The following is a 56628-nucleotide window of genomic DNA, read 5'->3' as shown; positions in this document are numbered from 1 at the left end:
CGGAGCCGCGGACAAGGACAAGGACGATCAGGTCATCGCGGCGTTCAAAAAGACCGATGCCGGCAAGAACGCCGAGATCTACGTCGATCAGGTCCCCTCCAGCGGCGTCGCGGACATGAGTCAGATCATCACCGCAGTGCGCGGCGGCTCCGCTCCCGATCTGTGGATGATGGACCGGTTCAACGCGGTGCAGAACGCGTCCATCGGCCTCCTCGAGTCCATCGACGACCTCATCGAGAAGTACGAGGACGTCTCGCCCGAGGAGTTCAAGTCCCAGTGGATCCAGTTCTCCATCGACGAGCTGTCCTACGAGGGGAAGCTCTACGGCCTGCCCACCACGACGGACGCTCGCGGACTTCTCTACAACGAGGACGTGCTCAAGGACGCAGGGGTCGACCTGGACCTCTTTGACTGGAAGAACCACGTCATCACCTGGGACGAGCTCAGCGACGCCTGCGAGAAGATCGTGAAGATCGACAAGCGCGGCAACTACGAGCGCTTCGGCTTCGCACCGTGGCTCTCCGAGGGCTGGCCCTACACGTGGGGATTCGGACTGGACGCGCAGGCGTACGACAACGCCGCGTCGACCGTCACGCTCGACTCCCCGCAGTGGGAGTCGGTGTACCAGCTCTATGCGGACTGGGCCGAGAAGTATCCCTACGCCTCTGTCGACGCGTTCTTCGCGACCTACCAGCCGCCGAACGCGCCGCCCTCGCAGACGGCCATGTTCAGCGGTCACCTGGGCATCGACACCACGGGTCCCTGGCAGATCAGCGCCAACGAGAAGTACGCCCCCAAGCTGCCGCTCAAGTTCACGTACCTGCCGGTCGCGAGGGAGGGCGACTCGACCTACACCTGGTCGGGAGGCGGCTCCCTCGTGGTCCCGACGGGCGCGAACATGACCAAGACGCTGTGGGAGTTCATGAAGTTCTACGCAGGTCTCGAGGGACAGAGCATCGTCGTTCCCCAGTTCGGCAACCTGCCGACGAACCTGAAGGCGATCACGCAGAAGAAGTACAACCCCAAGGCGGAGCTGTTCCGCACGATGCTCCCGAACTCGACGTGTCGTCCTCCCCTTCCCGTGGGCTCGGCGATGTGGGACGCGTTGACGTCCACGAAGAGCTCGGTCGCATTGGGCTCGTCGACACCGGGCCAGGCCGTCAAGACGAATCAAGCGAGGATCGGCCCCAAGATGGAACTGTTCGAGGGCTTCAAGATGCCGGACACCTACGGCAAGCCCAGCCCGGTCCCCGGCAGTTGACGGAGCGCGTCCCGGCTCGCTCAGCCCGAGTCGGGACCGCCCCGGCGCTCCCTGCGGATACTCCCGACACCCACCGTTGCCGCTGCTCTCCGTCGCGCACTGTGCACACGGAGCACGGCCCACCCGCGATCCAGATGCCCACGCCCTCGGAAGGGAGGCCCCATGCTCGACCGACGACAGCTCCTCACCGGTGCCGGCGTCGCCCTCGCGGCAGGGCTGGGCGCGACCTCGTGCGCGGGCAGTGGACCGAGCGGGCCGCGCACCGTGCGCTACTGGGGGATGGGCGCCGCGGACAAGGACAAGGACGAAGCGGCGCGCGATGCTTTCCTGGCCACCGACGCGGGGGCGGGAGCGCAGGTCAGCATCGACCAAGTGCCTTCCAGTGGCTCGGCCGACATGAGTCAGATCATCACCGCGGTGAGGGGCGGGACCGCGCCGGACGTGTGGTGGATGGATCGCTTCAACGCGGTGCAGAACGCCTCCATCGGTCTGCTCGAGCCCGTGGACACCCTCATCGAGAAGTTCGAGGACGTCTCGCCCGAGGAGTTCAAATCCCAGTGGATCCAGTTCGCCATCGACGAGCTGACCTACGACGGGAAGCTCTACGGGCTGCCCACCTCCACGGACGCCCGTGGCCTGCTCTTCAACGAGAACGTGCTGAAGGATTCGGGACTCGACCTCGACATGTTCGACCCCGAGCAGCACGTCCTCACCTGGGACGAGCTGCGCGACGCCGCGCGGCAGATCACCCACCAGGACTCCCGTGGGAACTACGACCGCCTCGGATTCGCGCCCTGGGCCGACCAGGGCATGCCCTACACCTGGGCGTTCGGCCTGGACGCGCAGGTCTACGACAACGAGACCGGTCAGGTGGTGCTCGATTCCCCGCAGTGGAAGTCCGTGTTCGACCTCTACGCGGACTGGGCTGAGGAGTTCCCCTACTCCCGGGTCGACGCATTCTTCGCGACCTATCAGCCCCCCAACGCGCCGCCCACCCAGAATGCCGTGTTCGGCGAGCATCTCGCGATCACCACGGGCGGGCCCTGGCAGATCTCCGGGAACAAGAAGTACGCCCCGAAGCTGCCACTGACATGGACCTGGCTGCCGGTCGCGAAGGACGGCGACCCCACGTACACGTGGTCCGGCGGGTTCTCGCTGGTCCTGCCCAAGGGATCGAACATGTCTCGCACCACCTGGGAGTTCATGAAGCACTTCACCGGTTTCGCGGGACAGTCGATCGTGGTCCCGAAGCTCGGCAGCCTGCCCACGCACCTGCGGGCGATCACCGAGAAGAAGTACGACCCCGACGCCGAGCTGTTCCGCCAGATGCTGCCGAACTCCACCTCGCGCCCGCCGATCCCCGCCGGCTCCGCCGCGTCCGACACGCTCGACCGGGCGAAGACATCCGTCGCCCTCGGCTCCAAGACCCCTCAGCAGGCCATCGACGAGAACCAGTCGATGGTCGCCCCGAAGATGGACCTGTTCCCCGGCTACACGATGCCCGACACCTACGGGAAGCCCCAGCAGATCCCCGACGAAGACCAGTGAACGTCGGCCCGTCGGCCGCACTCTTCGCACCGCATCCCCGATCCCCGGCCCTTCGGCCGGACCACAGACCCCCGGCCCCGTCGGCCGGTCAGGAAAGCACCAACCCCACGAGACGGAAGCAGGAATCTTCTCCATGACCTCCCCCTCCACCGCGGCAGCGCCCCTGCGCATCGCCGTGCTCTCCGCCTGGCACGTGCACGCCGAGGAGTACGGTCGGGCGGCGATCGAGCACCCGGACACGGAGCTCGTCGCCGTCTGGGACGACGACACCGCGCGCGGCCAGGAGCTCGCCGAGCGCCTGGGCGTGCCCTTCGAGGCCGATCTCGACGCCCTGCTGGCCCGCGAGGACCTCGACGGCGTCACCAACACCACCGCCACCACCGTGCACGACGAGATCCTCGGCAAGGTCATCGCCGCGGGCAAGCACGTGTTCACCGAGAAGCTGCTCTCGCCGAGCGTCGAGGGCTGCGACGCCCTCATCGACGCGGCCGGCGAGGCGGGCGTGGCGCTCACCGTGTCCCTGCCCCGGCTGTCCCACGGCTACACCGTGGCCCTGCGGAAGATCCTCGGGGACGGCACTCTGGGCCGCATCACCTACGCGCGCGTGCGGCTCGCTCACGACGGCTCGACCCGCGACTGGCTGCCCGCACGCTTCTACGACCCGGCCGAGGCCATCGGCGGCGCGTTCTCCGACCTCGCCGCCCACCCCGTCTACCTCACCCAGCTGATCCTGGGGGAGGACGCCTCGAGCGTCCGCTCGAGCTATACGGACATCACCGGGCGCGGCGTCGAGGACAACGCGTCGGTCACGATCACCACGCCCGACGGCGCCATCGGCGTCATCGAGACCGGGTTCGTGACCCCTGCCAGTGGCTTCACCATCGAGGTCCACGGCACCGAGGGCTCGCTGCTCTACGGCTTCGGTGGCGAGACGATGCTGCTGACCACCCGTGAGGGCACCACCGAGGTCGAGGTCCCCAGCGACATCGACGCGCCGTTCTGGCAGTGGGTCCAGGCGATCCGCACCGGCGAGCCGACGCTCGAGAACCTCGCCCGGGCCCGCGCCCTCACCGCCCTGGTCGTCGCCGCGAACGCCGACGCCGGGATCTGACCGGGCAGCAGGCACGGTCCGCCGAAGCTTGCACCTGCTGCAGGACCCGCCCCACCCCACCCCTGACATACCCCTGACATCCGCTCACGAAGGAGCACCCCCATGACCGTCACCCTTCCCGTCCGCATCGGCCTCATCGGCGGCGGCGGCATCGCCAACGCCCACCTCAAGGGCTACTCCACGATCCCCGACCGCGCGCGCGTGGTCGCGATCGCCGACGCGAACCCCGAGACCCTCGCGCTGCGCACCGAGGAGATCGGCGCCAAGGGCTACTCGGACTTCACCGAGCTCGTGCAGGACCCCGACGTCGACGCCGTCGACATCTGCCTGCCGCACCACCTGCACAAGCCCGCGATCGTCGCGGCGGCCAACGCCGGCAAGCACATCCTGTGCGAGAAGCCCCTGTGCCTCACCGCCGAGGAGGCCGCCGAGGTCCGCGCGGCCGTCGACGCCGCCGGCGTCACCCTCATGTGCGCGCACAACCAGCTGTTCATGCCGGCCGTCGCCAAGGCCAAGGAGGTCATCGACTCCGGTGCCCTGGGCGACGTCTACGAGGTGCGCACCACCGACTCGTTCTTCAACGACTTCGACCCGGAGAACATGGGCTGGCGCGCCCACACCGCCACCAGCGGCGGCGGCGAGTACATCGACACGGGCTACCACCCGACCTACCTGCTCATGCACCTCTCGGGCGGCCGTCCGAAGCAGGTCTTCTCGATGATGTCGACCCACCGCCTGACGTTCATGGAGGGCGAGGACTCGGCACAGGTCCTGGTGCGCTTCGACAACGGCAGCGTGGGCCAGCTCGTCACCTCCTGGGCCTACCAGGCGGCGCCCGGCACCGACCGCTTCTCCGTGGTGGGCGAGAAGGGCTCGCTGAGCTCCGACGGCTCCACCCTGCGCGTGAAGCTGCGTGCGGAGGACGAGGAGCAGGTGTTCGCGGCCGAGCCCATCGACACCTTCGCCGCGGAGATCGCCGACTTCGTGACCTGCCTGGAGACCGGCAAGCGCCCGCTCAACACCGAGGAGGAGGGCATCGCCGTGCTCGGCATCATCCTCGCCGCCTACGAGAGCGCCCGCACCGGTGCCGCCGCGGAGGTCATGAGCGCCTGAGCCCTCGGGCTGAGAACAGGCATCCGCCGCTCCACGGCGGATGAGAGGGAGGTCGGGCGTCGCACACCGTGCGCCACCCGGCCTCCCTCTGCGTCTCGTGACTGATGGAGGATCCGCCGGATCCGCGGCCGCTCACACCCGCACGACGCCCCCGGGGCTCGTCAGGCACGCACGACACGCAGGTGCAAGGGCAGCGCGTCGTCGAGGGCGGTGATCCGCGGATCGGTGATCATGGCCCCGTCGACCGTGGGCAGCGCGAGATAGCCACGGCGGATGCGCACGTGCAGTGCGCCCGCGTCCGACCCGTCGGAGGGCGCATCCGTGGGAAGGGTCTCCGTGGGCGGGGGCTCTGGAGGCAGGGTGTCCATCCGCCATCGACGCGGGTGCGCCCGCAGCTCCCTCGTCCCCTCGCCCGTGGCGGGGTCGGCGAGCAGCGCGGCCCACAGCTCGCCGTCGGTCATCTGAGCCAGGTCCGCCGCGTCGAACGACGCTCCCGCATCGAGAGCGTTGGTGACCAGGTGTTTCAGCACGGCGATCGGGACGACGTTGGAGGGCGCGCGCTGGTGGCGGGCCTCCGCGACGATGAGGTCCACGAGCTCGTCGGCCGTCTGCTCGTCGGTGTCCACGGCCCCGTCGACCAGGCGCATCCGTCCGAGCATCTCGCGTGGGGATGTGGTGGTGCGTCCGTGCACCTGGCCGCTGCGCAGGAACGAGTCGAGGTGGTCGAGCGTGAGGGCGCCGGAGGAGTTGGTCAGGGGAGAGAGTCGCTCGCCCTCGTCGATCGCGATGATCTCCTCGGCCTCCACGCCGTGCCGCCGCAGCACCGGATCGAGCTCGGCGATCCGCTCGCGGCCGATCGTGTGATGGTCGAGCCCACCGAGCCCCTCGAGGGTGTGGCTGAACGGCAGATGCCCGATGTCGTGCAGGAGCGCCGTCGCACGAGCCGCGCGATCATCCGGCGCGAAGTGCGCCGTGAGCGCGAGGACCCCCAGGGAGTGTTCGATGCGCGAATAGCTCTGGGTGGTGGTGAACGAGGCGATGCCGGCGTGGGCGACGAAAGCCAGGCGCCGCACCCACCAGGTGTCCAGCAGCTCGAGCTCCAGCGGGGTCAGCTCGACCTCGAGGCGCCAGACGGGATCGAACCAGCGTCCGTCCAGCCCCAGGGTATCGGCGTCGATCCCGCGCATGTCGTGTCCTTCCGTCATCGTCGCCATCGGCCGGCAGCTCCGGCTCGTCAGTCGTGCGCAGCCGACCGGCTCACCGCTGCAGATCGCCCCGAGGCACTCGATCGCGGTCGTAGGTGATCTCCGTGTAGCCGTGCGGCGCGGGCCGCCCGTCCTCGTCGACGTTGACGAACACGAGCTCGTCGATCGTGAGGATGCTCTGCTGGGTGAACAGGTTCCGGGCCTCGGCGCGCATCGTCAGGGAGGTGCGTCCGAACTTGGTCGCGACCAGGCCGATCTCGACGATGTCGCCCTCGCGGGCCGAGGAGACGAACACGATCTCCGACATGAATTTCGTGACCACGCGCTGGTGGCCCAGCTGGATGATCGCGTAGACGGCCGCCTCCTCGTCGATCCAGCGCAGCAGGCTGCCGCCGAAGAGAGTGGCGTTGGCGTTGAGGTCCTCGGGGCGCACCCACTTGCGGGTGCGGAAGGACATGACCGGCTCGGACGGGGAAGTCTCCATGTCTGGACATCGTAGAGATCGCCGCACGTCCGCATGAAGACTGTGTGGCGCAGCCTGTACTGGGCGGCGCAGCGAGTGCCGGGGCAGGCGGCACGGGCGGGACGCAGGATGGCAGGATCGGATGCATGGTCAGCGAGGACCGCGAAGTCGGCGAGGACGGCGAAGGCCGTGAGGACCGCGAAGGTCGCGAAGCCGGTGGGCACGGGAGGCACGGGGCCGGGCGCCTGCTCTGGGACGTCGACGTCGCGATCCGGCGCGCTGAGGAGTCCCCGGCCCTGTCTCCTTCGCGGGCGCGGATGCTCGTCCTCTCGCCCGACGACTCGGCGATCGTGATGATCCTTCGCACTCGACCCGGCCGCGATCCCTATGGCGTGCTCCCCGGCGGCGGCCTCGAACCGGACGACGCCGATCCGCTGGCCGGCGCGCTGCGCGAACTCACCGAGGAGACAGGACTGCGAGGCGACGACGTGGAGCTCGTGACCAGCAGCGTCATCGTCGAGGGCGAGCAGTGGATCTACCTCGGCCGCGCCCGCCGCCGGCTCCCTCTGCGCCTGGGATGGCCCGAGACGGATCGGGACGCCGAGGCCCACGGCACCTACGAGCCCGTGTGGCTGAGCCCGTTCGTTGCGCTCGAGCAGCTCGGTGGAGGGGTGCATCCGCACTGGATCACGGGGATGATCGCAGGAGGACGCTGAACCGCGAGGAGGCGGCATGCGCATCACCGACCATCCATACCGAGAGAGCGACGACGGCACACCGCGCCTGACCCGCCGGTCCGCCGCAGCGTTCTCTCTCCTCGCGTTCGGAGGGCTCGCCGCCTGCACCGATACCGGGACGTCACCGCAGGGGAGCGAGTCCGAGGACCATGCGACCGACAGCAGCGGATCGTCGTCGGACGGAGGCGGATCGCCAACGGACGAGGGCGGCGCCTCGTCGCGCGGCGCCGAGGACGTCGAGGTCCTCGCCGAGGGCCTCGAGGCGCCCTGGTCCATCGCGTTCCACGGGCAGACTCCGCTGATCAGCGAGCGCGACAGCGCCCGCATCCTCGAACGGGCACCGGACGGGTCCCTGCGCACCGTCGCGACGATCCCCGGCGTCGCCCCGCAGGGCGAAGCCGGACTGCTGGGCATCGCTGTGCGCGACGGAGCTCTGTTCGCGCACTCCACCTCCGCGGACGGCAGCCGTATCCAGCGCTTCGAGATCACGGGCGCACCCGGGTTGCTGGGACTCGGCGAGGCGACGACCCTGCTCGGCGGGATCCCGTCGGCCGCGAACCACAACGGCGGGCGCCTCGCCTTCGGGCCGGACGGGAAGCTCTACGCAACAGCCGGCGACGCCGGGGACAGGGACGCCGCGCAGGACGTGGACGCACTCGCCGGGAAGATCCTGCGGCTCGAGGCCGACGGGTCCGTGCCCGGGGACAACCCCTTCCCGGCCTCGCCCGTGTTCAGTTTCGGGCACCGCAACCCGCAGGGCATCGCCTGGGACGAGGACGGCACGATGTACTCGAGCGAGTTCGGTCAGGACACCTGGGACGAGCTCAACGTCATCGAGGCCGGGAAGAACTTCGGGTGGCCTACGGCCGAGGGCATCGCCCACGAGGACGGCCTTGTCGACCCCCAGCAGCAGTGGCACCCCTCGGACGCCAGCCCGAGCGGCATCGCGATCTCGCACGGCACGATCCACATCGCCGCCTTGCGCGGCGAGCGCCTCATCGACGTGCCTCTGAGCGACCTCTCGACCTCGACGCCGCGACTGGTCGGTGCACATGGCCGGCTGCGCGACGCGGTCATCGCCCCGGACGGCTCCCTGTGGGTGCTCACGAACAACACCGACGGTCGCGGCTCGCCTTCTGACGGCGACGACCGTCTGCTGCGGGTGAGCACCGGATGAGGCGCCGGGCTCTCGCGGAGTGGCCGAGGGCGGAGGGGACCCGGGCCGACGCGCAAGGGCACGGTTCCGGATGAGTCGGGACGCTCCCGGCCGGCGATCTCCAGCGGGGGCGTGCACTTCGCGTAGTCATACGTCGGGTCACGACGAATAGAGCACGCGACCCGACCTATGACTACGCGTGGTGCACGGGGCCCCGGAGCATCCAGCGCAGCGCATCGGGGAGCACCACCCCGCCGTGGTTCGGGCTGTGCCCGCCGTCGCCGAGCTCGATCCGCAGGTCGTAGCCGGCCTCCGCGAGGGATGCCGCGGTGCGCAGGTTCTCGGCGAGCCAGTTCATCTGCGGCTGGTTGTGGTTCAGGTCCCGCTGGCCGATCTGCAGGAAGAACCGCAGCGGTCGCCGGGGAGTCGACGCGATCAGCGCCGGATAGGGGTTGCCCTCCGGCATCTGCGCGACGCTCGAGAGGCAGCAGATGGCGCCGCCGAACGCGTCGGGCCTGTGCCAGGCGGCCGTGAAGGAGCAGTCGCCGCCGCTGCTGCCGCCGCACAGGATCGTGCGACGGGGGTCACCGAGGATGCTCCTGCGCGCCCTCACCAGGGGGAGCACCTCCTCGAGGAGGAAGCGGGCGTAGGTGTCGTCGGCCGCGTCGTACTCGAGGTTGCGCTGCCTGGGCGCAGGCTCCGCACTCTGCTCCGAACCGGGCTCAGCGCTGGTGCGCCGTGTGCCGGGCTCGACGAAGACGCCGATGGTCGGCGGGATGGCGCCCGAGGCGGTCAGGTTGTCCAGGACGATGCCGCCGCGCACCTCGCCCTCGGGGTCCAGGTACCAGCCGCCGTCCTGGAAGACGACCACACCGGTGGGGTCACCGGGAGCGATGGTCGCGGGCGTGTGGATCCAGATCCGTCGGTGCGTACCGGGGAACAGTGCGCTGTCCTCGAGCGCGATCTCCTCGGTCGTGCCGGGGGACACGCCCGGGGCGCGAGCGGAATCGGGCCCGTGCGCGTAGACGACATCCTCGAGATCGAGGGGCAGGGCGCGGAACGGGACGATCGTGCTCACGCGGCTGACGCTAGGGCGCCGGGCACGAGCCGGCAACGCATTTCCCGGGCGGTCGAGCCTCCGGCCGGGCGTCCTGACCCTGTGCTCCCGCCGGTCTGAAGGGCGGAATCAGCGTTCGCGCGCACCGGCCGAAAAGTCGGTCTCCAGCGGGGGCGTGCACTTCGCGTCGTCATACACGTCGGGTCACGGCGAAGAGAGCACGCGACCGACCTATGACCACGCGTGGTGCACGGGGTCTGTGACCACGCGAGGTGCACGGGGTCTGTCGAGACCTCGCGGTCGAAGTGGTCGGAACGGCGGGGCGGCCAGATCTCAGGCTCGGCGTCGCCCGCAGGTCCGGTCCGCTCCGTCAGATCGCGCCCTGCGCCTCGGTGCCGGAGGGCAGCGGAGTCATGCGAGTGACCAGGGTGGGCTTCTCGATGAGCTCGGCGATGTCCCCGTTGAGGATGCCGACGGCCTCGCCCGCGCCATGGGTGTCGAGGTCCTGGACGGTCGTCCACTTCTCGATCATGGTGATGGTGCCGTCCTCGGCGTCGTGGATCGAGTAGAGCTCGCAGCCGGGCTCCTCGTGGACGGCGGCGATGCCTCGCTGCATGGCCTGCACGAGCTCCTGCTTCTTCCCGGCCTGGGGGTAGAACACGGCGGTGACGATGACGGTCATCGGGACAGCTCCTTCGCGTCGGTCCGGCGGCCTCCCGCCGGTGGCTCGAACGTATCAATCCAGCTCAGCGGCATCGAGCGCACCCCAGGATGTGGACCGTGCGATGCTGGGACAACCACTGGGCGGACCACTCGCGCCAGATCGCACCGAGCAGAGCCGCCCGGTCCTGCAGGCCGCCGAGCACCCGGTCCGCGCTCCGTCGGAGGAGACCACGATGAGCACTCTGGACGACGTCCGCCGCCTCGCGACCGCCCTGCCCCAGGTCGAGGAGTCGACCTCCTACGGCTCCCCGGCCTTCCGTGTGGCCGGGAAGGTGTTCGCGACCGTCCGCGGCCCGCGCCGCGCCGAGATCGTGGACCGGGTCGTCGGCCCCGACGCCGAGATCCTCGTGGCCTGGTGCCATGACGTCGGCGAGCGCGAGGCGCTCATCGCCGCCCGCCCCGACCGCTTCTTCACCACCGACCACTACCGCGACCACCCGAGCGTGCTGGTCCGCCTGGAGACCGTCGAGGACGAGGACCTCCGCGAACTGCTCGAGGACGCCTGGGACGCGCGCGCCCCGCAGTCCCTGCACCCGGGGGAGTGAAGCGGTCCCCGCATCTCGCGCCCCTCCCGCATCTCGCGCCTCTTCCGCCTCTCCCGCCTCTCGCGGTCCGAGAACGGCCCTCGCCATTCCCGGCGGACCGTCGTTGGATGGTTACGCTGGCCGATGGCCCCGCGGCCGCACAGAATCCCCGACAGCGATGGAGCATCCGGACATGAGCACACGGCGGAACCAGGGATCCACGAGCGCCGCATCCGCGCAGGCCCTCGACGCCTTCGCCCAGATCATGGGGTCCTCGCACGTGCTCACCTCGAAGCGTGCGACCGCCCCCTACGCCACCGGCGACCGCTTCGGCTCCGGCGACGTACTGGCCGTGCTGCGCCCGGGCTCCCTCGTGGACATGTGGCGCGCCCTGCAGGTGTGCGTCGACCACGACCTCATCGTCATCACCCAGGCGGCCAACACCGGCCTGACCGGCGGCTCCGGCCCCGGCGACCAGGACTACGACCGCGACATCGTCATCATCTCGACGCTGCGGATCGACCAGATCCATCTCATCAACGACGCCCGCGAGGCGATCTGCCTGGCCGGCGCCACCCTCTTCGAGCTCGAGGAGACCCTCGCCGAGCACGGACGCGAGCCGCACTCGGTGATCGGCTCGAGCTCCATCGGCGCGTCCGTCGTCGGCGGGATCGCGAACAACTCCGGAGGCAGCCAGATCCGCAAGGGCCCCGCGTTCACCGAGCACGCGCTGTTCGCCCGGGTCGACGAGGACGGCACGATCCACCTGGTCAACCACCTGGGCATCGACCTCGGCACCGACCCCACTCATATCCTCGACAAGGTCCAGCGCGGCGACTGGGACCCGGCCGACGTGACCCCTCCGCCGGAGGACTCGACCGGCACCGACTACGCGGACCACGTGCGCGAGATCGCCGACACCCCCGCCCGGTACAACGCGAACCCGAAGTTCCTGTTCGAGGCCTCGGGCTGCGCCGGCAAGCTCATGGTGTTCGCGGTGCGCACCCGCACGTTCCCGCTCGAGACGGACAAGGCGACCTTCTACATCGGCACCGACCGGCCCTCCGATCTGGAGGCGCTGCGCCGCACGTTCCTCGCCTCCGACGGCCCGCTGCCGATCTCCGGGGAGTACATGAGCTCCCACGCCTTCGACCTCGCCGCCGAGTACGGCAAGGACACCTACGTCTCCCTCAAGCACGCCGGCAGCCGCACCCTGGTGCGCATGTTCGCCCTCAAGAGCTGGGCGAACGGAGTCTTCGAGAAACTCCCGGGCTTCGGTCCCTCGGTCGCCGACGAGATCTCCCAGAAGCTCTTCGGCCTGATCCCCGAGAAGCTCCCGAAGCGCCTGCTCGATTTCCGCGACCGCTTCGAGCATCACCTGCTGCTCGTCGTCAGCGGCAGCGAGCGCGAGGCCACGCAGCGCCTGCTCACCGACTTCTTCGCCGCGCCCGAGCACGAGGGCGAGTTCTTCGAGTGCGACGCCGACGAGGCCCAGAGCGCCACCCTCATCCGCTTCGGCGTGGCCAGCGCCGCCGGCCGGTACTTCACGATGCACCGCGAGGAGGCGTCGGCCATGGTCACCTTCGACGTGGCGCTGCGCCGCGACGACGAGGACTGGCTCGAGGTGCTGCCCGCGGAGATCGCCGACCAGCTGCTGGAGAGCGTCTACTTCGGGCACTTCTTCTGCCACGTGATGCACCAGGACCACGTGGCGAAGGCGGGCGTGGACCCCGTGGCCCTCAAGAAGCGCATGAGGACGCTGCTCGAGGACCGCGGCGCCGCCGTCCCCGCCGAGCACAACTACGGGCGCATCTACCCCGCGCCCGAGCCGATGGTCGAGCACTTCCGCGAGATGGACCCGCGCAACATGTTCAACGCGGGCGTTGGCGAGACCACGGCGCACAGGGACTGGGCGGACGCGCCGGCCCACGGCTGACGGCAGCTCCCGGCCCGGAGCTGGCGGCCGGCCCCGCTCACACCTGTTCGATCGCGGCCAGGTGCTCGGGCTGCACCGCGTCGACGTGCGCGGCCGCCTCCTCGTGGTGCTCGACCCAGCGCGCCACGTACGGGCAGACGGCGACGATCCGCCGCCCCTCGCGCACCGTCTGCTCGAGCGCCGTGCGGGTGAGGGTGGAGGCGAGCCCTCGGCCCTCGTACTCGTCGAAGACGACGGTGTGGAAGAAGATGCGCTGCGGGGCGTCGGCGCCGTCGACGTCGACGTCGCGGTATTTCGAGAACCCGGCATGGTGCTCCCCGACGAAGACGTCGAACCGCCTCTTCCCGGGGTTGTCGCGGATGAAGGCACGATCGGGCGTGCCGTCGGCCTCCGCCTCGGGCGCGGCGGCGTCCTGCGCGGTCGTGTCCGGCTCGGTCTCGTCCGGTGCGGCGGGGTGCGCGCCATCGGGGTCCGGCGCACCGGGCGTCTCGGGGGTCGGGCTCTCGCTCATTGGGGGTCTCCTTCGTGAGGGTCTGCGGGAATGCGGGGCCGGCGGCGGGCTGTGATGCGCGCGTTCGGGAGCGTGGGCGCCGGCAGGGGAGCGGGCGTGCCCTCGGGGAACGGTCCGAAGCGGGGGATGGCCGACGGGCTCGGCGCCGGACCTGCCGCCGCCGTCGGACCTGCCGCCTCGAGCGCCGCGTCGTCGTCCTCCCCACCGATCTCGCGCTGCCACTGCGCACGGAATGCGGCGATCTCCTCGTGGCTGCGGCCCACGAAGTTCCACCACATGACGATCTCCTCGGCGAAGGGCGGCCCGCCGAGGAGGATCAGACGCGTCGCCTCCGGACCGGCGTCGATGCTCAGCGCGTCGGCGCCGACCTCGACGTGCGCGAGGTGGTCGGCAGGGAGGTCGACGGCGGCATCGCCGCCCGGGCCCACGCCGACTCCCGCACCCGCGCCCACCCGTGCCGCGCCCGTGTCCACGAGCAGGCCGTGCTCGAAGGTCGGATCCAGCGCGAGCTCGAGATGTGCGCCCGCCGGTAGCAGGATCTCGGCGGCGAGGGCCGGGGTGCGGGTGACGATGGGGGAGGAGCCGCTCCCGGCGAGCCGCCCGAGATAGGTGCGCACCGCCGCGCCGCCGACGTCGACGAGCGGGGCCACGTGGTGCTGGGAGGCGGGCGGGCCGCCGCGCTCGGCATCGGGGAGCGCGTACCAGAGCTGCACGCCGTGCAGCACGGTGGTGCTCGCGGTCGAGAACTCCGAGTGGGAGACGCCGCGGCCGGCGATCATCAGGTTCACCTCGCCCGGGCGCACCGTGTTCGCGAACCCCGTGGAGTCGATGTGGTCGATCTGCCCCTCGAACAGCAGCGTCACCGTCGCGAGGCCCGTGTGCGGGTGACGCGGGACGGCCATGCCGCCGGTCGCGGCGACGTCGTCAGGGCCGAAATGGTCGACGAAGCACCAGGGGCCGATGAGCGAGCGGGCCCGCTGCGGCAAGGTGCGGCGCACGGTCATCGCGCGCGGCCCGCCCAGCGGCACGTCGCGCGGGGTGAGCACGCTCGGGCGCGGGGCGTCTCGTCCGGACGCTCGTGCGGTCAGATCCGTGCCCGGGGCGGCCGAGCACAGCAGCTCGCGCGGATGCTTCTCCGTCGTCGACATCGTCGCCTCCCTCTGCGCGCCGGCGCAGGTCCAGCCTATGCGCGGGCATCCGTGCCCGGCAGTCGGACGGGCCGCGGGTCGTGTTGCCGGTCGTCGGGCCCGACGGTAGATTCGAGGACCAGCCGAGTGAGCCACGGCACCCTCCGCGATGACCCCTCTGAGGAGCGAGATGACTGCCCCACCCGTCGGCCGCCTGTGTGCCGGCATCATCGGCACCGGCGGGATCTCCCGCGCGCATGCCCCCGGTTGGATCGATGCCGGCGCCGAACTGCACGCCTTCAGCCTCGAGGGCGCCGAGGCCTTCGCCGAGCAGTTCGGCGCGATCCTCCACGACGACCTCGACGAGCTGCTCGCCGCGGTCGACGTCGTCGACGTCTGCACCCCCACCCCCAGCCACCCCGGGATCGTCCACCAGGCGCTCGATGCCGGGCGCGACGTGGTCTGCGAGAAGCCGCTCGCGCTGCGTGCGCAGGACGCCCGCGACCTGGTCGAGCACGCCGAGCGCGCGGGACGTCTGCTGTTCCCCGCGCACGTGGTCCGCTTCTTCCCGCAGTACGCGGCGGCGAAGCAGGCGATCGAGCGCGGCGCGATCGGCACACCGGCCGTGCTGCGCTTCGAGCGCACCGGCGCGATGCCGAGGCAGCCCTGGTTCGCCGACGAGTCCCGCTCGGGCGGCATCGTCATGGACCAGATGATCCACGACCTCGACCAGGCCATCTGGATGGCCGGCCCCGTGACCAGCGTGTTCGCCCAGCAGAACCGGCGCGGCGAGGACGGCTCCCTGCGCACGGCCCACGTGGCCCTCACCCACGAGGGCGGCGCGATCAGCCACTGCCGCGGGCTCTGGGGCGCACCCGGGACCGTCTTCCGCTACACGTTCTCCCTCGCGGGGGACGGCGGCCGCCTCGAGTACGACTCGGCGAGCGGCGACGGCGTCTCCTGGGACGAGGTCGCCATCGCCGGCCGCAGCTCCGGCGGCGACTACCTGCCCGACGTCTCCGGCATGGCCAGCCCCTACGCGCTAGAGATCCGCGACGCCGTCGCGACCCTCGAGACCGGCTCCGCCCCGCGCGTGAGCGGGGCCGACGGCGTCACGGCGGTCGAGGTCGCGCTCGCCGCCCTCGAATCCATCGCGACCGGACGGAGGATCGCATGCTGACCGCGGACGACCAGGTGGCCGACCGGCCCGAGCACGCGGCGGACCGCCCCCTGCGCATCGCCCTGCTCAGCTGCGCCCACACCCACGCCGCGGGCTACGCGTCCCTGCTGGATGCCCGCGAGGACGTCGACCTCGTCGTCTCCGACCCCGACGGCTTCGGCGACGTGCACGTCTCCGAGCGCTCGCGGATCGTCGGCAGCCACGAGGAGGCGCTCGACGCGTGGTCCCACGGGCCGGACGCCGTCGTCGTCACCAGCGCGAACGCCCACCACCGCGATCTCGTCCTCGAGGCCGCGCGACGCGGCGCGCACGTGCTGTGCGAGAAGCCGCTGGCGACCACCGTCGCCGACGCCGAGCAGATGGTCGAGGCCTGCCGCGAGGCGGGAGTGCTGCTCATGACCGCCTTCCCCGTGCACTTCGCCCCGCAGGTTGCATCCCTGCGCGAGGCCGTCGCGCGCGGCAGCATCGGCGAGGTCGTCGGCGTGACCGGCACCAACAACGGCAAACTGCCCACGGGCCGCGACTGGTTCACCGACGTCGAGCTCTCCGGCGGCGGCGCGCTCGTGGACCACACCGTGCACATCGCCCAGATCCTCGACTCCGTGTTCGGGGAGCCGCAGACCGTCCACGCCGTCACCAACCGGATCCTCTTCGCCGACCGCGCCGGGGACGGCGCCGAGACCGGCGGACTCGTCACCCTCACCTACCCCGACGGGCTGGTCGCGACCATCGACTGCTCCTGGTCGCAGCCGGCCGACGCCCCCACCTGGGGAGGCGTCACCATCCAGGCCGTCGGCACCCAGGGGCTGCTCGCCGTAGACCCCTTCTCGCAGCACGTGGGCGGATTCGACCAGTGGCTGCCGTACGGCGCGAACCTCGACGAGCTCATGCTCGATGCGTTCCTCGACGCCGTGCGCCAGGGGAGCGGCAGCGACGTCGAACCGAGCGGTGAGGCCGGCCTGCGGACCGTGAAGATCGTCGCCGCAGCGCAGGAGTCCGTGCGCACCGGACAGCCCGTCGCGCTCGCCGACCTCTGATCCACCTCTGATCGAGCGCTGACCGACCGCCGATCCCGCGCCCGATCGGTTCGCCCGCCGCGTTCTCTCCCGAACGTTCTCTCCCCGAAGGTCCTGTCGCGGACGGGCCGGTGTTGATCGCAGCCCGGGCCCGCCCAGGGCATGCCCCGCGACCGATCAGCGCGCCGTCCACGCCTCCCACAGTCGCGCGTAGAGCCCGTCGCCGACGGCCAGCTCCTCGTGGCGGCCGATCTCGGCGATCCGTCCCTGCTCCATGACCACCACCCGGTCCGCCGCCGCGGCCTGCGACAGGCGGTGGGCGACGACGAGCCCGCCGCGACCCGCGAGCACCGCCTCGGCGGCGGACTCGAGCGCCCGGGCCCCGGAGGAGCCGGCCTCTGCGGTCGCCTCGTCGAGGACGACGAAGTCGGGGGCCGCGAGCACGATGCGGGCGAGCGCGAGCATCTGCTCCTGCATCGCCGTCAGGCGGTGCGCGCCCTCGCCGACCAGGGTCGCCAGCCCCTCCGGCAGCGCCGCCGCCCACTCGAGCGCGCCCACGTGCGCGAGAGCCCGCTCGACCTGGGCGTCGTCGGCCCCGGGACGCGGAAGGCGCACGTTCTGCGCGACCGTGCCGTGGAAGACGTGCACCTCCTGGCTGATCATCGCCACCCGTCGCCGCAGCTCGCGGGCGGGGAGCGCGCGCACGTGCTCCTCCCCGAGGCGCACGCTGCCGGCGCTGGGCGGGACGATGCCCGCCGCGATCTGGGCGAGCGTCGACTTGCCCGCGCCGGTCGCGCCCACCACCGCGACCACCTCCCCGGGGGCGATCGTGAGGTCGACGTCGGCGAGCACCATGCGCTCGGGATCGTAGGCGTGGGCGATGCCCGCGAGCACGAGGGGCGCGGGACCGTCGGCCCGCTCGCCCTCGACCGGCCGGGCCGCGTCCTCGCCCTCGGCGCCGAGCAGGCTCTCGCGGACGCCGTCGGCCGGGAGATCGATGACACCGACCATGCGGGCGAGCGATGCGCCGGCCGACTGGATCTCGTCGAACATGCCCACGAGCGCGCCGATCGGGTTGAACAGGCGATGGAACAGCAGCGCCGCGGTCGCGACGCCGCCCGCGCTGAGGCCGCCCGACTCGACGAGGAAGAAGCCCACGACCAGCAGGACCACGAGGGTCACGGCCTCGGCGCGGTTGTTGCGCGAGAAGGCCCTGGTGAGGAAGCGGAACACGTGGATCGAGAGATCGCGGGCGCGGGAGGAGGCGGCGTCGATCCGGTCCAGCTCGGTGCGCTCGGCCTCGAAGGCGCGCAGCGTCGCGGCGCCGCCGATCCCGCCGAGCATCCGCTGCGAGCGCACGCCGAAGGCGATCCGCTCCTGCGCGTAGATCGGTCCCGACCGCGGCAGGTACCAGCGCAGCGTCAGCCAGTACATGGGCACCGCGACCAGGCCCGCGACCCCCAGCCGCCAGTCCACCGCGGTCATGCCGGCCGCGGAGACGACCACCACGAAGAGCGACTGCAGGAACATCGGCAGGATCAGCGAGGCCGCGTCGGTGACCACGCGGGAGTCCTCGGCGACGCGGGAGACCAGGTCGCCGCGGCCGCCGCTCTCGACGACCGCCGAGTCCACGGACAGCGCGGCGTCCATGACGTCCTCGCGCAGCGAGGCGACCGCCGGCTCGGCGAGCGCGGAGGTCCACCAGCGGCCGAGCCATGTGCCCAGGCCCCCGACGACCCCGGCGCCGAGCACCCAGATCGCGCCGGTCACGACCGGCCGCATCGTCGGATCCGCGGTGAGCTCGTCGACCAGGTCGCCGACGATCCACGGGCCCACCAGCCCGCAGATCGCGGAGACGACGCCGGCGGCGACGATCGCGATCAGCAGCAGCGGTCGCCGCGTGAGCATCGGTCGGATCTCGGCGAGGATCCGGCGCGGCGGCGCGGTGGGCAGGAGCGGCGAGGCGGCCGACGGGGCGGTGCTGGTCGTCATCGCTGCACGCTCCTGACCAGGGTCGGCACCGTGTCCTCGGGGATCTCGACGACCAGGTCGGCGAGGGCGCGGAAGGCGGGGGAGGCGGTGAGGACGAGGGTCGAGCGCTCTGCGCGCAGCACCTGGACGCCGCGGGCGATCGTCCACTCGGTCACCGAGTCGACGGCGCTCGTGGGGTCCTCGAGCACGAGCACGTCCGGGTCGGCGTGCAGGGCGCGGGCGAGGGCGATGCGCTGGCGCTGACCGCCGGACAGGTTGCTGCCGGCCTCGCGGACCTCGTGGTCCAGGCCCGTGCCGACGGCCTCGAGCACCTCGTCGGTCGCCGAGGCGGCGAGCACGGCGGGGGAGACCTCCGGGGAGATCGAGGGGGCCTCCGGGGAGACCCCCGGTGCGATCGAGGGGGCATCCGGGGAGACCGCGCGGGGAGCGACGGCGTCGAGGTCGTGGGTCAGCGTGATGTTGGAGCGGATGGTGCCCTCGAACAGGTCCGCCGCGTGGGGCGAGAGCACCATGCGCGGGGCGACAGGACGGGGCGCGCGGGACCTGTCCGTCCCGCCCAGCAGCACATGACCGGCGCCGTCGTGGCCGGCCAGGGCGTCCGCGAGGCGCGTCGCGACGCTCGGCTGCGCGGCGTCGATGACCACGAGACCGGCCGGAGGGACCGCGAGGTCCAGGGTGCGCGGGGCCTCCGCGTCGGCCGCATCGAGCGAGAGCCCGCGGATCTCGAGGGCCGAGCTGGTGGGGGCGGGGGAGTCGACGGCCTCGACCTCACCGGTCGAGAGATAGTCGGCGAGGCGCTGCGCGGCGCCGTGGGAGCGCGCGAAGACGGTGACGGTCATGGTGAGCGCCTGCACGGGCTCGGAGAAGAAGGCGGCGACGCCGACGATGGAGACCAGCTGCCCGACGCTCAGATCACCGCTGGTCACGCGCCACCCGGCGAGGAGCAGGACCCCGGCGAGGATGATCGCGACCGAGAGCGTGCCCAGGCCCGTGACGCGTCCGGAGAGGTCGGCGGTGCGCACTCCCGCGCGGGCGGCCTCGCGCGAGGTGCCGTGGTAGCGGGCCGACGCCCAGCGCTCGCCGCCGATGGCCTTGAGGATGCGCAGTCCGCCCATGGTGTCCCCGGCGGCGGCGCTGGCCTCGGCGATCGCCGCCTGCTGCACGCCGCTGCTGCGCGATATGAGCCTCGAGGGCCCCGCGATCACGAGCAGCGTGAGCGGCACGCCGACGATCACCACGAGCCCCACCAGCACGTCCGTCCACAGCAGGTACAGCGAGGCGCCCGCGAGGCCCACCACGGCGGAGCCGCCGACGGCGAGCTGGCGGAAGATCGTGGCGGCGACGTCGGCGTCGGCCGTGGAGAGGGAGAGGACCTCGCCCGGGCGCCGGCCGCTGAGCGCGCCGCGCGTGAGCAGGGCGTGGCGGGCCACCTCCACCCGCAGGGCGTGCGCCTCCCGCAGCAGCGAGAAGTGCATGCATCGCGAGCCGAAGCGGTAGGAGAAGGACAGTACCGCGAACAGCGCGAGCAGGGCGAGCATCGACACCAGCAGTGCGAGGCGATCCATGGGCACCACCGCGCGGTCCACGATCACGCCGATCGCGATCGGCACGATCGCCTCGCACGTCTGCCACAGCGCCATCAGCAGGAAGCCGGGGATCACGGCCCCCAGGTGCCGGCGCAGGGCGCGGCGGACGAGCGCCCACGCGGTGCGCGGCGGGGCGGGACGGTATGCGGGCCCTGGTGCGGCGGCGGCATCGGTCCCGTCACCGCCGTCTGCCCCGTCGGACCCGACGGCGGCGTCGCCGGCAGACCCGCCCGAAGCTCTCGCGCCGCGCCGTGCCTTCCGCTCGAGCGGATCCGTCCAGGTGTCGACGGGCGGCGGGGCGGCGGCGTGCGCGGGGACGTCACGTGTGCGCGTGGCAGGCATCGTGCCTCGGGCTTCCAGGAAAAGGGCGGGTGGAGGTGAGCCCGGGGCGAGGGGCTGAGGTCAGCCTAACTCGTGGGGGTCGAGGTGTGCTCGGCGGGGGTCTGCTCCACCGGCTGCTCCTGTTCCGCCCGCTGCTCCTGCTCCTGCTCCTGCTCCACCCACTCCGGCTCCACGAGCGTCACGCGCGGGGAGGCGCCGTCCTCGCGCAGCAGGCGGACGAGCTCGCGCACCGCGAGCTCGCTGATCTCCACGCGCCGCGGATCGATCCGGGGGATCCGCGCGAGCAGCGGGCTGATGGCGGCGAGGTCCTCGTCGGTCAGCGCGATCGTCAGCAGCTCGGGGTCGGCCAGGGCGCCGCTCGCCGCGGTCGCGAAGAGCACCTCGGTGACACCGCTGAGGCCGAACACGGCCGTGCGCCTGCCCCCTCGCGCGAGGTCCCGGGCGCGGGCGGGGACGTCCGGCAGCCCACCTCCGTCGAGGACGACCTCGAGCCCCGTGCCCTCCGCCTGCTCCTCGATGCCGAGCAGGAAGCGGGAGACGTCGTTGCGATGGCGACGGTGCCCGGGCTCGCCGAACAGCAGCAGACGCTCACAGCCTTCGTCGGCCGCGCGGTCCACGACCATCCGGCCCAGGCGCTCGAAGTCCAGGTCCACGACGCTGCCGTTGGGGAAGCCCACGGGCTTGCCGATGAGCACGAACGGGAGACCGGCCTCGATCACGGCCGCCACGCGCTCGTCGTGCCGGCCGAGCTCCATGAGGATCAGCGCCTCGCACACGCCCGTGCGCACCACGCGGTGGATGCCGCGCGCGCCCTCCTGCGCGGTGACCAGCAGGATGTCGTAGCCGAAGCGCTGCGCCTCCCGGGCGATCGCACCCACGAAGCGCATCAGCACCGCATCGTTCCCGTAGGCCTCGGGCACCATCAGCCCGATCACCCCGCTGCGGCGCGAGCGCAGGGCGCGGGCCCCGGAGTTCGGGTGGTAGCCGAGCTTCTCGATGGCGTCCTCGACCCGTCGCCGCGTGGCGGCGGAGATCGGGCGGGAGCCGGTGAGCACGTAGCTGACGGTGCTCTGGGAGACGCCCGCCAGGCGTGCGACGTCCAGGCTCGTCGGCGCGCTCCTCCTCACCGGCATACCCCCTCCGCTCGTGCCTCACACGGCTCCGCCACCTGCGCTCCCAGTCTTCCACGACTCCAGGGCGCTGCTGCGCCCGTCGGAGCGATCCAGCTCCCGCGCCGCCGCGAGCGCCTCGCCCATGATCTCGGCGAGATCCACGGTGCGGCGGTCCTCGGCGGAACGGACGGCCGCCTCGACGATCGCCTGGGTCCAGACGTTCTCGTGCACCTCCGACTCGGGCGTGGTGCCCTCGCGCAGTGCCGCGCAGAACGCGGCGAGCGATGAGTCGAGCTCCCACAGGGCGTCGGCCTCCGGGACCCGGCCAGCGACCTCGCGGCCGTCCTCCCGCGTGGCCGACGGAGGGTTCTCGCCGTCCCAGGCGACGGTGCCGTGCGGGCAGCTGAGCGACCACTCACCGTTCCAGCTGGTCTCTCGCCCCGGCGAGCACCACGAGCCCTCGAAGGTGTGCACGGCGCCGGAGTCGAACCGGATCGTGACCGTCGCCGCCGCATCTCCGTCGTACCAGCTCCACGGCGGGTTGCTGGAGACCGCGGTGACGGACTCGGGGGTGCCGGCGACGAGCACGCGGGCCGCGTCGAAGGCATGGATGGCCATGTCCACGATGAGCGGCTGCGCCATCGCCTCGCGGAAGCCACCGAAGCGCGGCGCGCGGGAGAAGCGGGTGGCGACGATGCCCGCGCCGCCCAGCTCGGCGGCCAGCCGGGCGGCCTCTCGCAGGTGCGGGTTGTGGCGGCGCGACTGGGAGACCATGAACAGCTTCCCCGTGGACTCGGCGTGCCCGGCGAGGGAGAGCGCCTGCGCGAGGGTCGCCGCGCACGGCTTCTCGCCCAGCACCGGGTACCCGGCGTGCAGCGCATCCGCCGTCACGGCGTGGTGGGCGGCGGGGATGGTCACGTCGATGATCGCCCGCGCCCCGGCCGCGCGGGCGACCTCGAGGGCGTCGGTGCCGGTGCGGACGGCGTCCCGCTCGTCGGCCGGGACGAGGCCCGCGACGGCGCCCGCCGCCGCCCCGTCGATCACGTCGGCCACGCCCACCAGGCGCGCATCGCGAGAGCGCAGCACGGTGGAGATCCATGCCCTGCCCATTCCTCCGGCGCCGACGACGACCACGGGCAGCCTTCCCGTGCCCTGTGCTCGGGGATCCGTCTGCGCCATCACGCGCCCTTCCCCGCCGCCTCGGCGTCGCCCACTCCCTGCCCGCCGTCGCCGGTGAGGAACCAGTCGGTGGGGTAGCGGTCCAGGAAGGGCACCTCGCGGTCCGCGGTCGCGGGCCGCGCCCAGTCCACGCCGTTGGCGATCACGCGGCGCACATGGGGGTGCTGGTAGACCGGGTAGTCCTGGTCGCCGGGGGAGAAGTAGAAGATCTTGCCCTTGCCGCGGCGGAAGCAGCAGCCGGAGCGGAACACCTCGCCCCCGCTGAAGGAGGAGACGAACACGAGCTCGTCGGGCACGGGGATGTCGAAGTGCTCGCCGTACATCTCCTGCTCGTCGATGACGATCGGGTGAGGGACACCGGCGGCGATCGGGTGCGAGGGGTTCACGGTCCACACCAGTTCGCGGTCGCGCTCGTTGCGCCAGCGCAGGGTGCAGGTCGTGCCCATCAGACGCGTGAACGGCTTGGACCAGTGCCCGGAGTGCAGCACCACGAGTCCCATGCCGGCGAGCACGTGTCGCTGGACCCGCTCGGCGACCTCGTCGCTGACCTCGTCGTGCGCCATGTGGCCCCACCAGGTGAGCACGTCGGTCGCGGCGAGCACCTCCTCGCTGAGCCCGTGCTCGGGATCGTCCAGCAGGGCGATCCGGGTGGTCACGCCGTCGCCGAGGTTCTCGGCGACGGCGTCGCGGATGGCGGCGTGCATGCCCTCGGGGTAGTTCTCGCGCACGCGGGCGTCGCGCTTCTCATGCCGGTTCTCGCCCCAGATGGTCACGCGCAGCGGTCGCGCGGTGGTCGGGGAAGCGGGGGCGGTGGTGGTCATCGGAGTCCTCTCGGGGTGGGGTCGTGGTGATGCGGGGTGCGGTGATGCGGGGTGCTGCGGGGCGGACGCGGGCGCGGCGGGGTCACTTCACGGCGCCTCCGGTGGCGCCCGCGGCGATGTACTTCTGGGCCGCGATCATCAGCACCACGGCGGGGACCGAGGACATCACGGCCGTCGCCATCACGGCGCTCCAGTCGGTGTCGTTGGTGCCGATGTACGTGTAGAGCCCCAGGGTGACCGGGCGGATGGTCTCGCCGGTGGTCAGCGTCAGCGCCATCAGGAAGTCGCTCCACGCGAAGAGGAACGAGAAGATCCCGGCGGTGATCAGCGAGTTCCGGCTCACCGGCAGGACGATCGAGACGAAGGCGCGCAGGTGGCCGCAGCCGTCCACGCGCGCGGCCTCGACGATCGAGGTCGGGAAGGTCTCGAGGTAGGCGCGCATGATGAGGATCGAGAAGGGGATGCCCTGGGTCGCATCGGCCAGGATCAGCCCCGGCATCGAGTTGATCAGGCCCAGCGGCGTGTACGCCGTGTAGAGGGCGTTCGCGATCACGATGCCCGGGATCATCTGGCTGATCAGGACCAGGAACACGAGCACGGCGGTGCCGCGGATGCGGAACTGGGCGAGCGCGTACGCGCACGGGGCGGCGATGACGAGCGACAGGATCGCCGCGCCGACGGCGACCACGAGCGAGGTCAGCAGGTTCTGGCCCTGGTCGGCGAACGCGCGCGCGTACCCGCCGACATCGGGATGCAGGGGCAGCAGGCCCGTGTTCAGGCTGTTGCCCTGCGGGGCGAGGGAGGCGTTGACCATCCAGTAGACGGGGAACAGCATGATCGCGACGAGCACGATGCCGATGCCGGTGTGGACCAGGCCGCGCGGGGCGCGGGAGCGCGGCCGCGCCGGAGCGGGGGATGTGCAGGGTGCGGTGGCTGTGGTCATGGCGGTCATCCGTTCTTCGCGGCGCGCGCGTTCGCCCGCAGGTAGACGACGGAGAAGAGCAGGGCGATGAGGATCAGGACGTTGCTGAGCGCGGCGCCCTGGCCGAAGTCGAACTCGAGGAAGCTGAGCTCGTAGCTGCGGGTCGCGAGCGTCTGGGTCGCGTTCGCGGGGCCTCCGCCGGTGAGGCCGATGATCAGGTCCAGCACCTTGATCGTGTAGATGACCCCCAGCAGCAGCACCACGCTGACCACGGGGCGCAGCAGCGGCAGCGTGATGTGGCGGAAGGACTTCCAGCCGGTCGCTCCGTCGAGCTGGCCGGCTTCGTAGAGCTCCTCCGGGATCGCCTGCAGCCCGCTGTACAGCAGCGCCACGTTGAAGGGGATCCCCAGCCAGATGTTCACCATGATCACGGCGACCAGCGCGGTGTCGGAGCTGGTCAGCCAGCCGATGGGCGCGGAGATCAGGCCGATGGACTCGAGGAAGCGGTTCAGCACGCCGCTGTCCTGCTCGAGGATCCACCGCCACACCGCCGCGGAGACGATCATCGGCAGCAGCCACGGCAGCAGCAGGAGCGATCGCAGCACGCCGGAGAGCGGGAAGTGCTTGCGGAAGTAGAGCGAGAGGCCCAGTCCGATGACGAACTGGCCGATGATCGAGCCCACGGTGAACAGGCCCGTGTTAGCGAGGGCCTTGAGGAAGATCGGGTTCGACAGTGCGGTCGCGTAGTTGTCGAGGCCGACGAACGGGGCGCTGCCGTTGAAGAACGTCGAGAAGTCGTAGGCCTGGAAGCTCATGACGACGTTCTTCACGATCGGGTACCCGTAGAACAGGAGCAGGTAGAGGACCGCCGGTGCGATGAACGCGTAGCGCACGAGGAAGCCCTCGCCGCCCCGTCGTCGACGTCGCCCGGGGCGCGCGGGCGACGCGCCGTCGGCGGTGGAGGCGCGGGGCGCGGGCCGGTTCCCGCGGGGGCCGACGGCGGTGAGTCCGTCGGCGCTGGAAGCGGTGGATGTGCTGGTCATGGCGTGGCTCCTGTCTCAGCTCACGGTCCGGGCGGCCTCGTCGAAGGCCTTCGCCGGATCGGTGTCGTCGACCAGGACCTCCTGGTTCGCGGTGTAGATCGCCTTGGCGGTGCGCGGCCACTCGGGCCCGAGCTCGCCGGTGCGGGCGCGGGCGGTGGAGACCTGCTCGACGAAGGTCGCGAGGTCGGGGTGCTCGCTCGCGAACTGCTCGGCGGTCGCGGCGTGGCCGGGGATGGTGCTGCGGGCGGTGCCCATGCGCAGCTGGTTCTCGGGGGCGACGAAGGCCCGGAGGAGCTTCGCCGCGTTGCGCTGCTTCTCCTCGTCGCCGGTCGCGGGGACCGTCCAGACCTCCCCGCCGAGCGGCGCGATCGACTCGGCGCCGGAGCGGGGGACCGGGAGCGTGACCACGTCCCACTCCAGATCGGGGGTGTCGGCCGCCAGACCTGCGATGTTCCACGGGCCGTTGACGACCATCGCGGCCTTCCCGGCCTTGAACTGGTCCATCGCATCGCCCTGCCCCCAGTTGACGACCGATCGGGAGGCGGAGCCGTCCTGCAGGAGCTGGGACCAGAACTCGGCGGCTCCCGCGACCTCGGGGGTCGCCAGGTCCTTCTCGTCGCCGCCGTTGGACCACATGAACGGCATGAACTGGAACGTGCCCTCGTAGGTGGCGATCGCTGAGAAGGCGATCCCATAGGTGCCGTCGCCGGTGAGGGCGCGGGCGGCCTCCCGGGTCTCCTCCCAGGTGGTGGGCGGGTCGATCCCGGCCTTCTCGAGCATCGGCACGTTGAAGAACAGAGCGATCGTGTTGACCGTGGGGGCGATCGCGTACAGCGTCCCGTCGAGCATCCCGAGGTCGGCGATCGACGGGGTGAAGCCGGCGGTGGAGAAGCCGTACTGCTCGAGCGGCGCGAGGGCACCGGAAGCCGCGAGCTGGGGGAGGTCGGGGTTGTCGAGCATGAGGATGTCCGGGAGCGTCTTCGAGGATCCCATCTGCAGGACCTTGGGGATGAGCTGGTCGCCGGGCACCTTCTCGCGGCTGTAGGTGAGCCCCAGGTCCTTCGCGCTCTTCGTGAAGGTCTCCTCGATGACGACGTCGTCGGCCGGGGTGTTGTAGTAGTCGACGATCCGCAGGGACGTCGGATCCGAGGAGGACGAGGATCCGCAGCCCGCGAGGCCGAGGGCCGCGGGGGCGAGAAGGGCGCCGAGGGCGCGACGGGGGAGTCGAAGGGGTGGGATGCGCTCGGGGCGCGCTCCCGGTTTCGCGATCGAGGTCATGGTGGGGGTCTCTCGTTCTCCAAGCCGACATCGATACGAATCGACGGCGACGTTCGACGACGGCGGCGAGCGGTGTGGAGTGACGTGTCACGCGGGCGGCGACGGTGCGCACTCGGATGACTGCCGACAATTATGCAGTTCTGACCGTGGTTTTGCAAGGGTGCATCGGGTATCTGGAGCGGTCGGGGTGCGAGGGGGGAGTGCTTCCGCGTGCTCAGCGTGGCGCTGTCAGCAGCGCGGATGTCGATTCGAATCGGAGGATCCCGACCCGGCCATATCGGGCGACGCGCGGATGAACAGGCGGAGGCCGGGCTCGATCGTGACGCGGCGCGCCGTGCGGGTTCCCTTAGAGTGATCCTCGCCGTGAGGTGCTCAGCGGTGGACTGCGGTGCACGCGCTGCCCAGCAGTGCCGTGCGGAGTCGACGGGAATGAGGTGCGTGTGGGTCGAGACAGTGGCTCCCGAGCACTCGCGCTGTCCCCTGGGCGTCCGCTCGGCCTCGGGATGGATGGTCGCGTCGACGAGTTCGCCCGTCTCCTGCGCGAGGCGCCCCTGGACGACATCGGGGCGGGGGGGCGCGAGTGGCTGCGCTGCCGGTACGAGGAGATCGTTCCGCTGGTGCTGCCCGCGGCACTGCGTTCGGTGGAGCACGGTGTGCCTGTGGACCCCGAGGCCCTGGCGGCTCTGCGGCGCGCCGCAGCACGGAGCGCCCAGGACCCGGGGTGCGAGGTGGGGGTCGTCCTGCGCGGCGCCCTTCCCGCGCTGAGGGTGTTCTCCCTCGTGGTGGGGTCCGTCTCGAGCGCGGAGGATCAGACCGCGCTCTTGGCGATGAGCCGGGCGTCCTTCGTCGCCCACGAGCTAGGGGCCTGCTGGGCGGAGGCATGGTGGGCGCGGCGAGCCGTGCACGCAGCGGCCCCGGAGATCCTCGACTACAGCACGGCGGATGAGGTCGAGCTCGTGTGCGGCTCCTCGGAGCTCGACGAGAGCGACGAGAAGATCCTCTCGCTCGCCGCGCGCGGGCTGTCCACCGAGCGGATCTCCCAGGTCACGGCCTACAGCAGGCAGGCGGTGGCCTGGCACCTGGGGCGGCTCATGAAGGCGTGCAGGACTCCGAACCGCACCGCGCTCGTCGCGTTCGCCTTCGCCAAGGGATGGCTGAGGCATCGGCCGGCGCCGGGGGTGGCACGGGCCCTTGCTCGCTCCGACGGAGCAGAGCGGGGCCCCGGAGAGGAGAGCTCCGAGGCCCCGCCGGCGGATGCGCGCCGAGGCGCGAGGGGATCCGAGGAGCGGATCAGCCGCCGTTGATGCTCATGGTGTGCTCGTCCACGCGGTTCACGTCGCCCTGGGCGCCCCAGTTCAGCCAGCCGCCGTCACCGTTGTTGGTGATCTTCCCGGGGCCCTTGAACCAGTAGATGACGTAGTTGCCGTCCTTGATGTCGATGTTCTCGGCATTGGCGATATCGCCCTCGACGTTGATGTCCTGGTCCTTGTTGACCACGGCGACCGTCAGGCGGTCGGGGTTCGCCTCGTTGTAGTAGCCGACGTCGAGAGCGGCCCGCAGGGCCCCGCTGCGATCGTCCTCGTTGTTGACGGCGTCCTTGATGGCGTTGCCGATCGCGACGGGATCGAGGCTGACATCGGCGCCCGCGCTCACCTCCGCGGACGCACCTGCGTTCGGGGCCGGTGCGGCCTGCGCCGCCTGGGCGGGGAGTGCGGCGCACGTGAGGACGGCCGCGGTCATCGCCGTGCCGGCGAGCAGCTTCACGGTCTTCGAGCGGAATGCGTTCATGGTGCTCTCCTTCTCAGGGACGTGGCCTCGGCGTCGTCGACGGCTGAGGCCGGTGTGTGCTGTCACGGAACAGCCTGAGCGGAGCCGCACGTCCGGGTCCACGTGCGCGGCCGGATCTTGGGCGATCGTCTGACGGATGTCGGGCGGTGTCCGACATCGGGGGATTCCCCCGGCGGGGCGCCGGGTACGCTCCGCCGGCACACCCCGGCCCCCTCAGCCCGGAGCGACGCTCGATCTCCCCTCCGCGCCCTCGTCGACGGTCGGCTCCCCGCCCTCGGCGCCCCGTGCCCGTGCGCTGCGCGCCAGCACCACCATGAGCAGTGCGGAGAGCAGCATGAAGAAGCCGACCAGGAACATGGGCGCCTCGTAGCCGCCGGTCCAGTCATGGACCGCGCCGGTGATGTACGGGGCGCTGAAGCCGCCGAGGTTTCCGAGCGTGTTGATGAGCGCGACGCCCGCGGCCGCCGCGGCCCCGGTGAGGAACTGCGTGGGCAGCGTCCAGAAGTTCGGCAGGGCCGCGAAGATCGCGCAGGCGGTGACGGTGATGACGGCGATCGTCAGCGCCGGCGACCCCGCGTACAGCGCGAGCGGGATCGACACGCCGCCCACCAGGGCGGGCACGGCGATGTGCCAGGACTTCAGGCCGTTCCGGCTCGCGTGGCGCGACCAGAAGTACATGACGACGGCGGCGGGAAGGTAGGGGATCGCCGTGATGAGGCCCTTGGCGAGCACCCCGAAGGACTGCCCCGACTGGTCCTGGAAGCCCTCGATGATCGTGGGCAGGAAGAACGCGAGCGCGTAGAGGCCGTAGATGAAGCCGAAGTAGATGATCGACAGCATCCACACGCGTCCGCTGCGGAAGGCGAAGCGCGCCGGGACGTGCCCCGTGCCCTCGCTCTTCGCGCTCGACTCGGCGCGCAGGGAGTCCGTGAGCCACTCCTGCTCGGCGCGGGTCAGCCACGTCGCGTCGGCCGGCCGGTCCTTGAGGTAGAAGAGCGCGGCGATGCCGATGATGATCGCGGGCAGGCCCACGCCCAGGAACATCACGCGCCACCCGGCGAGGCCGAACAGCCCGTGCTGCTGGATCAGCAGGCCCGCGAGCGGGGCGCCGATCACGGTGGTCAGCGGCTGCGCGAGGTAGAAGAGCATGAGGATGCGCCCGCGGTACGCCGAGGGCACCCACAGGCTCAGGAACAGGATCGCGCCGGGGAAGAAGCCGGCCTCGGCGACGCCCAGCAGGAAGCGCAGCACCGTGAGCGAGGTGAAGCCCTGCACCCAGGTGAAGGCGACCGCGACGACGCCCCAGCTGATCATGATGCGGGCCAGCCAGATGCGCGCCCCGAAGCGGTGGAGCGCCAGGTTGGAGGGGATCTCCAGCAGGATGTAGCCGATGAAGAACACCCCGGAGGCGAAGCCGAACTGCGCCGCGGAGAGCGCGAGGTCGTCGTTCATGCCGTTGGGGGAGGCGAAGCCGATGGCCGTGCGGTCCAGGTAGTTGATGAAGAACATCAGCGCGACGAACGGGACCAGGCGCACCGAGACCTTGCGGATCGCCGATCGCGCGACGGCCGAGTCGGCGACGGACGGGGAAGCGGGCGCTCCGGGCGATGCCCCGGAGGAGGATGCGGTCACGGTGACTCCTGTGTCGGTGTGAGCGTCGGCGCGGACGGGCCGCGATGCCTGACGTCGGTCCGCTATAGTGTGGCAAACCGGTTGACCAATTGCAACAGAGGTTGATCGCGTCGCGGCCGAGATCCCCGTCGCCGGGATGTTTCCTATAGGATTCCGATGGTGGGTCGTCGGGCCTGCCCGAATACAGCCTGCCGAGCCGACGTCGGCTCCCCATGGAGGATGGACGATGACGTATCTCTTCGACGAGCCGAGCAACTTCGCGGCGGATGCCGTCGCCGGCCTGGTGGCCTCCCAGGAGGGCCTTGTCCAGGTGCATGGCGGCGTGGTCCGCAGCGACGCCACGCCCGCCGGTCAGCCCGCGCTGGTGATCGGCGGCGGCTCGGGTCACTACCCTGCGTTCGCCGGCTGGGTCGGTCGGGGTATGGGGCACGGCGCCCCGTGCGGGAACGTGTTCGCCTCCCCTTCCGCCTCGCAGGTCTACTCCGTCGCTCGCAACGCGGAGAACGGCGGCGGCGTGATCCTCGGCTTCGGGAATTACGCCGGTGATGTGCTGCACTTCGGTCTCGCTGCGGAGAAGCTCCGTGCCGATGGCATCGATGTGCGCATCGTGAAGGTCAGTGACGACATCGCCTCGAACACCCCGGAGAACCACCGCGATCGCCGGGGCATCGCCGGCGATCTGCCGGTGTTCAAGATGGTGGGCGCTGCGATCGAGGCCGGGGCGGATCTGGACGAGGCGGAGCGCATCGCGAATGCCGCGAACGACGCCGCGCGCTCCTTCGGTGTCGCATTCGACGGCTGCACGCTGCCCGGCGCGGAGAGCGCACTCTTCCACGTCAAGGGCGGCACGATGGCGGTCGGCCTGGGGATCCACGGCGAGCCGGGAGTGCGCGACGAGCGCCTGGGGACCGCGCAGGAGGTCGCCGCGCTGCTGGTCGACGGTGTGCTCGCGGAGGAGCCCGCCCGCACCGACAACGGCTACCGGGGCCGAGCGGCCGTCGTCGTCAACGGGCTCGGGACGGTCAAGTACGAAGAGCTGTTCGTCGTCTACTCGCACGTGGCTCGCATGCTCGGCGATCGGGGCATCACCCCGGTGCGCCCGGAAGTGGGCGAGTTCGTGACCAGCCTCGATATGGCGGGCATGTCGTTGACCGTGGTGTTCCTGGACGACGAGCTCGAGCAGCACTGGCTCTCGCCCGTGGACACCCCTGCGTACCACCGCGGGGCCCTGCCCGCGAGGGTGGTGGAGGGGCGCGAGTCGCTGTGGGAGCCCGGCGTGGATCCGATCCCGCAGGCATCCGAGGCGTCCCGCGAGAGCGCCCGGAAGGTCTCTGCCGTCATCGATCTCTTCGAGGCGGTGTGCGCGCGGGAGGAAGCCCAGTTGGGGCGCCTCGATGCCATCGCCGGGGACGGAGATCACGGCCAGGGCATGGCCTTCGGCTCCGCGGGCGCGGCGGAGGCGGCGCGCGCCGCACTCGCAGACGGCGCCGGCGCGCGAACAGTCCTCGTGCACGCAGGAGAGGCATGGTCGGAGGCGGCAGGCGGGACCTCGGGCGCCCTGTGGGGTGCGGCGCTCATCGCTGCCGGCAATGTGGTCAGCGATCGGCAGGCGATCGATCAGGGAGCGGTCGTGGAGGCCCTGCAGGCCGGGGTCGACACCATCGGCAGGCTGGGCGGGGCTCGAGAGGGAGACAAGACGATGATGGACGCGGCGCTGCCCTTCCGTCGGACGCTCACGGGGGCGTTCACCGGTGAGAACGCCGCGGCGGCGATCCGCGCGGCGGCCGAGACGGCCGGTGAGGCTGCGGCTGCGACCGCGCACATCACGGCCCGCCTGGGGCGTTCGCGCGTGCTGGGCGACAAGTCGAAGGGCACCCCGGACCCGGGTGCGCTGTCCTTCTCCCTGCTGATGAAGGCGCTGGGAGAGCACCTCGCCTGAGTTCCGTGATCAGTGCGGCGGGGTCGTGTGAGCCCGTCGGCGGTGTGCCGAGTGCGGACCGGAACCCGCGCTCGGCACGCGCGCGTGCCGACGGGGCGAGGCGCAGCCCTTGCCGCCCGTGAGGAGCGGTCTTCCCCCCCCCCCCCCCCGGGGTCTCGGCGCGACCTCGTCCCGCCTCAATGCTGTGGGACCTAGCCGGCGAACTCTGCGGCCGCGGGCACAACGCTGCTGGCGGGCCACCCGCTGCACAGCCCTCGAACGTACGGGCTGGTGCCCCGTGTGCTGCTCAGCGACCCGTGGGGCCGGTGCCCAGCTCGATCGAACGCTCGCGCACACCTTCCAGATGGCTCCTCAGCGCCCGCAGGGCGCCGTCGTGGTTGTGCTCCTGGACCTTCTCTAGGATCGCCGCGTGCTCCGCGACCGCCTCGTCCGCGTCAATGCGCTCCGCGCCCTCGGACCAGGTCTGGCGCATACGGTGGCCGTGTGTGTTCAGCACCTCGCGCATCGTGCCGAGGTAGTGGTTCCCAGCGTGGCGGAACAGCGCTTCGTGGAAGGCGCTGTCGGCGTCGAAGTACTCATGGATCAGCGCGTAGTCGGGTTCGGGAGCTGCCGCGATGCGCTCCGCGATCGCGCTGTGAGCTTCATGCGCCGCCCGGAGATCGGACTCCAGGGCCTCCCGTCGCCCGAAGGCGCGCGTGAACGCGGCCAGCTCGAGAACGAGCCGCGCATCGATGAGCTCGTCGATCTGCTGCGGCGTCAGCGGGGGAGCGACCACGAAGCCCTTGAGGGCCTGGTACTCGATGAGGCCCGAGTGCTCGAGCGCGACCAGAGCCTCGCGGACGGGGGTGGGCGAGACCTCGAGCTCCCGGGCGAGACCATCGATGCTGAGACGCGCGCCGGGGCGCCAATTACCCTGGACCAGACGATTCTGGATGCCTTCCTGCACGTCAGCACGCAGGGCTTGGCGCTTGCTGCTCATCGAGACTCCCCATCTGCTCTTGTGGACGACGTGCCCCGGATCCTAGAGGATCCGGGGCACGTGTTCGGACTGCGCGGGTGTCAGCCTGCGTTCATCGGTGATCCATCTGGCTTTCTGCCTGAGGGTTCTTGCCCGCCCACGCCCGCATGCCGATGGCTGCGCCGATCATCCCCAGGACGAGGACCACGCCCAGGAAGTACATGCCGTTGGTCGCGCTGCCGGTGGCCTCCGAGACCGCACCCACCGCGTAGGGGCCGACGAACCCGCCGATGTTGCCGAACGAGTTGACGAACGCGATGCCCACGGCGGCCGTCGCGCCGACCAGGTACCGCGTGGGAAGAGCCCAGAAGATGCCGGCGACGGAGTACAAGAAGAACGCCGCCATCGACATCGCGGCCAGCTGCAGCCCACCGGACGGCGCGATCGCGGAGAGGAAGATCCCCAGCGCGCTGCCCGCGTAGATGACGATGAGAGGGACCCAGTTCTCCCGCATGCGCGAGGCGAGCCGGGAGGTGGCGAAGATCCCGATCACGCCGAACACGTAGGGGATGGCGGAGAGCCATCCCGTCGCCTCGTCGGACCCGCTGAAGGCACTCACCACGGTGGGGAGCCAGAAGCTCAGACCGTAGATGCCCACAGTCGAAGGGAAGAACAGGAGAGCGAAGACCCACACGTACTTCGACCCGAGCGCCTTCAGCGGGTTCGCGTGGGACTGCTGGCCGAACTCGACCCGATCCTGCTCGAGCTGGTCCTCGATCCACTGCGCCTCGGACGACGACATCCACGGAGCGGTGCGCGGGCTGTCACGCAGCCACTTCAGCGTGGGCACGGCGGCGACCATCGCCGCCAGACCGGAGATGATGAACAGCCAGTGCCAGCCGCGCAGACCGAGCCATCCCTGCTCCAGGATCGTTCCCGCCAGTGGGCTCATGACGAGGAATGCGATAGGGGCGGCGAGCACGAACGTGCCGGTCGCCTTCGTGCGGTGGCGCTGGGGGAACCAGAACGTCAGGTAGTACAGCACGCCGGGGTAGAAGCCGGCCTCCGCGACGCCGAGCAGGAAACGCAGCACGTAGAACATGCCGGTGGAGGTGGTCAGCGCCGTGAGAGCGGTGATCAGGCCCCAGGTGAAGAGGATCCTGGCGAACCAGATGCGTGGCCCCACCTTGGGCAGCAGGTAGTTCGAGGGCACCTCGAACAGGAAGTACGCGAGGAAGAACAGACCCGCGCCCAGCCCGAAGGCGGCGTCGCCGAGGCCGATGTCGGTGGACATCTGCAGCTTCGCGTATCCGATCACCGAGCGGTCGATGTAGGCGATGGTGTAGAGCACCATCACGAAGGGGACGATCCGCCAGGTGATCTTCTTGATCAGGGCCTTCTCGTCGATGTGAGTGGATGAGTCCACGGTGACTCCTTATGGGGGTATGGAGGGTGGGCCGCACGGCGGCGGGCGGGCGCAGAGCGCACCACCCGGGCCGGCCCGCGGCCTCGGGTGGTGCGCCTTGCGGTCAGATGCTTCTCAGGCCTCGCGGATGGTCCCGCGAGGGGCCGGACCGAGCTCCCGAAGGACCTCGCGCATGCGTGCGTAGGCCTTGTTCCGGTAGGCGATCAGCTCGGCCTTCGTGTCGTCGTCGTAGTCCTCGATGAGGCCGTGGCCGTTCTTCAGGCCCTTGCGATCCTCTGCCACGGCCTCCTTCAGCAGCTCCGGAGTGGCCAGACGCTCGCCGTACGCCTCCTCGAACGTCCGGAACGAGTTCGCGTAGACGTCGAGGCCCGCCTGGTCCGCGATCGCGAAGGGCCCGAAGAAGCCGAGGCGGAACCCGAAGGTGGTGCGGACGATCGTGTCCACGTCGTCCACGGTGGCGACGCCCTCCTCGACGACGCTCGTGGCCTCCTTCAGCAGGGCGTACTGCAGGCGGTTCAGCACCATGCCGGGGGTGTCGGCGACCTGCGCGCCCTCGCAGTCGGCGCGGGCCAGGAGATCCTTGATCGCGTCGATCGTCTGCTGCGTGGTGGCTTCGCCCGCCACCAGCTCGACGCCGGGGATGAACGGCATCGGGTTGGAGAAGTGCACGGTGAGGAAGCGCTCGGGATTGACCACCGCGGGGGCCAGCACGTGCACGGGGATTGTCGACGTGTTCGTGCCGATGATCGCGTCGGGGCGCGCGGCGGCGGAGATGCGGCCCAGCACCTCCTTCTTCACCGCGGGGTCCTCGAAGACGACCTCTTCGACGAAGTCCGCCTCTGCGACGGCGTCCTCGATGGTCTTGCCGGCGCTCAGATTCGCGGCGACGGCCTCGGCGCTGCCCGCGGGGACCAGGCCCTGGTCCTCCGAGGCGCGGATCTCGCCGAGGATGCGGACGAGCGCCGCATCGGCCGCTTCGACGCTCACGTCGGCGATCTGGACGGGCAGCCCTGCCATCGCGAGCACCTGGGCGATGCCGCCGCCCATGTATCCGGCTCCGACGACTGTGACGGTGCTGATGGCCATGTTGAACTCCTTCGTCAGTGGTCTTCTGCGGGGCGCGTAGCGCGCTTCGCAGTACTCGGCGCGAGGCGCCAGCTCGTCCTGGGGCTGCCGTCGGCCTGATGCCACGATCCTACAGATCCTATTGGATACTTGCCAGGGCAGCCTCGCTGCGCCGGGACCGCGCGCGCTTGCTTGTCGCCATCGCCACAGATGGTCTGCAAGATCGTGTAGGAACGTATGGGGTTGCTGCGTGAGATGAACTCGGGGCCGCCGAGTAATGTGTGCCCCAAACCACTTCGTCCCGTTCCGCCTGGAGAGCCCGATGCTGACACTGTCCGGAAGCGGCTTGCTGCGGGACGTCCGTCCAGAACCCGCTGAGGACGGATGCCTCGAGGGCGTGAGCATCCTTCTGGACGCGCAGGATGTCGGCCTCCCGAGCACGGGCGTGGTGACTGTCCACCTGCATTGGTTCTGCGGGGAGGATGAGGCGGCCATGTGGCTGGAACTCGCAAGATGGGGCCTGCCGCCCCGGTGCTGGTTCTCCGGTGTGGGGCCACTGATCGACGCCGATCAGGTGACCGATGAGCGCGCTTCCGGCCCGTACTTCGACCTGGTGGCGCGGATGGTCGCGCTCGATGTGATGGCCATGCGGAGAGTCGGGGCGAAGGGCGGCGAGTGAGGAGCGCACATCGCGCGGCGGGCGCTCCTCACTCCCTCGTGCGGATCCCGATCAGCAGCCCGAGAACGGCGGGGACTATGAATGTGAGCAGCCACGCCGCGAATGCCGCGGCGATGATCGGGACCAGTTCCGCGCGACTCTCGTCAGGGACATCTCCATCGAGCATGCAGTAGAGGACCAGAAGCAGAACGCCCAGCCCGAAGAGTGCGACGCGCAGTGCGTTCACCAGGGTTCGCACCGGCCGAGTGGCGAGTCCGACGAGAAAGCCGAAGACTGCGCCGAGGGCGAGCAAAACGATGACGACCCACATGGCCCCTCACGGTGTATCAGCGCTCGCCTGCGGATTCGCTGCCTTCGCGTCTCGGGCGCTGCTTGTTCAGCTCTCCGACTCCCGATGGACGCCCACGCCGTGCCAGGCCTCCGGATAGTCGACGAAGCCACGATCCAGGGCATCGAGACTGGTGGCTCCCAGCTGCCCCATCGCGAGCTCGAGCTCCTCGTCGAGGATGTCGATGACGCGGGTGACGCCGCGCTCGCCGGCGGCGGCGTTCGCGTAGCCCCAGGCACGGCCCACGGAGACGAGGTCCGCGCCGACGGCGAGGGCCTTGGCGATGTCGTCCCCGGTGCGCACGCCGGAGTCGAAGATCACGGTCATGTTCTCGCCCACCGCGTCCACGATGCTGGGCAGCACGCTGATCGTGCTCGGTGAGGAGTCGAGTTGGCGCCCGCCGTGGTTGGAGACATAGATGCCCTGCGCGCCAGCCGTCCGTGCGCGCCGAGCGTCCTCGGGGCTCAGGACCCCCTTGATGTACAGCGGGCCGTCCCACTGCCGGCGCACGTCCTTGATGTTCTCCCAGGTCAAGGTGAGGTTCGCGAGGTACTTCGCGACGAACTCCTGGTGCGAGACGGCGTTGTCGCCCTGGATCTCGCCCACGAGGTTGCGGAAGCCGATGGCCGGCGGGCGCATGACCGCGAGCGTCCAGTCCAGGTGCCGCACCGCCTCCAGGGCGTTGCTCACGGTGACCTTGGGCGGGATCGACATGCCGTTGCGGTGGTCGCGGTAGCGCTTGCCGTTCAGCGGGACGTCCACGGTGACCACGAGCGCCTCGGCGCCGATCGCCTTCGCGCGCTGGATCAGGGTGGTGACTATCCGCTCGCTCTTGTACATGTACAGCTGGTACCAGAGCGGCCCGGTCGCGGCGTCGGCGATCTCCTCCATCGACCAGTTCGAGGCCGTCGAGATCGTGAAGGGGATGCCGGCCTTCCCGGCGGCCCGCACGGCGGGCAGCTCGCCGGTGCCGCCGATCATGCGCTGCAGGCCGAGCGGGCCCAGCACGTAGGGGCGGGTGAGCTCCATACCGTCGACCTCGGTGGAGATGTCGACGTGGGAGATGTCGGTGAGCCACCGGGGCCGGAACCTCACCCGGCGCAGGTCATCCTCGTTCGCGGACTTCGTGATCTCGTGGTTCGAGGCCCCGTCGATGATGTCGAAGGCCATCTTCGGCAGCCGTCGCCGAGCGAGGTCGCGGAAGTCCTCGACCGACGGGGCGGACTCGACGGGATCGACGCGCAGACCGCCCGCGGCGATCATCTTCGCGAACTCGATGGCTCCGGACAGCGGGTTCTCGGCCATGTCTCTCCTCCTCGGGTCGGGCCTCCAGATCGGACAGTACCCCGCGGTCAGGCGCCGTCCGGGTCGTTCACCAGGTGTGCGGGCGCGCGACCCTCGGCCACGGCGATCACCTCTCCGAGAACCTCGGCGCCGGTCGCGGCCGTGAAGTCCGATGTCCAGCACAGCGAGTGCGGGGTGAGCAGCACGTTGTCGAGCTCGAGCAGCGGGCTCGTCATCGGCAGCGGCTCGGTCTCGAAGACGTCGAGGGCGGCGCCGGCGATCGTGCCCTCCCGCAGCGCCTCGACGAGCGCGGGCTCGTCGACGACCGCGCCGCGGGCGACGTTGATGAGATGCCCGTCGGCCCCCAGCTCCTCGAGCTCGCGGGCGCCGATGAGGTGCCGGGTCTGCGCGTTCGAGGAGACGGTGAGGATCGCGAAGTCGCTGCGGCGCAGCAGCTCCGGCAGCTCCACCTGCTCGACGCCCTGCTCGGCGCAGAACTCGGGGCGGGGCGTGCGGTTGTACGCCATCACCTCGAGACCCAGCCCGCGCAGCAGACGCACGGTCTCGCGGCCGATGCCGCCGAGGCCGACGACTCCGATCGTCGAGCTCGCGAGTCCGTGTCCGCGCAGTCCGGCGCGCTGGTCCCAGCGACCCGTGTGCACCAGCTGCGACTTCGGGACGAGATTGTGGGCGAGGGCGAACAGCAGGGTGAGCGCGGCGTGGGCCATCGGTACGCGCAGGCCCGTCGGCGCGTTGGTCACCGGGATTCCCCGCCGCGCACACGCCTCGAGGTCGACTTGGTCATATCCCGCCCCGAAGCGGGCGACGTGCTTGATCGTGGGATCGTCGCCCAGCTGCTCCTCGCCGAAGGGGGACTCGCCCATCAGCAGCACGGCGTCGAAGCCGCGCAGCCCATCGGCCGTGAGCTCTTGCTGGGCGATGTCGATCGGCGACCAGTCGATGCCGTGCTCGGCGAGCGAGCCCAGGCCGATGTCGCCGTGGATGGTGCGGCCGGAAGCGTCGATGCCCTCGGCGGCTACGGCGAGGCGCCAGGTCGTGCCGGTCATGTGTGTCTCCTCGGATGTGTGGGGTGTGCGGGGGTCACGCGGCCGCGGCCTCTGCCGCCTCGCGCTGCGGGATGGGCCGCCGGATCAGCAGCCCGAAGAACAGTGCGCCGCAGGCGGCGATCAAGCCCGCGAGCACGAACGAGGGCGAGTAGCTGCCCGTCGCGTCGAAGACGATGCCCGTGACGACCGGCGCGAGCGCGCCGCCGAAGTAGCCGCCGAAGTTCATGATGCCGCCGAATCGGGCTGCGTAGGCATCGGGCACGATGTCCGAGGTCACGGCCCACGACTGGGACTGCACGACGGCGATCAGACCCAGTGCGAGGCTGAGGACGACGAGCGCGAGGGGCAGCGAGGGCACCAGGGGGACCAGGCAGAGCAGCACGCCGATCACGATCGACGCGATGACGAGGACAACGCGCTTCGAGGCCAGAGGGCTGCGTCCGCGGCGCGCAAGGATCAGCGTGATGCGGCCTCCGAAGATCGCGCCGAGAGCGGCCACCACGTACGGAACGGCGGCGACGAAGCCCGTGCCGGCGATGGAAACGCCCATGGAGTGCTGGAGGTAGAGGGGAAGGAAGGTGATGAAGATGTTCCAGATCCAGATGGAGGTGAAGAAGCCGAGCATCATGCCCCAGGTCTGGCGGAAGGTGAACAGCTTCAGCCAGGGGATCTTCGGAGCATCGTCCGGCTCGGCGACGTCGCGACCGGCGAGGATATGGCGGTACTCCTCGTCGGAGAGGTGCTTGGAGTCCTCGGGGGCCCGGTAGAAGGCCCAGAACGCGGCGGCGAGGGCGATGCCCGCGACGCCGAGCGCGAGGAACATCGCGCGCCACCCGAAGGCGAGCATGAGGACGGTCAGCACGGGCGGAGCGATGGCCGAGCCCCACTTCGATCCGGAATCCCAGATCCCGGCGGCCTGGCCGCGCTCGGAGCGCGGGAACCACTGGGTCGTGATCTTCGAGCTGTTCGGCGAGTTCGGGGATTCGCCGACCCCCAGCAGCACCCGGAAGAACAGGAAGTGGCCGAGGTTGTGGCCGACAGCCATGAGCGCCGACGCGATCGACCAAATGCCCACGGCGAGGAAGTACATGCGCCGGGGCCCCACCTTGTCGATGAGGTAGCCCGCGGGCAGCTGGCAGATCGCGTAGGTCCAGGAGAAGACGCTGCCCATGAGACCGATGTCGGTCTGGGTGAGCCCCAGCTCCTCGATCATGTGGGGCGCGGCGATCGAGACCGACGCACGGTCCATGTAGTTGAGCACCCCGGCCAGCAGCAGCCAGAACAGGACGAAGTAGCGGAGATTGCGGACCTTGCGGTAGTCCCGCCGACGGCGGGTCTCCTCGGCATTGAGGGACATGTGCACCTTCAGGGTGTGCGGCGGAGCATCGATGCTCCGCGATGGATCTCCCGGTGATCCCGGGACGTGACAGCGGTGGGCGTGACAGCAATGCGGGGCGCCCGGAATCAGGCCCGCGCAATGGACGAGAGGGCGCGCGCCTGGTTCCGAAATCTTGCGAGGAGCGGCTCAGACCATGTGCTTGCCGCCGTCGACGAAGACCGAGTCTCCGTTGACGAAGCTCGAGTCCTCGCTGACCAGGAACTTGATGAGGCCCGCGACCTCCTGCGGCTGGCCCACCCTCGCCAGAGGGATGTCGGACGACATGCCGGCCTTGCGCTCGTCGGTCAGGGTGCCGCCCATGATGTCGGTGTCGATGGGGCCGGGGACGATGGCGTTGCAGGTGATGCCGTGCTTCCCGAGTTCGCGGGCGCCGCCCCGGGTCAGGCCCAGCACGGCCGCCTTGGCCGCCGCATAGCCGGTCTTGGAGAACGTGCCGCCGCCGTCGTAGGCGGTGATCGAGGAGGTGTTGACGATGCGTCCGCCGTGTCCGCCCTGGATCATGCGAGTGGCAGCGGCCTGCATCATGAACAGGGTGCCCTTGGCGTTGACGTCCATGACGCGGTCCCAGATCGCGTCGTCGATCTCGAAGATCGTGTGGGGGCTGGGGATGCCGGCGAGGTTCACCTCGGCGACCACGGGAGGCAGCTCGCGGTCGATGATCGCGAACGCGGCCTCGACGGAGTCCTTGTCGGAGATGTCGACGCCGATGCCGACGACGGTGCGTCCGGTCTCGCCGGCGAGCTCGCCGGCGAAGTCCTTCACGGACGCCTCGTCGATGTCGAGGACGGCCACGTCCCAGCCGCTGGCGGCCAGGGCGCGGGCGACGTGGCGGCCGATGCCGCGCGGGGCGCCGGCGCCGGTGACGACGGCGGTGCGGTTCTCGGGGAACGTGCTGGTCATTGCTGCTCCTTCGCAGTCGGGTGGGGGGGGGGGGGGAAGAGAGAGGGCCCGGCGGGCAGGGGGATGCCCGCCGGGCGGTCGATGGGCCTGGGGCGTCCTCAGGCGAGCGCGGAGGCGAGGACCTGGCGGATGTACTGGATGTTCTCGGCGATCACTCCCAGGGAGTCCGAGCCGTAGTGCTCGCAGCAGAACGGTCCGGTGTAGCCGAGCTCGAGAGCGCGGCGGATGACCTGGCGATAGTTCACGTAGCCGTACTTCAGCGGCATGGGTGCCGAAGAGTATGCGCCGGTCGCCGGATCGAAGTCCCGCGTGTAGTTCTTGATGTGCCAGAAGTTCGCGTGCGGAAGCACGGTCTCGAACATCTCGCTCGGATTCTGCACCGGACGGTGCAGGCGCACCAGGTTGCCGAGGTCGGGGTTCAGGCCCACGGCCTCGTGGTCAACGTCCCGCAGGAAGGCGACGGCGTCCTCGGGGGTGCCGACGTAGGTGTCCTCGTACATCTCGAGACTGAGCTGGAGACCTTTCGCCCTCGCGTGGTCGCCGAGCTCGCGGGTGCGCTCGACCGCGAGATCTCGCAGCGCCGGATCGTCGTGGTGGCCGTCCTCGAGCCAGAACCAGATCGCCTGCGCCTGCTTCGGGGTGAGAGCCTGCATGAAGCCGATGTTCACGACGCTCGCCCCGAAGGTGGGGGCGATGTCGAGCAGCCGGTGGGCCTCGGCGAGGAAGTCCTCGCCCTTCTCACGGTCGACCACGGAGCTCCGCGTCATGGAGATGGAGGGGATGCTCAGGCCCTCATCATCCAGGGTGCGACGGAACTCCTCGACGCGTGCGTCGCTGAGACGGGCGAGGGGCACCCAGGCGTCGGTCGGATCGATCTGCGTGATGCCGAGGTCTCGGGCCTGGCGCATCTGGGAGGCCCACACGGTCGCGGGAGCGTCCTTGATGTGGCCGCCGTCGGGCGCAGTGGCGCCGAACGAGAGCATGTTGGCGGCGATCGGCCAGGACTCGGCAGTGAACATCTTCGGTCTCCTTCACGACGAACGTTCCTATAGGATTTCTCGCGGCCTGCGGGATGTCAAGTGCCACCTCGCGCGCTCCAGCGAGATGCCGTTCAGGCTCCGGAAGGGGTCCCTATAGGATCTCGGGCATCGACGGCGGAATCCCGCGAGGTAGTGGAGGCAGGTGGTGGTGGCGTCGTGTCGTGTGCGCGCGGTGATGGAGTCCAGCGCGGAGCGCCTGTTCGTCGATAGGGTCGGGCATCGGCCGAAGAATCAGAGATCGGAAGAGGAGTGTCGTGGTGACCTGGAGGATCGTCGTCGGCGGGGACAACGCCGGATACGGGTACAAGGAGGAGCTGAAGGCTCTTCTCGAGGCCGACGAGCGGGTCGCGTCCGTGACCGATGTGGGCGTCACCGGCCGTGAGGACGGCACCTACTACCCCAACGTCGCGGTCGACGCGGCGGAGAAGGTCGCGGCCGGCGAGGCCGACCGTGCGCTGCTGGTGTGCGGGACCGGTCTGGGCGTCGCGATCGCGGCGAACAAGGTCAAGGGCATCCGCGCGGTGACGGCGCACGATCTGTACTCGGTGCAGCGCTCGATCCTGTCGAACAACGCGCAGGTCCTCTGCATGGGCGAGCGCGTGATCGGCCTGGAGTCCGCGAAGGCACTGGTGGACGTGTGGCTGGATCTGGAGTTCGACCCGAGCTCGTCCTCTGCCGCGAAGGTCGACGCGATCTGCGCCTACGACGGGTCCCTCGAGGAGAACTGAGCCCCGGCTCACCGCACCACCACCGCTCTGCACCACCACGAACAGCGAGGAACCACCCCCATGAAGCCCCTCTGGATCGGCACCAGCTGGAAGATGAACAAGACCCTCGCCGAGGCGCGCGAATGGACGTCGGCGCTCGTCGAGAAACTGGACGGCCGCGCCCCCAAGGCCGTGCAGCCCTTCGTGATCCCCTCTTTCACCGCCACGTCGACCGTCGCGCAGATCCTCGGCGAGGACTCGCCCGTGCTGCTGGGCGTGCAGAACGCGCACTGGGAGGACGCCGGCGCATGGACCGGTGAGATCTCCGTGCCGCAGGCGAAGGACGCGGGCGCGCAGATCGTCGAGATCGGCCACTCCGAGCGCCGCGAGCACTTCGGCGAGACCGTCGAGACCACGCGCCTCAAGGTCGCCGCCTCGCTGCGGCACGGGCTCACGCCCCTGCTGTGCATCGGCGAGAGCGCCGAGGTGAAGGACGCCGGGGGCTCCTCCGCCTTCATCCTCGAGCAGGCGCGCGGTGCCCTCGAGGGGCTCACCGAGGCGCAGCTCGCCGACGTCGTCATCGCCTACGAGCCCATCTGGGCGATCGGGGAGAAGGGGCGACCTGCCACCGTCGAGGAGCTCGTGGAGCCCTTCGCGGCCCTCGGCGCCGAGTACTCGGGCCGCGTGAAGGGGCTGCTCTACGGCGGCTCGGTGAGCCTCGAGAACGCGGCCGACCTGCTCGGGATCGAGCACGTCACCGGCCTGTTCGTCGGCCGCACTGCGTGGAAGGTCGAGGGGTACCTCGAGCTGCTGCGCATCGGGGCGGGGCACGAGAGGGGCTGACCCCACGGGGCGGCGAGCCCAGGGGCCCTGGGACGGCGGATCCCAGGGAGGGGCCCCGGTGGCGGCTCCCGGACAGAGGTCCCGGATGGTGGCCCGCCGGGCCCGGGGCCTGACTCGCGGGACGGTGAGGCACTACTCTGGCCACGAGTGGTGAACCGGTTGGTCGCATGAGTGCTGATGCCCGCGACAACGATGGGACGCCCGCCCTCACCCCCCGACGATGGAGGACCCATGGCCACCACCACCCCGCGTCTCGACGGCAGGACGGCCCTGGTCACGGGCGCCGGGTCCGGGATCGGCCGCGCGATCGCCGACCGCTTCGCCGCAGAGGGCGCACGCGTGGTCTACGCCGACATCGACGAGCAGTCGGCACGCGAGGCCGCCGACGCGTCCGGTTCCCAGGCCGTGCGCATGGACGTCTCCGACGAGCAGAGCGTCGAGGCCGCCTATGCGGACCTCACCGCGCGCGGCGCCTCGCCCGACGTCATCGTCGCGAACGCCGGCGTGCAGCTGTTCGGCCAGGACGCGAAGACCGCCGACGTGCCGCTCGAGGCCTGGAACAGGACCCTCGCGGTGAACCTCACCGGCACCTTCCTCACCGTCAAGCACGGCGTGCGCGCGCTGCTCGCCTCCGGCGGCGGCTCGATCATCTGCACCGGCAGCCCCACGGGCCTGAACGGCGAGGGCGCCGACTTCGCCGCCTACAGCTCCACGAAGGGCGGTATCCACTCCCTCGTGCGCGCGACGGCGATGGCCTACGCGGGCGACAACATCCGCGTGAACACCGTGGTGCCCGGGTTCACCGAGACGTCGCTGGTCACTACGATCTCCGAAGATCCCGGCGCACGCGAGGGCATCGTCGGGCGCACCCCGCTGGGGCGCGCGGGGACACCCGATGACGTCACCGGCATCATGGTCTACCTCGCGAGCGACGAGTCCAGCTTCGCCACGGGCGCGATCTTCCGCGTGGACGGCGGCATGACCTCGCTGTGACGGAAGCCGGGCCCGCCAGCCGATCCGGCGGGATCAGCGCTTCACGGCGTCGATCTTCAGCATCTTGGCAATGACGGAGTCGAGCTCGGAGTCCTTCCAGATCTTCTGCCAGTCCTCGCGGATGATCGACTCGCGGCCGTAGTCCATCGCCAGCAGGCAGGCGTCGGAGAACGGGTTCGAGCCGCGCAGGGCGTTGGTCAGCGAGATGAAGATGTGTCCGTAGAAGATCGCCTTCACGGCGTCCTCGGGGATGCCCTGCTCGTTGATCGCGTAGTCCATCGAGTCCTTGAGGAACTGGCCGATCATGCATCCGGTGGTCTCCACGAGGGTGGGCTCGAGCTGGGCGAGCTGCTTGACGCTCACCCAGTGCACGTCGATCACGGGGGCGTAGATCGCGCGGATGACGTCCTCGACGCGCTTCTTCGCGGCGGCGCGCTCGCCGTCGGAGCCGTCGGCCTCCTCCTCGCCCTCGAGGGCCGCGACGACCTCCTGCGGGGCGGCGATGCCGCCGAAGGTGTCCGCCCACTCCTCGGGGGTGGTGCGCTCGAGGAAGACCGAGGGGTGCGCCGGGTGCGCGCACGCCTGCAGCACGCCGTCCTTGGTCGCGAGCAGGCCCGCGTAGGCGGCGGCCGGGTCCAGGGTGAGCAGCACCGAGCCGTCCTTCATCTTCGGCACGACCTGCTCGGAGACCTTCCCGAGGACCACGTCGGGCACGGCGAGGATGACGACGTCGCTTTCGCCGGCGACCTCGTCGATGTCGCTCACGGCGCGCCCCAGCGCCTCGACGCGCTCGATGCCCGCGGGGGAGGACTCGCAGTAGTGGATGGTCGCGTCGGTGAGGTTGAGGTTGTTGGACACGCGCGTGCCCATCTTCCCGGCAGCGCCGACGACGGCGACGGTGAGGCTCTGATCGAGCTCGACCTTCTTGCCCTTCAGCGGGTTCAGCTCGCGGCTGTCGGTGGTGGTCATGGGGTTCCTCCTGGTCGGTGGTGGATGACTGTGTGGTCGGGTGGTCGGTGGCGCGTGCCGACGGGTCAGCGGCGTGCGCGCAGGGCGGCGAGCGTCGCCTCGGTCCAGTCGCGCTCGAGGGTGATCGTGCTCGCGGCATCGCCCTGCCAGGGCAGCCAGTGCTCGGCGATCGCGGCGGGGCGCCGGCCCCCGCGGTAGACGGCGTCGAGCTCATGATCGAGGTCCAGCAGGCCCTCGCCCATGCGGGCGCCGGAGAAGGTGAAGCCCACCCAGCCCTCCTGGCGGGCGAAGCGGAAGTCCTTGACGTGCAGGTCGAGGGTGAACGGGGCGGCGGCGTCGATGACGTCGTCCGGGTGTTCGAGCGCGGAGACGCAGTTGCCGGGGTCCAGGCAGACCCCCACCAACGGGGAGTCGAGCGAGCGCACGATCCGCAGCAGGTCCTCGGTGGGCAGCTGCTCGTAGGTCTCGAGCGCCAGGGCGATGCCCGCGGACTCGAGCAGGGGGAGCGTGGCGCGCAGGGCGGTGATCGCCTGCTCGATACCGCCTGCGACCTCGTGGGTCTGGATCATCGAGCGCAGCACGCGCGCATCGAGGGCCCGGGCGATCGCGAGATACCGGGCGAGGTGGTCGGGATCGATCGTCCGGGTGCCGAGCTCGAGGCGCAGGCCGTGGTGCTCGGCGCGCTCGCGCAGGGCAGCCAGCTCGTCCGCATCGGCGTCCTCGATGCGCGGATCGTCGCAGATCTGGAAGACGTCGCAGGCCAGCTGCGCGGCGCGGTCGATCATGTCCGCGATGGAGAGGCGGTCAGGGTTGCGGTCGCTTCCCTCCCAGAAGAGGGCGTAGCTGCCGATGCCGATGTCCGTGCGGTGCTCGTCCGTGCGGTGCTCAGCGCTCCGGGCCTGGTCCACTCGCGTCACCTCTCGCCTCACCTCGTCGTGGCGCGGGGGAGGGCGCGCCGCCCGCGGTCGTGATGGGTCCAGGGTAGGCGCGAGTGCCCATATTGGTCAACCGGTTGAGCAGCATTGAGAGCCGGGGACGGGCTCAATCTGAGGGCTGGGAGTGTCTCGGTGTCGGAACGCCGGCCTCGGCGGCTCGTAAGACGACGTCCCCGGGCCCGTGCGGCCCCGCGCGCCGACCTCAGTCCTCGGCGGCCTCGAGGATCCGGTCGCGGGCGGTCGCCATGTGCGCGACCATCGCCGAGGCAGCGCGCTCGCCGTTGCGCTCCTCGAGGGCGGCCAGGATCTGCGCATGCTCCGCGTGGGCTGCCTCCATGTCGTCGCGGTCGCGTACGGCGCGGTCGTTGTAGACGCGCAGGAGGCTGCGGGTGACCTGCAGCAGATCGGTGAGCATGGCGTTGTCGGCCGCGGTGGCGAGCACTTCGTGGAAGGCGGCATCGGCCGCGACGAAGGCCTTGAGGTCCTCGAGGCTCTCTGCCATCGTCGCGGTCGTGCCGCGCAGCTTCTCGAGCTGCTCTGCCGAGATCCTGTCGGCCGCCAGACGCGCCGTGTAGCTCTCGAGGCCCGCGCGCAGCTCGTTGAGCTGGTCGGTGTTCTGCTTGCCGATCATGAGGCCCCAGCGCAGGGTCTGGGGGAGCAGGTCGCTCGCGGATCCGCGCAGGTAGGTGCCTGATCCGGGGCGCACGTCGACGATCCCCAGGATCTCGAGGGCCGCGAGGGCCTCACGCACCGCCGAGCGACCCACGCCGAGCGTGCTCGCGAGCTGGCGCTCCGGGGGCAGGCGTGTGCCGGGGGCGACCTCGCCGCCGGTCAGGAGCTCCAGCAGCCGACGTGCGACCTCGGAGACAGGAGTGCCGGCGGGCACTGCTGCCAGCGACGATGCGATGGCGTCGGAGGCGCTGTCGGAGAAGGCGGGCATGAGGTGAAGGTATCAAGAGCGCGGGGCGGGCCCGGCCTCATCGGCGGGGCCGACGCGGAGCACGGTTCCCGCCGCCACGCGCAGCGGCCGCCCGTCGTCCGAACCGGCCGCCGCCTCCCAGTCCTCGAGGCCGGCGTTGACCAGCAGGACATCCTCGCCGCGGGCGATCAGGGCGGTGCCGGGGCCGCCGGGCCCGCACAGCACGCGCACCTCCCGACCCGACCAGGGCGCGAGAGCGACCAGCAGCTCGCCCAGCGGGGTCAGCTGAGCCCCGGCCTCGCCGGTGAGCACGCCGCGGGGACCGGCGAGCTCGCCCAGGGTGACGCTCTCGACGCCGCCGTGCGCGGCCTCCGCGAGGGCGGCGGCCGTCCACGCGGCCGCCCAGGACGTGCGCCCGCGTGGATCCGTGCTGCCGGGCACCAGGTGCGCGCCCCAGCCGGAGGCGTCGGCACGATCGACGAGCTCCGCCTGCGTCGCCACCGCATTCACCCGCGGACGCAGCGTGAGCGGGCCGAGGTGCAGCCGCGCCGTCGGCCGCAGCATCCGCGCCGAGGCGAGCACGTCCCCGAGGGCTGCGACGCTCTCGGCCACGTGCCAGCTCTCGCGCATGTGCATCTGAGGGGTCGAGGGGAACGAGAGGAGCTCAGCGGCGGGGACTGCATGGATCTCGCGGTTCAGCTCGGTGAAGTGGGTGCGCGAGCCCGCGACGAGCTCCGCGCCCCTGCCCGCGCAAGCGCTGCGCAGGCGCTCCCAGAGCGCAGTCGTCGTCACGTGGCGCGTCTCGTCGACGATCCCGATCCGGCGCACAGGAAGTCCCGCCGCATCGGCCGCATCCAGGAGCGCCGGGACGTTGGTGGTCTCGGAGGCGATGATCCGCAGGTCGGCGGGCAGGCCCGTCGCGACGGCCTCGTCGGCAGCGGCCGCGAGCACCTGCTCGGCGCCGAACCTTTCGCTGACCTCGACCATCAGGTGGTCGAAGCCGGCCTCGGCCGAGATCGAGCGCGGGCCGCCGCGTTGCACGCCGGCCGCCGCGGTCGTGGCGCCGAGGCCGAGGTGCGGAAGCGTGCGGGTGCGGGCGGCTGCGAGGAGATCGGCGAGAGCGGTCGGGGTCGGCTCTGACGCCGACGGGGGAGAGGGGTGCGTCGCAGCAGTCGGCGCCGACGCGGGGACCGCCGGTGCCTGCGAAGGAGAGGGGTGCGCCGGCGGCGCGGCGGGCTCGGGGACCAGGGAGATCTCCTGGGTGATGCTCTCGCCCGCGGAGACCTCGTACGGGAAGGGCTGGGCGAGCGGGCGCGAGTAGATCTTGAAGCTCGCGTCGGTCCAGTTCCGCTGGTCCTCCATCTCGAACACGTCGCCCAGCAGCTCGAGGCGCGCCCGGACTCCGGCGTGCTCGAGGTCGAGGCCGCGGATGTCGAACAGCGGCTGCCACGGGGCGATCGGCCGGGGGAAGCGGAAGTCCCGTCGGTCGCCGCGGGTCGTGGTCACGACCGCGTCGTCGCCCGCCATGGCGCGCGGGAGCATGGCCGTGAGGCCCACGCGGTTCGTGGTCAGCGAGGTCTCGACCGTGACTGCGAAGCGCAGGCTCAGGCGCTCGGGTGTCATCGTCAGCTCTGAGAGAGCGCTCGCACCGCCGCCCGCGCCTGTGTACCGCACGCGCAGGGTGCGGGTGAGCGAGGGGCCGGCGCTGCGGGACCACTCCTCCTCGAGGATCTCCGGGGCTACGGTGCCCCAGTCGCGGTCGCGCAGCGCGGGACGCGCGGACTCCAGCAGCACGGTGCCGTTCCAGGCGATCTCGCTGACCTCGTCGCCCCCGCAGCGCAGCGACCAGGGCCCCAGGGTGTGCGTGGTGCGGTTGTCGAGGGACTGCTCGGCGCCGAGGGCGGCGGGCGCATCGGCCATGGGGTCTGCTCCTTCACTCATCGGGCGATCGCCTCGAGCTCCTGCCCGGGCGCGACCCGGGGCAGGAACAGCGTCGAGACGGCCTGGGCGGCGCCGAGGACCACAGCGATGATGATCCAGGTGCTGGTCAGGGAGGTTGTTGCGGTGAGCATCGCCCACAGGAGGCTGCCCAGCATGAAGCCTCCCACGAGCATCCCGCTCATCCAGCTCACGCCGAGGGCTCGCACGCGGGTCGGGTAGACCTCGGCCTGGTAGGTGTAGCCGACGCCCGACCAGGTGCCGTTGGTGGCCTGGAACAGCAGGAAGATCGCGACCAGCAGCACGCTCGAGCGGTCGGAGACCAGGATGATCAGCGCGAGCGGGGCGATCGCCGCGGCCGAGCCGATGAGCACGGAGCGTCGGCCGAAGCGCTCGCCCAGGAGCCCGCCCACCAGGTAGAACACGACGCCGGCGGCCCCGCCGACGAGCAGCAGCGCGGCGACGGCGGAGGATGCCCAGCCCTTCACCTCGGCCATCCAATAGGCCAGGTAGATGTTCGTGGCGACGTAGGACATGCCGTACAGCAGCCAGGTGACCGAGAGGCTCACGGCCGTGCGCCGCACCCCGCCGGCAGCCGAGAACAGCTGGCGGAAGGTGCCCTTCTCGAGCTGGGAGACGTCCACGGGCATCACCCGCTGCAGACGCGCGACCTCCGCGTCGTCCCCGCGGTCGAGCGCCGCGCGCAGCGAACGGATGTGCAGGTAGCGGGGCGATTCGCGGACCTTCGCGCGGGCGATCGCGACGAGCACGAGCGGCAGCACGCCGAAGAGGAACACGGCCCGCCAGCCCAGTCCCGAGACCAGCAGGTACATCCCCGAGGCCATGAACACGCCCACGGTGTACCCGGACTGGACGATCGAGTAGAGCATGCCGCGTCGCCGCGCGGGCACCTGCTCGTTCACGAGCGTCACGGAGACCGCGAGCTCTGCATTGGCGAAGCCCGAGGCCAGCGCGCGCACCAGCACGAGGCTCCAGAACCCCTGCACGAAGAACGTCAGGCCCGTGAACACGCCTGCCGCGATCAGGCACAGCATCCAGGCGAAGCGTCTGCCGCGGGCGTCCATGACGCGGCCCATCCAGAGCGCGATCGCGAACTCCGCGGCGTAGACGAGCATGCCCATCACGCCGAGCGCCGAGGCCGAGATGCCCAGCTCGGAGGTGATGTCCGCGATGGTGAGGTTGAACAGGTTGGTGTCGTAGGCCGCGAGCGCCCAGCCCAGCAGCGCGACGATCACGAGGTAGATCGTGTACCGGCGACCGGGTTCGGTGTCGAGGGAGCCGGGGCCGACGGGGGGTTCGCCCACCGGCGGGAGGGAAGCGGTGGCCGGATCGGGCTGCGGGATGCGTGAGTTCACGATGACTCCTCGTCGAGTGGGTGTGCGGCGGCGGGCGCGCGGGGCGGGGCCTCGGCGCGGCGGGTCGCGGGTGCGCCGAGGCCGCAGGAGCGCTGAGGTCGCGGGCCGCGCGGCTCAGGCCAGACCGTAGATCACAACCGGTTGACCGGTCAACGGTCGCGTGATGGAGGGCGAAGCGGCGCAGTGGTCAGCGCCCCAGCCGCCGGTACTCCCGTGGAGCCATGCCGCACGCGGCCGTGACGTGGCTGTAGAAGCTGCTGAGCGAGCCGAATCCGCTGGCCGAGGCGATCTCCGCCGTGGTGAGGCCGCTCGTGATCAGCAGACGCTGCGCCTCGGCGACCCGGCACATGGTGAGGTACTCGCCGATGGTCACGCCCACCGCCTGGCGGAACACCGTCATCGCGTGCGAGGGCGCGAGGTGGACCGCGCTCGCGACGTCGGCCACGGCGAGCTCCTCCGTGAAGCCGTCCATCACCACCTGCGCCATCGTGCGCACGTGCTGCAGGCGCTCGGCGGTCAGGCCGCGCCTCCCGCCGTCCGACGGGCCGGCCGGGGAGGCGTGCTCGGCCTCCGTCTGCAGGATCCGCAGCACGGCCGCGCGGATCTCGAGCAGGGCGAACTCCTCACGGGTGCGGTCGCCGATCTCCTCGAGCCAGAGGCTCGTCATGCCCGCGAACCGTGCCACCAGATCGGGCGCCTCGATCACCAGCGGTCGGGCGCGGAGCAGGGCGCCCACCGCATCCTCGGGAAGACCCCAGCGCATCGCCGTCCCGAGCGGGACGTGGACCCAGCACACGTCGCCAGGCCGGGAATCCACGAGACCGTGCGGCTGGGTCGCCCAGAACATCGCGATCCGGCCCTCGCGGACGATGAGCGGAGCCCCTGCATGCAGGTATCGCAGCTCCCCGCGCACCACCACGTTGATCTCGACGTCGTTGTGCCGGTGCATCGACTCCATGACGGGCGGGTCGCCGCGGCGGCACCACAGTCCCTGGTCCGCGGCGACGACCTCGGACCTCGAGCCGGGGGAGCCTGCCATGGCATCACAGTAGGCGTCGCGCGCGCCGGATCAGGGGCCGTCCGCGCTGGCTCAGGGATCGTGCAGAGGCGGTCGCGCGCGGGCCGCACGCCTGACCGGACGTCCCGGGGCGTAATGTCGAGGCCCCAACAAGCAGAAGAATCGAGGCGACTTCATGCGCAGCAGCGTCATGAGCATCCGCACCATCACCCGCAGCGCCTGCGCGCTCTCGGCGACCACGCTCCTCGCGCTCGGGGCGGCGAGCTGCGGCAACGGGTCCGACGACGGCGGTGCGGACACGGCGCAGGGCGGCGACTCCGCGGCAAGCGACGGCGGGGGAGCGAGCCAGGAGCCGGCCGACGGTGCCTCCGATGGCGGAGGGGCATCCGACTCCGGCGCGGCCTCCGACGAGTCGTCGGACGGCTCCTCGTCCGCGAGCTCCGACTCGTCGACGCCCTCGGACGACACCTCCGACGACACCTCCGACGGCTCCTCGGGCAAGGGATCGTCGGACGACGACTCCTCGGTCTCCTCCAAGGGAGCGGGCTCCGGGACCGCCTCGGGCAAGGCCGACGGCGGCGGCAGCAACGACAAGGTGTCGGACTGCACCGCCTCGAACCTCGACGTCTCCGTCAGCCAGGGGGACCCCGCGGCCGGGAGCGTCATGTTCACCATCTCCTTCACGAACACCGGCGACGATCCGTGCCGCATCGGCGGGTATCCGGGCGTCTCCGCCGTCGGCGGCGGGAACGGCACCCAGCTCGGGAAGGCCGCGCAGCGCGGGCGGGCCGGCAAGGCCGCCGTCCTGATCCCCAACGGCCACGCCGAGGCGTCGCTGAAGGCGGTCGACGTGGGCGACGGCGGCGGTCCCCTCGGCGACGAGTGCAAGGCGACCGACGCCGACGGCTGGCGCATCTACGCGCCGGGCTCGAAGAAGGCGGCGTACGTCGAGCAGGACGGCCTGCACGGCTGCGCGGGCGACGTCGACTGGCTGACCGTCGACGGGGTGCACGGGATGAAGTGACCGGTCCGCCGCGTCGCTGAGCGGCGGCGCCCGCGGATCCGGGCCGGCCACCGGGGATCCGGGCCTGCACCTGCGGAAGCGGGCCGACGGCCACGGATCCGGGGCAGCACCGAAGAATCCTGGAAGAACGGCGCACGATCCCGCGAGACCTCTCCCGTGGTGCGTCCATAGCGTGGGCCCATGACCACGAAGACGTTCGTCACCTCCCCCAAGATCACCATCATCGGCGCCGGCGGGTACGTGTTCCCGTTCCGCCTGATCGGCGACATCCTCAGCTTCCCCGCCCTGCGCGACGCGACGCTGTGCCTCATGGACGTGCGGCCCGAGAAGCTCGGCCCCGTCGCCCAGGCCGCACGCGACCTCGTCGCCCACCACGGCTTCGCCACGCGGGTCGAGGAGACGACCGACCGGCGCGCGGCCCTCGAGGGCGCCGACGTCGTCGTCATCACCTTCCAGGTGGGCGGGATCCCGTCCTACCGGCACGACGTCGAGATCCCGCGGAAGTACGGCATCGACCAGGCCGTCGGCGACACCGTCGGCCCCGGCGGGGTGTTCCGCTTCCTGCGCTCCGTCCCCGCGTACGCCGAGATCGCGGCGGACGCCCGCGAGGTGTGCCCCGACGCCGCTTTCATCAACTACGCGAATCCCATGGCGATGGCGACCGCGTACCTCAACGCCCAGGGTCTGCGCACCGTGGGGCTCTGCCACAGCGTGCAGGGGACCACGCGGATGCTCGCCCGCACCCTCGACGTCCCCTACGACGAGGTCTCGTACCGCTGCGCGGGCATCAACCACCAGGCGTGGGTGCTCGAGCTGTTCCGCGGCCAGGAGGACCTCTACCCGCGGCTGCGCGAGGTGATGGCGCAGCGGCACCGGCCCGGCCGCGCCGCCGCTGACCTCGCCGGGGACGACGGCGACCACTCCGACGCCGCGGAGGCGGCCAGCACCTACGAGGGCGGCAACGAACAGGTGCGCACCTCGATCATGAACACCTTCGGGTACTTCCAGACCGAGTCGAGCCACCACGCCTCGGAGTACGTGCCCTACTTCCGCAAGGATCCGGAGACCACGAAGGAGTACATCCCCGAGCGCTGGGACTACTTCGAGATCTGCGCCGCGCACGACGACCAGGGCGACATCGACGACCAGCTCGAGCGGTTGAAGGCCGAGCTCGCCCCGAGCGTCGAGTACGGCGCACAGATCGTGAACTCCCTGGTCACGGGAACACCCAGCGTCGTGCACGGGAACGTGCCGAACCGAGGCGCCCTCATCACGAACCTTCCGGCCGACGCCTGCGTCGAGGTGCCCTGCCTGGTCGATGCCAGGGGTGTGCAACCGACCTCCGTCGGCGACCTCCCGCCGCAGCTCGCGGCACTGAACCGCACCAACGTCAACGTGCAGACCCTCGCCGTGCGCGCCGCGCTGACGGGGGACGTCGAGAACGTGTTCCAGGCCGTGGCCCTCGACCCCCTGACCTCGGCCCAGCTGACGCTCGAGCAGTCCCGCGCCATGACGTCCGAGCTGCTCGAGGCGCACCGCGACCTGCTCCCGGAGGGGCTGCGCCCTGCGGCGCAGCCGGGCGGCGCCGAGAGCTGACGGCGCGCCGCCTCAGCGAATCACGTGACGTCGCGACCCGCCCACCGCCAGTTGTGCGGGGCCTCGCGGGGCCGGTACGCACCGACGGGGAGGTCGTCGGCCACGCGCATCAGCCACAGGGTGAGCCGACGCAGCAGGCGCTCCCGCACCTCGGCGAGCGCGGGGTCGTCGATCAGGTCGTGGACCTCGGCCGGGTCCTGCTGCAGGTCGTGGAGGGAGAAGGTTCCGAGGTCGTCGGCGATGAGCTTGTACCGGCCGTCCACGACCATCCGCATCTCGCCGCTCTGGGTGACGGAGTTCAGCTCGTCGAAGGAGCGCCCCTCGTAGGGGAAGTGCAGGGGCGGCCGGTCACCCTCCCCGTACGAGACGCCCCCGTACCCGTGCTCCGCGTACATCGTGGAGAACTCCTCGGTCGGCACCTCCTCGCCCGCGAGCAGGGGGAGCAGGGACCTGCCCTGCACGCCCGGCGGGAACGGAGCCCCGACCAGCTCGCAGAGCGTCGGCAGCACGTCCACGATCGAGACCGGCTCCGCTCGTCGCTGGGAGCTGATGCCGGGGCCGGCGACGCCCAGCGGGATGCGCACCAGCGCCTCCGGCAGGCCCGCGCCCTTGCGCTGCAGGCCGTACTCGCCGACGAGGTCCCCGTGGTCGCTGAGCACGATCACGACGGTCTCCTCCAGCGCGGGCCCCAGACGGTCCACCAGCCGGCCGATCTGATCGTCGATGAGCCGCAGCATCCCCAGATAGTTCGCCCGCAGCCGCCTCCATTCGGCGTCGAAGCCGGGACGCTTGTCCTCGATGAGCGCGTGCAGCCAGCGGAACCTCCACCCCATCCGGTCCAGGACCTCGGGACCGACCGACCGGTCGGGGACCTCGGCGGGGTCGAACATGCTGAAGTACGGCTCGGGCACCTGGTAGGGGTTGTGGGGCTCGGGGAACGAGACCCACAGCAGGAACGGGTCCTCGCCGGTCATCGCGTCGAGATCCCGGATGGCCCCGTCGATGATCCGGGCGGGCAGCTGCACCTCCGGCGCGAAGGGCGCCGGCTCGTGGGCGACCGAGTGGTCCAGCTCGTGCAGCCAGGCGTCGAAGGCCTCCTGCTCGGCGCTGTCCGCAGGGCCGCCCTCGTGCATGAACGGCCCGTGGTAGGCGTCGAAGTCCTCGGGGCGTGCGTGCATGTGGGGCTTGCCCGCGAAGTGCAGCCGATATCCCTGCCCACGCAGCACGTCCAGCAGGTCCGACGAATAGACGGCGTGCTGGGGCGTGGAGTTCTGGCGCACCCGGTGCGCCGAGGGGAAACGGCCGGTGAGCAGGCTCGTGCGGGCCGGGACGCACGCGGGAGCGCTCGAGTACGCCCTCTCGAAGCGGGTGCCGTCCTCGAGCAGCGCATCCACGCGGGGCATCGAGTCCGGGCCGCCCGCGCCGGCGGTGAAGCCGGTGCGCTGCTGGTCCGTCATCAGGATCAGGATGTTCGGGCGGGCTGGGGATGCGGTCGGTTCGCTGGGCATGGGCCGGGGAATCCTTCCGGTGCGGCATCGGCGCCGCGCCTCGCCGCAGATGCTACGGGTCGGCCCCGGCGTCGGGCGCGGGTTCCGAGACGGGCCGACGCCCCTCCGCGATCCCGCCCCGCTCGCGACCCCTTGTCCACCATGTGGTCGCCGCGTAGCGTCGGAGGCGTCCACCGTCGAACGAAGGAGATGCGCGATGAACGAGACCGTTGACGTCCCGACCCCGGCCGGAGCCGAGCGCACGCGGCCCGAGAACGCGGAGGGGGGCTTCCTGGCCTCCGATGCCCTGGCCAAGAACCTGCAGCGCGTGCTCGTGGAGCTCACTGCGCTCCACCTCGTGGGCAAGCAGGCCCA

The 56628-nt window shown here is 71.0% G+C and carries 50 protein-coding genes (1 of these 50 only partly in view); 18 read left to right on the top strand and 32 right to left on the bottom strand.

The genetic code is table 11. The features are described 5' to 3' along the window. The 4 genes from I8D64_RS16125 to I8D64_RS16110 all read left to right on the top strand — a co-directional run. Positions 1-1261, top strand: the 3' portion of a protein-coding gene (locus I8D64_RS16125) for a twin-arginine translocation signal domain-containing protein (protein WP_200503829.1). It extends 116 nt beyond the left edge of the window; only the last 1261 of its 1377 coding nucleotides appear in the window; its start codon lies off the left edge, out of view; it ends in the stop codon at positions 1259-1261. A gap of 162 nt (positions 1262-1423) precedes the next feature. Further along, positions 1424-2809, top strand: a complete 1386-nt coding sequence (locus I8D64_RS16120; protein ID WP_200503824.1) for an extracellular solute-binding protein — start codon at positions 1424-1426, stop codon at positions 2807-2809. A 133-nt stretch (positions 2810-2942) separates the two neighbouring features. Next, entirely contained in the window at positions 2943-3920 is a 978-nt protein-coding gene (locus I8D64_RS16115; protein ID WP_200503823.1) for a Gfo/Idh/MocA family protein, read from the top strand. A gap of 102 nt (positions 3921-4022) precedes the next feature. Beyond that, positions 4023-5033 carry a Gfo/Idh/MocA family protein gene (locus tag I8D64_RS16110; RefSeq protein ID WP_200503822.1) on the top strand — a complete coding sequence of 337 codons (1011 nt, stop codon included), beginning with the start codon at positions 4023-4025 and terminating at the stop codon, positions 5031-5033. Positions 5034-5194: 161 nt separating this feature from the next. On the opposite strand, the gene I8D64_RS16105 is transcribed toward I8D64_RS16110, so the two are convergent. Together I8D64_RS16105 and I8D64_RS16100 are read right to left on the bottom strand one after the other, a co-directional pair. Further along, positions 5195-6220, bottom strand: a complete 1026-nt coding sequence (locus tag I8D64_RS16105) for an HD domain-containing protein (RefSeq protein ID WP_200503821.1) — start codon at positions 6218-6220, stop codon at positions 5195-5197. 70 nt (positions 6221-6290) lie between these two features. Further along, complete coding sequence (locus tag I8D64_RS16100) at positions 6291-6722, bottom strand: acyl-CoA thioesterase (protein ID WP_200503820.1); 432 nt, start codon at positions 6720-6722, stop codon at positions 6291-6293. A gap of 125 nt (positions 6723-6847) precedes the next feature. On the opposite strand from I8D64_RS16100, the gene I8D64_RS16095 reads away from it, so the two are divergent. Next, complete coding sequence (locus I8D64_RS16095; RefSeq protein WP_200503819.1) at positions 6848-7417, top strand: NUDIX domain-containing protein; 570 nt, start codon at positions 6848-6850, stop codon at positions 7415-7417. A gap of 16 nt (positions 7418-7433) precedes the next feature. Next, positions 7434-8615, top strand: coding sequence for a PQQ-dependent sugar dehydrogenase (locus I8D64_RS16090; protein ID WP_200503818.1), 1182 nt, complete (start codon positions 7434-7436; stop codon positions 8613-8615). A gap of 172 nt (positions 8616-8787) precedes the next feature. Here I8D64_RS16090 and I8D64_RS16085 read toward each other — a convergent pair whose 3' ends face one another. Beyond that, positions 8788-9672 carry an alpha/beta hydrolase-fold protein gene (locus tag I8D64_RS16085; RefSeq protein ID WP_200503817.1) on the bottom strand — a complete coding sequence of 295 codons (885 nt, stop codon included), beginning with the start codon at positions 9670-9672 and terminating at the stop codon, positions 8788-8790. Between the two features lie 349 nt (positions 9673-10021). Next, entirely contained in the window at positions 10022-10333 is a 312-nt protein-coding gene (locus tag I8D64_RS16080) for a putative quinol monooxygenase (protein WP_200503816.1), read from the bottom strand. 214 nt (positions 10334-10547) lie between these two features. Here I8D64_RS16080 and I8D64_RS16075 point away from each other — a divergent pair, with 214 nt between their 5' ends. Beyond that, positions 10548-10919 carry an MmcQ/YjbR family DNA-binding protein gene (locus tag I8D64_RS16075; protein ID WP_200503815.1) on the top strand — a complete coding sequence of 124 codons (372 nt, stop codon included), beginning with the start codon at positions 10548-10550 and terminating at the stop codon, positions 10917-10919. 172 nt (positions 10920-11091) lie between these two features. Continuing rightward, a complete protein-coding gene (gene dld / locus I8D64_RS16070) occupies positions 11092-12834 on the top strand; it encodes a D-lactate dehydrogenase (RefSeq protein ID WP_200503814.1) in 1743 nt (580 codons plus the stop codon). A gap of 37 nt (positions 12835-12871) precedes the next feature. Here dld and I8D64_RS16065 read toward each other — a convergent pair whose 3' ends face one another. Together I8D64_RS16065 and I8D64_RS16060 are read right to left on the bottom strand one after the other, a co-directional pair. Then, positions 12872-13345 carry a GNAT family N-acetyltransferase gene (locus tag I8D64_RS16065; RefSeq protein WP_200503813.1) on the bottom strand — a complete coding sequence of 158 codons (474 nt, stop codon included), beginning with the start codon at positions 13343-13345 and terminating at the stop codon, positions 12872-12874. After that, positions 13342-14493, bottom strand: a complete 1152-nt coding sequence (locus tag I8D64_RS16060) for a pirin family protein (protein WP_200503812.1) — start codon at positions 14491-14493, stop codon at positions 13342-13344. Before I8D64_RS16060 ends, I8D64_RS16065 begins: the two co-directional genes overlap by 4 nt. Before the next feature lie 169 nt (positions 14494-14662). Between I8D64_RS16060 and I8D64_RS16055 the strand changes: the two genes are divergently transcribed. After that, entirely contained in the window at positions 14663-15652 is a 990-nt protein-coding gene (locus I8D64_RS16055) for a Gfo/Idh/MocA family protein (protein WP_200503811.1), read from the top strand. Beyond that, complete coding sequence (locus I8D64_RS16050; RefSeq protein ID WP_200503810.1) at positions 15646-16689, top strand: Gfo/Idh/MocA family protein; 1044 nt, start codon at positions 15646-15648, stop codon at positions 16687-16689. Before I8D64_RS16055 ends, I8D64_RS16050 begins: the two co-directional genes overlap by 7 nt. A 156-nt stretch (positions 16690-16845) precedes the next feature. Here I8D64_RS16050 and I8D64_RS16045 read toward each other — a convergent pair whose 3' ends face one another. From I8D64_RS16045 to I8D64_RS16010, 8 genes are all read right to left on the bottom strand, one after another. Continuing rightward, positions 16846-18660 carry an ABC transporter ATP-binding protein gene (locus I8D64_RS16045; RefSeq protein ID WP_200503809.1) on the bottom strand — a complete coding sequence of 605 codons (1815 nt, stop codon included), beginning with the start codon at positions 18658-18660 and terminating at the stop codon, positions 16846-16848. After that, on the bottom strand, positions 18657-20588 hold the full coding sequence (locus I8D64_RS16040; protein WP_200503808.1) for an ABC transporter transmembrane domain-containing protein: 1932 nt from the start codon (positions 20586-20588) through the stop codon (positions 18657-18659). Before I8D64_RS16040 ends, I8D64_RS16045 begins: the two co-directional genes overlap by 4 nt. Positions 20589-20653: 65 nt before the next feature. Then, entirely contained in the window at positions 20654-21721 is a 1068-nt protein-coding gene (locus tag I8D64_RS16035) for a LacI family DNA-binding transcriptional regulator (RefSeq protein WP_200503807.1), read from the bottom strand. A gap of 18 nt (positions 21722-21739) precedes the next feature. Continuing rightward, entirely contained in the window at positions 21740-22879 is a 1140-nt protein-coding gene (locus tag I8D64_RS16030; RefSeq protein WP_200503806.1) for a Gfo/Idh/MocA family protein, read from the bottom strand. After that, the gene (locus I8D64_RS16025) at positions 22879-23700 is read right to left on the bottom strand and encodes a ThuA domain-containing protein (RefSeq protein ID WP_200503805.1); all 822 of its coding nucleotides are present in this window, start codon (positions 23698-23700) and stop codon (positions 22879-22881) included. Before I8D64_RS16025 ends, I8D64_RS16030 begins: the two co-directional genes overlap by 1 nt. 82 nt (positions 23701-23782) lie before the next feature. Continuing rightward, positions 23783-24643, bottom strand: a complete 861-nt coding sequence (locus I8D64_RS16020; RefSeq protein ID WP_200503804.1) for a carbohydrate ABC transporter permease — start codon at positions 24641-24643, stop codon at positions 23783-23785. Between the two features lie 5 nt (positions 24644-24648). After that, entirely contained in the window at positions 24649-25665 is a 1017-nt protein-coding gene (locus tag I8D64_RS16015) for a carbohydrate ABC transporter permease (RefSeq protein WP_200503803.1), read from the bottom strand. 15 nt (positions 25666-25680) lie between these two features. Beyond that, positions 25681-26943: an extracellular solute-binding protein gene (locus I8D64_RS16010; RefSeq protein WP_200503802.1), complete on the bottom strand. Its 1263-nt coding sequence runs from the start codon at positions 26941-26943 to the stop codon at positions 25681-25683. A 503-nt stretch (positions 26944-27446) separates the two neighbouring features. On the opposite strand from I8D64_RS16010, the gene I8D64_RS16005 reads away from it, so the two are divergent. Next, positions 27447-28247, top strand: coding sequence for a helix-turn-helix transcriptional regulator (locus I8D64_RS16005; RefSeq protein WP_200503801.1), 801 nt, complete (start codon positions 27447-27449; stop codon positions 28245-28247). Here I8D64_RS16005 and I8D64_RS16000 read toward each other — a convergent pair. Further along, positions 28234-28731, bottom strand: a complete 498-nt coding sequence (locus I8D64_RS16000; protein WP_200503800.1) for a hypothetical protein — start codon at positions 28729-28731, stop codon at positions 28234-28236. The two genes, I8D64_RS16005 and I8D64_RS16000, sit on opposite strands and share 14 nt — an antisense overlap. Positions 28732-28944: 213 nt before the next feature. Beyond that, entirely contained in the window at positions 28945-30363 is a 1419-nt protein-coding gene (locus I8D64_RS15995; RefSeq protein WP_425490328.1) for an MFS transporter, read from the bottom strand. A 226-nt stretch (positions 30364-30589) separates the two neighbouring features. Between I8D64_RS15995 and I8D64_RS15990 the strand changes: the two genes are divergently transcribed. Then, positions 30590-32302 carry a dihydroxyacetone kinase family protein gene (locus I8D64_RS15990; protein ID WP_200503799.1) on the top strand — a complete coding sequence of 571 codons (1713 nt, stop codon included), beginning with the start codon at positions 30590-30592 and terminating at the stop codon, positions 32300-32302. 286 nt (positions 32303-32588) lie between these two features. Here I8D64_RS15990 and I8D64_RS15985 read toward each other — a convergent pair whose 3' ends face one another. The 3 genes from I8D64_RS15985 to I8D64_RS15975 all read right to left on the bottom strand — a co-directional run bounded on the left by I8D64_RS15985 (position 32589) and on the right by I8D64_RS15975 (position 35772). After that, a complete protein-coding gene (locus tag I8D64_RS15985; RefSeq protein ID WP_200503798.1) occupies positions 32589-33281 on the bottom strand; it encodes a GntR family transcriptional regulator in 693 nt (230 codons plus the stop codon). Between the two features lie 91 nt (positions 33282-33372). Then, complete coding sequence (locus tag I8D64_RS15980; RefSeq protein WP_200503797.1) at positions 33373-34686, bottom strand: MFS transporter; 1314 nt, start codon at positions 34684-34686, stop codon at positions 33373-33375. 114 nt (positions 34687-34800) lie between these two features. Beyond that, the gene (locus I8D64_RS15975) at positions 34801-35772 is read right to left on the bottom strand and encodes a 3-hydroxyacyl-CoA dehydrogenase family protein (RefSeq protein WP_200503796.1); all 972 of its coding nucleotides are present in this window, start codon (positions 35770-35772) and stop codon (positions 34801-34803) included. A gap of 301 nt (positions 35773-36073) precedes the next feature. On the opposite strand from I8D64_RS15975, the gene I8D64_RS15970 reads away from it, so the two are divergent. Then, the gene (locus I8D64_RS15970) at positions 36074-36430 is read left to right on the top strand and encodes a hypothetical protein (protein WP_200503795.1); all 357 of its coding nucleotides are present in this window, start codon (positions 36074-36076) and stop codon (positions 36428-36430) included. A gap of 28 nt (positions 36431-36458) precedes the next feature. Here the strand turns inward: I8D64_RS15970 and I8D64_RS15965 are convergent, their stop codons facing one another. The 6 genes from I8D64_RS15965 to I8D64_RS15940 form a co-directional block, all read right to left on the bottom strand. After that, entirely contained in the window at positions 36459-36740 is a 282-nt protein-coding gene (locus I8D64_RS15965) for a hypothetical protein (RefSeq protein WP_200503794.1), read from the bottom strand. Positions 36741-36806: 66 nt separating this feature from the next. After that, entirely contained in the window at positions 36807-38063 is a 1257-nt protein-coding gene (locus I8D64_RS15960; RefSeq protein WP_200503793.1) for an alpha-hydroxy acid oxidase, read from the bottom strand. A gap of 47 nt (positions 38064-38110) precedes the next feature. Continuing rightward, positions 38111-39109: a 2-hydroxyacid dehydrogenase gene (locus I8D64_RS15955; protein WP_200503792.1), complete on the bottom strand. Its 999-nt coding sequence runs from the start codon at positions 39107-39109 to the stop codon at positions 38111-38113. A 34-nt stretch (positions 39110-39143) separates the two neighbouring features. After that, complete coding sequence (locus I8D64_RS15950) at positions 39144-40466, bottom strand: MFS transporter (protein WP_200503791.1); 1323 nt, start codon at positions 40464-40466, stop codon at positions 39144-39146. 168 nt (positions 40467-40634) lie between these two features. Then, entirely contained in the window at positions 40635-41408 is a 774-nt protein-coding gene (locus tag I8D64_RS15945; RefSeq protein ID WP_200503790.1) for an SDR family NAD(P)-dependent oxidoreductase, read from the bottom strand. A gap of 98 nt (positions 41409-41506) precedes the next feature. Further along, positions 41507-42427, bottom strand: coding sequence for a sugar phosphate isomerase/epimerase family protein (locus I8D64_RS15940; protein WP_200503789.1), 921 nt, complete (start codon positions 42425-42427; stop codon positions 41507-41509). A 278-nt stretch (positions 42428-42705) separates the two neighbouring features. On the opposite strand from I8D64_RS15940, the gene I8D64_RS15935 reads away from it, so the two are divergent. The 3 genes from I8D64_RS15935 to I8D64_RS15925 all read left to right on the top strand — a co-directional run bounded on the left by I8D64_RS15935 (position 42706) and on the right by I8D64_RS15925 (position 44991). Continuing rightward, complete coding sequence (locus I8D64_RS15935; RefSeq protein ID WP_200503788.1) at positions 42706-43176, top strand: ribose-5-phosphate isomerase; 471 nt, start codon at positions 42706-42708, stop codon at positions 43174-43176. A 60-nt stretch (positions 43177-43236) separates the two neighbouring features. Continuing rightward, a complete protein-coding gene (locus tag I8D64_RS15930) occupies positions 43237-43998 on the top strand; it encodes a triose-phosphate isomerase (protein WP_200503787.1) in 762 nt (253 codons plus the stop codon). A gap of 231 nt (positions 43999-44229) precedes the next feature. Further along, complete coding sequence (locus I8D64_RS15925) at positions 44230-44991, top strand: SDR family NAD(P)-dependent oxidoreductase (protein ID WP_200503786.1); 762 nt, start codon at positions 44230-44232, stop codon at positions 44989-44991. 33 nt (positions 44992-45024) lie between these two features. Here the strand turns inward: I8D64_RS15925 and I8D64_RS15920 are convergent, their stop codons facing one another. From I8D64_RS15920 to I8D64_RS15895, 6 genes are all read right to left on the bottom strand, one after another. Next, positions 45025-45960 carry a phosphogluconate dehydrogenase C-terminal domain-containing protein gene (locus I8D64_RS15920; RefSeq protein ID WP_200503785.1) on the bottom strand — a complete coding sequence of 312 codons (936 nt, stop codon included), beginning with the start codon at positions 45958-45960 and terminating at the stop codon, positions 45025-45027. A 65-nt stretch (positions 45961-46025) separates the two neighbouring features. Further along, on the bottom strand, positions 46026-46868 hold the full coding sequence (locus tag I8D64_RS15915; RefSeq protein WP_200503784.1) for a TIM barrel protein: 843 nt from the start codon (positions 46866-46868) through the stop codon (positions 46026-46028). A 229-nt stretch (positions 46869-47097) separates the two neighbouring features. After that, the gene (locus I8D64_RS15910) at positions 47098-47835 is read right to left on the bottom strand and encodes a FadR/GntR family transcriptional regulator (protein ID WP_200503783.1); all 738 of its coding nucleotides are present in this window, start codon (positions 47833-47835) and stop codon (positions 47098-47100) included. A 12-nt stretch (positions 47836-47847) separates the two neighbouring features. Beyond that, positions 47848-49734 carry a D-apionate lactonase family protein gene (locus I8D64_RS15905; protein ID WP_200503782.1) on the bottom strand — a complete coding sequence of 629 codons (1887 nt, stop codon included), beginning with the start codon at positions 49732-49734 and terminating at the stop codon, positions 47848-47850. 17 nt (positions 49735-49751) lie between these two features. Then, the gene (locus I8D64_RS15900; RefSeq protein ID WP_200503781.1) at positions 49752-51128 is read right to left on the bottom strand and encodes an MFS transporter; all 1377 of its coding nucleotides are present in this window, start codon (positions 51126-51128) and stop codon (positions 49752-49754) included. 187 nt (positions 51129-51315) lie between these two features. Next, positions 51316-52167, bottom strand: a complete 852-nt coding sequence (locus I8D64_RS15895) for a helix-turn-helix domain-containing protein (RefSeq protein ID WP_200503780.1) — start codon at positions 52165-52167, stop codon at positions 51316-51318. Between the two features lie 154 nt (positions 52168-52321). On the opposite strand from I8D64_RS15895, the gene I8D64_RS15890 reads away from it, so the two are divergent. Then, positions 52322-53170, top strand: coding sequence for a DUF4232 domain-containing protein (locus I8D64_RS15890; RefSeq protein WP_200503779.1), 849 nt, complete (start codon positions 52322-52324; stop codon positions 53168-53170). A gap of 180 nt (positions 53171-53350) precedes the next feature. Then, positions 53351-54766, top strand: coding sequence for an alpha-glucosidase/alpha-galactosidase (gene melA, locus I8D64_RS15885; RefSeq protein WP_200503778.1), 1416 nt, complete (start codon positions 53351-53353; stop codon positions 54764-54766). 20 nt (positions 54767-54786) lie between these two features. Here melA and I8D64_RS15880 read toward each other — a convergent pair whose 3' ends face one another. After that, positions 54787-56274 carry a sulfatase-like hydrolase/transferase gene (locus tag I8D64_RS15880; protein ID WP_200503777.1) on the bottom strand — a complete coding sequence of 496 codons (1488 nt, stop codon included), beginning with the start codon at positions 56272-56274 and terminating at the stop codon, positions 54787-54789. Between the last annotated feature and the right edge of the window lie 354 nt (positions 56275-56628).

This window comes from Brachybacterium halotolerans, assembly GCF_016623465.1.
Taxonomy (GTDB): Bacteria; Actinomycetota; Actinomycetes; order Actinomycetales; family Dermabacteraceae; genus Brachybacterium; species Brachybacterium halotolerans.
The sequence above is the reverse complement of the archived record's forward strand: the minus strand, read 5'-3'. Positions and strand labels throughout refer to the sequence as shown.

Coding starts and splice junctions, on each gene's coding strand:
- I8D64_RS15920 (WP_200503785.1), bottom strand. CDS start 45,960: ATGACCACCACCGACAGCCGCGAGCTGAACCCGCTGAAGGGCAAGAAG.
- I8D64_RS15975 (WP_200503796.1), bottom strand. CDS start 35,772: ATGGCCATCAGCACCGTCACAGTCGTCGGAGCCGGATACATGGGCGGC.
- I8D64_RS16095 (WP_200503819.1), top strand. CDS start 6,848: ATGGTCAGCGAGGACCGCGAAGTCGGCGAGGACGGCGAAGGCCGTGAG.
- I8D64_RS16055 (WP_200503811.1), top strand. CDS start 14,663: ATGACTGCCCCACCCGTCGGCCGCCTGTGTGCCGGCATCATCGGCACC.
- I8D64_RS15955 (WP_200503792.1), bottom strand. CDS start 39,109: ATGACCGGCACGACCTGGCGCCTCGCCGTAGCCGCCGAGGGCATCGAC.
- I8D64_RS16050 (WP_200503810.1), top strand. CDS start 15,646: ATGCTGACCGCGGACGACCAGGTGGCCGACCGGCCCGAGCACGCGGCG.
- I8D64_RS15950 (WP_200503791.1), bottom strand. CDS start 40,466: ATGTCCCTCAATGCCGAGGAGACCCGCCGTCGGCGGGACTACCGCAAG.
- I8D64_RS16040 (WP_200503808.1), bottom strand. CDS start 20,588: ATGCCTGCCACGCGCACACGTGACGTCCCCGCGCACGCCGCCGCCCCG.
- I8D64_RS15990 (WP_200503799.1), top strand. CDS start 30,590: ATGACGTATCTCTTCGACGAGCCGAGCAACTTCGCGGCGGATGCCGTC.
- I8D64_RS16100 (WP_200503820.1), bottom strand. CDS start 6,722: ATGGAGACTTCCCCGTCCGAGCCGGTCATGTCCTTCCGCACCCGCAAG.
- I8D64_RS16060 (WP_200503812.1), bottom strand. CDS start 14,493: ATGTCGACGACGGAGAAGCATCCGCGCGAGCTGCTGTGCTCGGCCGCC.
- I8D64_RS15940 (WP_200503789.1), bottom strand. CDS start 42,427: ATGTTCACTGCCGAGTCCTGGCCGATCGCCGCCAACATGCTCTCGTTC.
- I8D64_RS16065 (WP_200503813.1), bottom strand. CDS start 13,345: ATGAGCGAGAGCCCGACCCCCGAGACGCCCGGTGCGCCGGACCCCGAT.
- I8D64_RS16080 (WP_200503816.1), bottom strand. CDS start 10,333: ATGACCGTCATCGTCACCGCCGTGTTCTACCCCCAGGCCGGGAAGAAG.
- I8D64_RS15965 (WP_200503794.1), bottom strand. CDS start 36,740: ATGTGGGTCGTCATCGTTTTGCTCGCCCTCGGCGCAGTCTTCGGCTTT.
- I8D64_RS15960 (WP_200503793.1), bottom strand. CDS start 38,063: ATGGCCGAGAACCCGCTGTCCGGAGCCATCGAGTTCGCGAAGATGATC.
- I8D64_RS15910 (WP_200503783.1), bottom strand. CDS start 47,835: ATGCCCGCCTTCTCCGACAGCGCCTCCGACGCCATCGCATCGTCGCTG.
- melA (WP_200503778.1), top strand. CDS start 53,351: ATGACCACGAAGACGTTCGTCACCTCCCCCAAGATCACCATCATCGGC.
- I8D64_RS15970 (WP_200503795.1), top strand. CDS start 36,074: ATGCTGACACTGTCCGGAAGCGGCTTGCTGCGGGACGTCCGTCCAGAA.
- I8D64_RS16075 (WP_200503815.1), top strand. CDS start 10,548: ATGAGCACTCTGGACGACGTCCGCCGCCTCGCGACCGCCCTGCCCCAG.
- I8D64_RS16005 (WP_200503801.1), top strand. CDS start 27,447: ATGGATGGTCGCGTCGACGAGTTCGCCCGTCTCCTGCGCGAGGCGCCC.
- I8D64_RS15945 (WP_200503790.1), bottom strand. CDS start 41,408: ATGACCAGCACGTTCCCCGAGAACCGCACCGCCGTCGTCACCGGCGCC.
- I8D64_RS16110 (WP_200503822.1), top strand. CDS start 4,023: ATGACCGTCACCCTTCCCGTCCGCATCGGCCTCATCGGCGGCGGCGGC.
- I8D64_RS16020 (WP_200503804.1), bottom strand. CDS start 24,643: ATGACCACAGCCACCGCACCCTGCACATCCCCCGCTCCGGCGCGGCCG.
- I8D64_RS16105 (WP_200503821.1), bottom strand. CDS start 6,220: ATGCGCGGGATCGACGCCGATACCCTGGGGCTGGACGGACGCTGGTTC.
- I8D64_RS15880 (WP_200503777.1), bottom strand. CDS start 56,274: ATGCCCAGCGAACCGACCGCATCCCCAGCCCGCCCGAACATCCTGATC.
- I8D64_RS15905 (WP_200503782.1), bottom strand. CDS start 49,734: ATGGCCGATGCGCCCGCCGCCCTCGGCGCCGAGCAGTCCCTCGACAAC.
- I8D64_RS16090 (WP_200503818.1), top strand. CDS start 7,434: ATGCGCATCACCGACCATCCATACCGAGAGAGCGACGACGGCACACCG.
- dld (WP_200503814.1), top strand. CDS start 11,092: ATGAGCACACGGCGGAACCAGGGATCCACGAGCGCCGCATCCGCGCAG.
- I8D64_RS15895 (WP_200503780.1), bottom strand. CDS start 52,167: ATGGCAGGCTCCCCCGGCTCGAGGTCCGAGGTCGTCGCCGCGGACCAG.
- I8D64_RS16025 (WP_200503805.1), bottom strand. CDS start 23,700: ATGACCACCACCGCCCCCGCTTCCCCGACCACCGCGCGACCGCTGCGC.
- I8D64_RS16000 (WP_200503800.1), bottom strand. CDS start 28,731: ATGAACGCATTCCGCTCGAAGACCGTGAAGCTGCTCGCCGGCACGGCG.
- I8D64_RS16120 (WP_200503824.1), top strand. CDS start 1,424: ATGCTCGACCGACGACAGCTCCTCACCGGTGCCGGCGTCGCCCTCGCG.
- I8D64_RS15925 (WP_200503786.1), top strand. CDS start 44,230: ATGGCCACCACCACCCCGCGTCTCGACGGCAGGACGGCCCTGGTCACG.
- I8D64_RS16030 (WP_200503806.1), bottom strand. CDS start 22,879: ATGGCGCAGACGGATCCCCGAGCACAGGGCACGGGAAGGCTGCCCGTG.
- I8D64_RS16010 (WP_200503802.1), bottom strand. CDS start 26,943: ATGACCTCGATCGCGAAACCGGGAGCGCGCCCCGAGCGCATCCCACCC.
- I8D64_RS15890 (WP_200503779.1), top strand. CDS start 52,322: ATGCGCAGCAGCGTCATGAGCATCCGCACCATCACCCGCAGCGCCTGC.
- I8D64_RS16015 (WP_200503803.1), bottom strand. CDS start 25,665: ATGACCAGCACATCCACCGCTTCCAGCGCCGACGGACTCACCGCCGTC.
- I8D64_RS16045 (WP_200503809.1), bottom strand. CDS start 18,660: ATGACGACCAGCACCGCCCCGTCGGCCGCCTCGCCGCTCCTGCCCACC.
- I8D64_RS16115 (WP_200503823.1), top strand. CDS start 2,943: ATGACCTCCCCCTCCACCGCGGCAGCGCCCCTGCGCATCGCCGTGCTC.
- I8D64_RS16035 (WP_200503807.1), bottom strand. CDS start 21,721: ATGCCGGTGAGGAGGAGCGCGCCGACGAGCCTGGACGTCGCACGCCTG.
- I8D64_RS15985 (WP_200503798.1), bottom strand. CDS start 33,281: ATGAGCAGCAAGCGCCAAGCCCTGCGTGCTGACGTGCAGGAAGGCATC.
- I8D64_RS15930 (WP_200503787.1), top strand. CDS start 43,237: ATGAAGCCCCTCTGGATCGGCACCAGCTGGAAGATGAACAAGACCCTC.